Consider the following 45,274-nt stretch of genomic DNA (forward strand, 5'->3'; position numbering starts at 1 on the left):
AGCAGCATGCGCCGCACGTCTTCGGCACGCTGGTAGTTGAGCTGGAACACCTGGCTGCGGATCGGCTCGAGGTCATTGATCTGCTGCTGCGATTCGAGCTCGAGCTTTTCCTTGGTGGCCAGCTCGGCCTTGGGCGCCACCCACAGCACGTTGCCGTTGCGGCGCGAGGCCAGTCCCTTGGCATCGAGCACGATCTGCAGCGCCTGGTCCCAAGGCACATCCTTCAGGCGCAGCGTCAGATTGCCCTGCACGCTTTCGCTGGTGATGATGTTGAGGTTGGTGAAATCAGCAAACACCTGCAGCAGCGAGCGGATGTCGATGTTCTGGAAGTTCAGCGAGAGCCGCTCGCCGCGGAAGCCTGCTCCGCTGATCAGCTTGGCCGGATCTTCCTTGACCGGGCGCACCTCCACCACGAACTGCGTATCGGTCTGGTAGGAGCTGTACTCCCAGTTGCCGCGCGGCTCGATGGTGAGGCGGGTGCTGCCGTTGTTGTCGCTCGCGCGCATGCCCTGCACCGGCGTGCCGAAATCCGTCACGTCAAAGCGCCTGCGCATGCCATCGGGCAGCGACGTATTGAGGAAATCGACCACCACGTTCTGGCCCTGCTGCGCGATATTGATGCCGGAATCGCGCGAGGAAAGATCCACCACGATGCGGCCTGCGCCATCCTGGCCGCGGCGGAAATCGATATTGCGCACGGTCGGCCGCGTCGCCGGCATTGCCGGCGCCTGCGCCGAGCTGGGCGCGAACGTCGGCACTGCCGCACGGGCGGTCGGGGCGACATTGTCGAGCAGCACCACGAACAGGTTGCCGCGCACCTCGGTGCGGTAGCTGGCGACGCGGGTCAGGTCGAGGATCACACGGGTGCGATCGCCGATCTGGACCACATTGGCGCTCTTGAGCAGCTTGCCGCCGAAGTCATATTGCGCCCGCCCGGCCGCGAAGCCGGTATCGAGAAAATCGATGGCGAGCTTGGGCGGATTCTGCGTGGTGAAGTCGGCCGGCTTTTGCGCCGGCGGCCCCTGCATCTCGACCGTGAATACGGTCTGCTCGCCCACCGTGGAGGCGTCGACACGCTTGATGGCGTTGCCCGGCGTTGGTTGCGCCAACGCAACCGGCGTGGCCAATACCAGTGTCATCATTGCGGCGCCCGCAAGCGCCCGGTACCAGCGACCCATGATCATGCCGACCCCTCCAGCTTCAGGCTGGTCATTTTCTCTTTCCACTCGGCTACCCCTTCCCGGACCAATTCGCGCAACACGATCTCCTGATCGTTGATGCGGACCACCCGGCCGTAGTTCTGGCCGAGATACTGCCCCACCTTGACGTGGTGGATCTTGTTATCTACCTGCACGACGCCGTAGGTCTCGCCACTCTTCTTCATGGCGCCCAGCATCTTGAAGTTCTCCAGCGGGAAATCCTCCAGCGGCTCGCGCCGGCGACCGGATTCCGGCGACTCGGACAGGACCCGGTTCAGGTCGCCGATCTTGTTCTGGGCAAAGGGCTCGGGCGCGCTGCGGCCCTCGTAGTCGCGCGGCACGTAAGGCTTGGGCTCGGGCAGCGGCGCCGGCGGCGGCGCCTTGGCAGCCTGGGCTTGCGCCATCCACAGGCGCAGGCCGTCTTCCTCGCTGCCCCCGCAGGCCGCCAACAGCGCGGCGCCGATCAGCGCGCAAGCGCAGGCACACAGGCGCGAAGCGTGGATCGCTGGCATCATTTCTTTGCTCCCGCAGCCGTATTGGCCGCCGCGGCTTCCGCCTTGCGCTGCGCCGCCTGTTCGTCAGGGTCCAGCGCGCGGTAGGCCATGGCCGTGGCTTCCATCGTCAGCCCGCCATCCTTGCCTGTGGTGAACTGCAGCCCCTGCATCGAGACAATGCGCGAGAGCGCAGCAACATCGGCGTTGAACTGGGCCACGTCGTGGTAACGGCCGGTGACCTTCAGGTTGACCGGGATCTCTGCAAAGTAGGACTTGATCACGGCGGGTTGCGGCTTGAACAACTCGAACTGCAGGCCGCGCGCCACGCCGGCGTGATTGACGTCTGCCAGCAGCGCGTCCATCTCGGTCTTGTTGGGCAACTGGCGCTCGACCAGCGCCACGCGCTGCTCCACTTCCGCCTTTTGCTTGCGCAGCGCATCCAGGTTGGCCACTTGCGCCACCTTGCTCATGTAGGACTGCTTCAGCGTGTCCTGCTCGGCATGCCGGCGATCGAGATCCTCGAGCTTGCCGCTCCAGTAGAACTGCCAGCCCAGCAGCAGCACCAGCACCGCAGCCAGCACCGCGAACAGCACGCGCGGGGCGGCCGGCCAGGTTTCCGGCTCATTGAAGTTCAGGCCACGGAACTGCGCGGTGAGATCGTTCAGCGTGGCGAGCGAGATTTCGCTATTGAGTGCCATGGTCAGCCCTTTCCGCCTGCTGGCGCACTCGCGCCGGCGGGGCCGGCCTTGCCCTTCTTGCCATCCCCCGGCGCTTCCGGCGCACGGTAGGCGAAGCGCATGGAGAAATCGAACAGGCGCCGCTGCTCGCGCAGGTTGTTGGTCATCATCACGGCCTTGGATTCGCCCAGCTCGGCCTTGTCCAGCCACTGCACCTGGCTAAGGTTGCGCAGCAACTCCGATACGCGCTCGTTCGACTGCGCGATGCCGGTCACGGTAAAGGCGTCTCCGGTCTGCTTGAGGGTGGTCAGGTACACGCCTTCGGGCACTTGGCGCACCAGCTCCTCCAGCAGTTGCACGGGACGGTTGCGCTCGTTCTGCAGGCCCTCGATGGCCTTCTGCCGCTGCAGCAGCCCTTCGATATCCTTGCGCAGCGTATTGACCTCGCGGATCTGCCCGTCCATGCGGTTGTTCTCCGCCAGGAGCACCTGGTTCAGGCGGGACACGGCATCGACGCGGTGATCGATATACATGCCGCCCAGCAGCACCACCAGCGCGCCGGCGCCGGCCGCGCCGCCCAGCAGGGCATAGACCTTCTTGCGCCGCGAGGCCCTGCGGGCTTCGTGGTAAGGCAGCAGATTGACTGTCGGGATCGAATTGGTAGTCATGCGGCTTCCCTCGCTGGCTTACTGCAGGCCGCGCAGCGCAAGCCCGGCGCTCACGATGTAGGCCGGCAGGTCGCGCTGCAGATAGCGCTCGTTGACCTTGACGGCTGTCATCATGTTGGCAAAGGGGTTGGCCAGCGTGGTGGTGATCTCGGTTTGCTGCTCGATCGCGCCTTGCACGCCGATCAGCGACGCATGGCCGCCGGAGAGCAGGATCTCGTCGACCCTGCCGATGCTCGAAGCTGACAGGAAGTTGCGCACGGCGCCTTGCACCTCCACCGCCAGCGCCTCCAGGGAGGGCTTGAGCAACTGGGTGCGCCAGGCTTCAGGCAGCGTATTCTTGCGCTTCTTGATCTCGGCCTTGAGCGCGTCCAGCGTAAACATGCGCGCCGCGCTCTGGGTGAGCTGGTCGCCGTAGCTGTTGAGCGGCTGCTCGTAGAGCTCTTTCCAGCCTTGGTAGAAGATCGCCTTGGAGCGGCTGCCGCCAAGGTGGATCACGGCCACCACGGGCAGTTCCTTGGCGTCGGTGGCGCTGATGTCGGCGGACACGCCCAGCATCTGCACCACGGAGCGCTGCACCGCGTATTCCTCGACGTCCATTACGTGCGGCTTGAGTCCGGCCATTTCGGCGGCGGTCACGCGCTCCTGCACACGGTCGCTGTTAGCCGCGGTAACGCGCACGCCGATGCCGCCCTCGGTTTCGCTGGGGCCGATCACGGCAAAGTCGAAATTGACGGCCTGCGACGGCGGATAGAGGCGATGCGCCTCGGATTCCACCTGGACGTAAAGCTCGTCCTCGGACAGGTTGTCCGGCAGGCTGACGGTCTGCGATTCGGTCAGCATCGAAGGCACGCCGAGCACCACCTCCTTGGTGCGGATGCCGGCTTTGCCGAGGGCGCGCTTCAGAGCGATGCCAACGGCTTCGATATTGACCACGTTGCCATCGGCAACGGCATTACGGTCCAGCAGTTCGCTGGCACATTTTTCCAGCCGATAGTCGTTGTTGCCACTGCCCACGGACAGCTCGACTACCTTAACGCTGGACGACCCGATGTCAACGCCGACCGTCGTACGGCGCAACAACCCCGACAAGATGCCTCGCCGCAAGGTGACCCCCTGACCGTTGAACTCGCCTTGGCTTGGTTGCTCTAATTTGGCGAGTCTGTATTGTTTCTTGGATGAAACGTTTTGCTCTTTTAGTTGGTGGATTCTCACCAAAAAACGGGGCGCTGGCAATGTGCCGGTTTGACCACGATTGCTTTTCATCAACACCCCTCGCAAAGCGTTGCCAAAATCCCACGGTGCCCCTCGCCCTACCCGCCTCGCCCATCTTTTCGTTTCATGCAGATCTCAATCCCATTACATCTTGTAACAGCACGATAGCGGCGTGCGCGCCACAACGCGCCGGGAGCGGAGTATCCCGGGAGATATAATCCCGGCACCTCTAACTAGGTATTTCCCTTATGGCCACAGCACAACAGAAGCCGTCCCTACCTGCCCGACGTCCGATCTGGATGCGGCTAACCTTTTGGGCCCTGGGCCTGCTGGTGGCCGGGATCGTGGCGGTGGCACTGCTGGTGGGATACGCGCTGCTGGTGGCCGCGCCCAACCTGCCATCGCTCGACACCATCACGGATTACCGCCCCAAGATCCCATTGCGGATCTACACGGCGGACAACGTGCTCATCGGTGAGTTCGGCGAGGAGCGGCGCAATTTTGTGCCGATTGCGGAAATACCGGACGTGATGAAGAAGGCCGTGCTGGCCATCGAGGACGATCGCTTCTACGAACATGGCGGCGTCGACTTCGTCGGCGTGCTGCGCGCCGGGCTGGCCAACCTGCGCGGCGGCCTGTCGCAGGGCGCCTCCACCATCACCATGCAAGTGGCGCGCAACTTCTTCCTCTCCAGCGAGAAGACGTACACCCGCAAGCTGTATGAAATGCTGCTGGCCTACAAGATCGAGGCCAACCTGTCCAAGGACCAGATCCTCGAGCTGTACATGAACCAGATCTACCTGGGGCAGCGCGCCTATGGCTTTGCCAGCGCGGCCCGGGTGTATTTCGGCAAGTCGATCAAGGACGTGACGCCGGCCGAGGCCGCCATGCTGGCCGGCCTGCCCAAGGCGCCGTCGGCCTACAACCCGGTGGTCAACCCCAAGCGCGCCAAGGTGCGCCAGGAGTACATCCTGCAGCGCATGCGCGACCTGCGCTACCTCACGCCCGAGCAATACGACCATGCCATCCACGAGGAACTGAAGGTGCGCGGCGAGGGCAATGAGTTCTCCACCCACGCCGAGTACGTGGCCGAGATCGTGCGCCAGTTGATGTACGCGCAATACCGTGAGGAAACCTACACCCGCGGCCTGACCGTCTACACCACGCTTAACAAGCTCGACCAGGACGCCGCCTATGAGTCGGTGCGCTCGGGCATCATGAATTACGAGCGCCGCCACGGCTACCGTGGACCCGAGGCCTTTATCGACCTGCCCCCCGGCGCGGACGAGCGCGAGCAGGCCATCGACGACGCGCTGCTGGAGCACCCGGGCAGCGACGACCTGCGCTCGGCCGTGGTCACCAGCGTGACGGCCAAGCAGGTCACCGCCACACTGCTGTCCGGCGAAGTCGCCACCATCGAAGGCCAGGCGCTGCGCTTCATTGCGCCGTCGCTGGCGGCCAATGCGCAGCCCAAGGCCAAGATCCGGCCGGGCGCGATCATCCGCGTGACGCAGGACGAAAAAGGCGCATGGACGGTCACGCAGCTGCCGGAAGTATCCGCCGCCTTTATCTCGCTCAACCCGGAAAACGGCGAGATCCGCTCGATGGTTGGCGGCTTCGATTTCAACCGCAACAAGTTCAACCACGTGACGCAGGCATGGCGCCAGCCCGGCTCCAGCTTCAAGCCGTTCATCTACTCCGCGGCACTGGAAAAGGGCTTCTCCCCCGCCACGGTGATCAACGACGCGCCGATTTCGATCAGCGACAACGGCGGCCAGGTCTGGGAGCCGAAGAACTACGATGGCAAGTTCGAAGGCCCGATGACCATGCGCCGCGCGCTGGCCAAGTCCAAGAACCTGGTGTCGGTGCGCATCCTGCGCGCCATCGGCACCCAGTACGCCCAGGACTACATCACGCGCTTCGGCTTCGACGCCGACAAGCACCCGGCTTACCTGCCAATGGCGCTGGGCGCGGGCAGCGTCACCCCGCTGCAGATGGCGGGCGCCTATTCGGTGTTTGCCAACGGCGGCTTCCGCGTCAATCCCTACCTGATCCAGAAGGTGGTCGATGCCCGCGGCAACGTGATTTCCGAGACCAAGCCCCAGCGCGCCGGCGAGGATGCAGTGCGCGTACTCGACGCCCGCACTGCCTTCATCGCCGATAGCATGCTGCGTGAGGTCGTGCGCAGCGGCACGGCAAACAGCGCCAAGCAGCGTCTGGGCCGCAATGACCTGGCCGGCAAGACCGGCACCACCAACGACGCCGTCGACGCCTGGTTCGCCGGGTACACGCCCAAGCTGGTGGCCATCGCCTGGATGGGCTACGACCAGCCCAAGAGCCTGGGCGTGCGCGAGACCGGCGGCGGCCTGGCCTTGCCGATCTGGGTGGGCTACATGGGCAAGATGCTCAAAGGCGCGCCGGAAATCCCCGAACGCCAGGCTCCGGAAGGCGTGGTCATGGTGGGCGGCGACTGGACCTTCGAGGAAAACGCGGGCGGCGCCGGCGTGGCTTCGGTTGGCCTGGGCGATCCATGGCCGGGCAAGCCGGACGAAAGCACGCAATCGCCCGCCGATGTCGAGGCAGAGAAGAAGCGCATCCTGGAGATGTTCGGCGGCGGCTGAGGCCCCGCCGGGACAGCTTCCCGCCAATGAAAAAGCCGGCTTCGCGCCGGCTTTTTCGTGCCTGGGCGAGAGCGCTCAGGCCAGTTTCAGCATCACCCCCGCCTGCTGGCTCACGTAGCCGGACAGCGCCGCATACAGCTCGCCGCCGCCGCGCGTATCGACCCAGCGCTGGCCATCATGGCGAAAATGGAAACCGCCCGAGCGCGCCGCCACCCACAGTTCCTGCATGGGCGCCTGGCTGTTGACGATGATCTTGGAGCCGTCTTCGAATTCGAGCTCCATGAGATTGCCGGCACGGTTGATTTCGATGTCGGCGTCGGCCGCGTCGGCGGCGGTTTCCACCGCACTTTCCAGCCGGTCCAGCTCTTGCTGGGCCAGCGCCAGGAACTCACTTTCACTCATGGGGGGCATGCTAAACTCCAAGACCGCCGGCCAGCGCCGCTATAGCGATGTAGTGCCGTAGCCGGCAGCGTATTGAAAAGTACTTCGTATTTCCGGTGGTCCCGCCGCGCTCCGCTTGAGGGACACTCCGGGACGATCGGGGACGACCCTGGACGACATTTTAAGGACGACCCGATGTTGCGTCGTGTTGCGATTGTATCGGCGTTTGCCGCCAGCCTTGCGATGCCCCTGCTGTCGGGATGCGGCATCCGCGGCCCGCTGACGATGCCCAAGCAGCCTCCCGCACCGGCGCAGCCGGGCGTACCGGATCCCGGCCTGGGCAACCCGGCCGTGCCGAATCCGGCGGCCCCCAAGGGCTCCGCCGCCACAACGGCACCCGCCACGGCTCCGGACGCAGTGCCGGCTGCCACTCCCACCGCCAAATAACCATGACCGCCTTCTTTCATCGCCACGACGGCGCCCTGAGCGTCGAGCATGTGCCGCTCGCGCGCATTGCCGCCGAATACGGCACCCCTACCTACGTCTACTCGCGCGCCGCGCTGACCGCCGCCTACCAGGCCTACGCCGCTGCGTGCCAGGGGCGCCGCGCGCGCGTGCAGTACGCCATGAAGGCCAATTCGAACCTGGCGATCCTGCAGGTCTTTGCCAGGCTCGGCGCGGGCTTCGACATCGTGTCGGGCGGCGAGCTGCAGCGCGTGCTGGCGGTGGGCGGCGATCCGCGCAAGGTAGTGTTCTCGGGCGTGGGCAAAACCACCGCCGAGATGGAACTGGCGCTCCAGCACGATGTGCTGTCATTCAACGTGGAGTCGATCCCCGAGCTGGACCGCCTCAATGCCGTGGCCGGCCGCCTGGGCAAGCGCGCGCGCGTGTCGCTGCGCATCAACCCGGATGTGGACGCCAAGACCCACCCGTATATCTCCACCGGCCTGAAGGGCAACAAGTTCGGCGTCGCCTTCGAAGACGTGCTGCCGACCTACCGCGCCGCCGCCGCGCTGCCGCACCTGGATGTCGCGGGCATCGACTGCCATATCGGCTCGCAGATCACCGAGGTCGCCCCTTACCTGGAAGCGCTGGACAAGGTGCTGGACGTGGTGGAAGCGCTGGAACGCGAAGGCATCAACCTTGAACACATCGACGTAGGCGGTGGGCTCGGCATCACTTACGACGACGAAACCCCGCCTGACATCACCGGCTTTGCCCGCACACTGCTGGACCGCGTGGCCGAGCGTGGCCATGGCCATCGCGAGGTGCTGTTCGAGCCGGGCCGCTCGCTGGTAGGCAACGCCGGCGTGCTGCTGACCCAGGTTGAGTTCCTCAAGCCGGGCGCCGCCAAGAACTTCTGCATCGTCGACGCAGCCATGAACGACCTGGCCCGTCCGGCCATGTACGAGGCCTACCACCGCATCGAGCCCGTGCAACTGYGCGAGGCCGCGCAGGCCACCGCCCTGACCTACGACGTGGTCGGCCCGGTATGCGAATCCGGCGACTGGCTCGGCCGCGACCGCGCCCTGGCGGTGCAGCCGGGCGACCTGCTGGCCGTGATGTCAGCCGGCGCCTATGGCTTCGTCATGAGCTCCAACTACAACACCCGCCCGCGCGCGGCCGAAGTCATGGTCGACGGCAACGACGTGCACCTGGTGCGCGGCCGCGAACACGTGGCTGACCTGTTCCGCGACGAACGGCTGCTGCAAGGCTAAGCTCCCGCTCCCCTGCGCAACCACTCGCGCGCCAATGGCCCCCAGCATCCTGATCCTGGGCGGCCGCGGCGATGCGACATCGACAGAGCTGGATCTGGTCCGGGGGGGCATCTTGAAGCGCTATGGCTCCCCCACGCGGGGCAGGCATAGCGCCCCGCCGAGCACGAGACTACGCTCTACCTTTGAGCCCTACCGCTGTGCATTGAGGCCAGTTGCGGGCTTGCGCCACCACCACCAGACCCGCATCGCGAGCAACCCGAACACCACGGCAGCGTAGATCGATACCGTGCCGAAGTCGTGCTTGCCGGCCTTATGCCACCAATAGTGCAGGATCGCCAGCACGGCGATGGCGTACACCGCCCGGTGCAGCCCTTGCCAGCGCTTGCCACCCAGCCGCTTGACCATGGCGTTGGCCGAGGTGGCCGCCAGCGGCGCCATCAGCACGAAGGCGGCAAACCCCACCGTGATGAAGGGGCGCTTGGCGATGTCCTTGATCATGTAGGCCACATCGAAGCCCCGGTCCACGGCAAGCCATAACAGGAAATGCTGCAGCGCGTAGAAGAAGGCAAAGAGCCCGAGCATGCGGCGCAGCCGGATCAGCCAGTTCCAGCCCGTGAGCCGGCGCAGCGGCGTCACCGCCAGCGTGACGCACAGCATGACCAGCGTCCAGGTGCCGGTCGAGCGCGTGACGAACTCCAGCGGATTGGCGCCGAACTGATCGGCAAAGCCAAGATAGAGCAGCCGCAGGAAAGGCAGCATGGCAAGCAGCCACACCGCTATCTTCACCGTGCGCACGCGTTCCGGCGCAAGCGTAGCGAACCCGGGCTGCCAGGCCGCCCGCGACGGGCGCACCGCCTCGCGCGACGGGGACATATCCGGGGGCGCCATCAGAAGAACTTCCGCAGGTCCATGCCCTGATACAGCGACGCCACCTGCTGCGCGTAGCCGTTGAATGGCAGCGTCTTGCGCTTGGGCGCGAACAGCGCGCCAAAGCCGCTGCCCTTGTCCTCGCCGATGCGGCGCTCCGTGGCCTGACTCCAGCGCGGGTGATCCACATCCGGATTCACGTTGGAGTAAAAACCGTACTCCTGCGCGGCGGCCAGGTTCCAGCTGGTGGCGGGCTGCTTGTCGACGAAGCGGATCTTGACGATGGACTTGGCACTCTTGAAGCCGTACTTCCAGGGCACCACCACGCGCACGGGCGCGCCGTTCTGGTTGGGCAGCACCTCGCCGTACAGGCCAAAGGCCAGCAAGGTCAGCGGGTGCATCGCCTCATCCATGCGCAGGCCTTCGGTGTAGGGCCAGTCCAGCACGCGAGCGCTAACGCCCGGCATCTGCTTCTTGTCGTTGAGGGTGACGAACTCCACGTACTTCGCGCCCGGCTGCGGCTCGACGCGGCGGACCAGCTCGGCCAGCGCGTAGCCGCTCCACGGAATCACCATCGACCAGCCCTCGACGCAGCGCAGCCGGTAAACCCGCTCTTCCATCGGCATCAGGCGCACGAGTTCGTCGATGTCGTAGACCTTGGGCTTCTTCACCAGGCCTTCGACCGCGACCTGCCACGGCCGGGTCCGCAGCGTGCCGGCATTGTGCGCCGGGTCCGCCTTGTCGGTGCCGAATTCGTAGTAGTTGTTGTACGTGGTGACGTCCTCGTAAGGCGTGCGCTTCTCGGGCACCACGTAGGCATTGTTGGGCGTGGCCGGCAGTTTCTGCCCGCGCGGCGCCTGGGCGTGCGCATCGCGTGCGAACCATGGCGCCAGCGTGCTCCCCGTGGCGCCCGCGGCAGCCAGCGCCAGCAAGCGGCGACGCGCGTCGAAAACACCTCGGGGCGTGATCTCGCTGGCGGCAATGTCGTCGCCGCGCAGCCATTTCGGGGAGGGGATCAGCATCGTTGTTCCTCGTTGCGTGCCATATGCAAAATGCGGTTCACCGTTCGTGCCTGGCCCGGGCTGGGCCCGCCTGGACGATTGGACTTGCGCTTGAGTCGGTTGGAGCGAGGGAATCCTGACATCCATTTTCAGGCCCGTCGTCGCCGTCACCGCCGCCTCGCCCGGCCTATGCATGCATTGTGGCCAGCAAACGGATGCAGGCTGCCCCGCGCAACGCATGACTATGGCTCAACCGCCCTGATACTGCCGGTAAACGGCCTCCGCCAGTGCCAGCAAGGGGGCGCGTTCCAGCGGCCCGGCCAGCGCGAAGCCAAGATCCCGGTCTACCCAGTAAAAGGCCATGGTACGCGCCGCGGCGGCGGGACGCTCACTTGGCCCCGGGGCCATGCGCTCCAGCCGGAAGCCCGTATCGGGCGTGTCGCGCGCCATGTGCCGCAGTTGCAGCGACAGCCGGGTGCCGTCGTCGGCCTCGTACATCAGGATGGCCGACGGACCGCCCTCGGCCACGCCGAGACGGCCCCCGATCAGGTGGAATCCCTGGGCGCGCAGGTCCGGCACGCGCAGCGGCGCGCCCAGGCGCTTGGACAGCCAGGCAACAAGATGGGCTTCATCGGTGGCCGCCACTTCGACCGGATGGCGCACCTCCGGCGCGTAGACGACATGGCTGGCCAGCGCCTCGCGCGCGAAGCGCTCCACCGACGGCGCCCCAGCCGCCAGCGTGTCCGCCCGATCATGCGCAACCCACCCGATTGCGCCGCCTACCGCCAGGGAGGCAAGGCTGCCGGCCAGCGCCATGCCCCAGCCAGCGGGTCGCCGCGCCGCGTCGCGGCGGCTGCCCCGCAGCCTTGGCGGAAGTGCCGCCAGCGGCACGGATTCATTGAGCACGCCATCGAATGCCGCGTGCAATTCTTCCGTTTGCCGCCGCCAGCCCCCCACGCGCTCCCCGGCTTCGGGATGGGCGGCCAGGTACGCTTCCACCTCGGCGCGTCGAGCGGGATCGAGCTGGCCATCGGCATAGGCGTGGAGATCGGCTTCGTTGACTGGGGACATCATTTGACTCGCTGCAGTCCGGCCGCGCGGCCGGCGGCCTGCGGGTTCGCTTCGGCTGCCTTGGCTGGCGCGCCGTCCATCAGCATGCGCATCTGCTCCCGAGCCCGCGACAGCCGGGACATCACGGTGCCCACCGRCACCGCGAGCACCTGCGCCGCCTCGGCATAGCTGAGCTGCTCCAGGCCGACCAGCAGCATCACCGCGCGCTGCGCCTCGGGCAAGCGGGCCAGCGCCCGCGCCAAGTCCAGCCGCAGGCCGGGCTCAGGCGCAGCACCGGGTACGTCGGGCAGCGTGTCGGTATAGGTCACCAGGTCGGCGCGACGGTACGCGTTCACGCGCAGCCGGTGCATCATGGTCAGCAGCCAGGACAGCAGTCCGTCCGCGCCATCGCCCCACCAGGCGCCCGCGCGCAGGCGAAAGCGCCAGCGGTAGCGCAGCGCGCGCTCCAGCGTGTCCTGCACCAGGTCGTCGGCGGATGCCGCGTCGCCGGTCAGGCCCCGGGCGTGGCGCCGCAAGCGCGGCGCCAGCGCCACCAGTTGGCGGTCGAAGCCGTCCATGCCGTCAGGCTGCCCTCACCCGTATCAGGGCGTTGCCGCGTGCCAGGCGTTGTTGAAGTTGTCGCCCGTGCGGTCGCCCGGCTTGGCATCCTTGGAGAAACGGTAGAGCGGCTTGCCGCGATAGGCCCATTGCTTGCCGCCATCGTCGCGCGTGATCACGCTGTAGTCGCCCGTGGCGCTGGTGCCAGGCGCGGCCATCAGGGGCGGCCAGTTGGTGGCGCAGCCACCATTGCAAGCGCTCTTGCCGGCCGTGTCACGGTCGAACGTGTAGAGCGTCAGGCCCTGGGGATCGGTCAATGTGCCACCGGCAACTTTCACCGTGGGCGGCATATTGCCGGCGCCGCCACCCATGCTGCCCATGCCCGAACAGGCGGACAGCAGGACCGCGGCAGAAGCGAGCGCGAGCACGGCGGGACGGGACAACGATGCGAGGGAAGCGACTGCGTTGGGACGGGAAAGGGCCATGATGTCGATCTCCATGCGATGCGGCACCGCCAGCCGGCGCCGTCCCTTCAGTAAACACCGGATGTGACGGCTTTATTCCATTCGGGCGAAAAAAAACCTGCCGCATCGGAGCGATGGGCAGGTTTTATCGTTGCGGCGCAACACCCAGATCAGAGTTCGCCGTAGCTATGCAAGCCGGAAAGGAACATGTTGACGCCCAGGAAGGCGAAGGTCGTGACCAGCAAACCCACCAGCGCCCACCAGGCCGCCATGGTGCCGCGCAGGCCTTTCATCAGCCGCATATGCAGCCAGGCCGCGTAGTTCAACCAGACGATCAGCGCCCAGGTTTCCTTGGGGTCCCAGCTCCAGTAGCCGCCCCAGGCCTCCGCCGCCCACAGCGCGCCCAGGATGGTGGCGATGGTGAAGAAGGCAAAGCCCACCGCGATCGACTTGTACATCACATCGTCTAGCACTTCGAGCGAGGGCAGACGCTCGGCGAGAATGCCGTGCTGCTTGAGCAGGTAGGCCACCGACACCATGGCGGCCAGGGCGAAGGTGCCGTAGCCGATGAAATTGGCCGGCACGTGGATCTTCATCCACCAGCTCTGCAGCGCGGGCACCAGCGGCTGGATTTCGCTCGCGTCGCGGCTGACCGTATACCACAGCAGGAAACCGACGGCCGCCGATACCACCAGCATCACGAACGGCCCCAGCGCACGGGTCTTGTAGCGGCCTTCGTAATACAGGTGGAACAACGAGGTGATCAGCGTGAACAGCACGAACACTTCGTACAGATTGGAGATGGGGATGTGGCCGATGTCGGCGCCGATCAGGTAGGACTCGTACCAGCGCACCAGCATGCCGGTAAAGCCCAGCACCACCGCCGCCCACACCATCTTGCTGCCGATCTGCAGCCCGGTCTCCGAGCGCGCCAGCAGGCCGCCCCAATAGAACAGGGTGGACAGGAACACCAGGGCGCTCATCCACAAGATGGCGGACTGGCTCGACAGGAAGTACTTGAGGAAGAAGGCCTGCTCGGCGCGCGGCAACTGGCCCTGGTAGAGCTGGATCGCGAACAGCGACAACACGGTCAGCGTCACCATCAGCAGCCGCACCGGCTTCCAGTGCCATCCCAGCAGCGCAAAGGTAGGCACCGCGGCGATCAGCACGCCCTTGTCGTAGACATTCATCCACTCGCCGTAGCGCGCCAGCGCGAAGCCCGCGCCCACTGCCAGCATCAAGGCAAAGAGCCAGTCGACCCAGCCCAGCCGGCGCAGGAACGACGGCTCCAGGTAGGCCTGCTCGGCGTCACTCGCGGCAACGCCCGCCGGACTCTCGTGCACGCGCGGCCGGGCCTGATTCACATTCGAAGACATAGTGGTTCCTGCTTAATTGCGGGCGCCGGTCGTGTCGATGCTGCCGGCGGCGCGGCCAACATCGTCGCGCAGCGCGACAAACTCTTTCTCGAAATCCAATGTACGGCGCTGCGTGGACATGGCCATCAGCACATGGCTGGCGGCGCCCTGCCCGCTGGCGGTTCCCACGGCATCTGCGGGATCCTTCACCCAGAACCAGACGCGGCGCTCGCGGATGTAGAACATCGAGAACACGCCCAGCACCAAGAGCAGACAGCCAAGATACACGATGTTCTTCCCTGGTGCACGGGTCATCTGGAACACGCTGGCCTTCACTTCCGTGAAGTCGTCGAGCTGCAGGAAAACCGGCGCGGTGTAGAAGAAACTGTCGGACAGCGCATTAATGGCTTGCTGCATGAAAGCGCCGCTCTGGGCACTATTTGGCACCACCGGCAGCTTGTCCTGCGCGCGCGCCAACTGCCAGAGCTCCCACATCGACCCATTGAGGATCTTCAGCAGCACATCCGCGGCTTTCTGCTGCTCGGCCGGCGGCACGGACTTTTCCAGGAAGGCCGCAATCGCGGTGAAGCCGCCCGGCGGGGCTTGCGGGTTGCTGCGCGAGGCACCTGCAAACAGATCGAGCGCGCGCAAGGCACTCTCGGCCAACTGGCCGCGCAATACTTCGCGGCCATCGCCCGGCATCGAGGCAAGTGCGAAGCGGCGCGCGGCTTCGCTGCGCATCGCGCGGTCCTGGAGCGCGGCGCGCAAGCGCATCCAGTCCGCCACGCTGTTTTGCTCGTCGGCCGGGATGCGCAGGTAGCGGAACGGCTCGCTAGGCGTATCCCGCATGCCGGCAAGGAAGACCGACTGGCCATCGAGTTGCACCGGCACCATGTAGTTGTTGAATTCGCGGGCCTGGCCGTTGCGGTCGCGCAACTTGTACTGCACCGAAGGGCCAACGTTGCGCAACTCCTTTGCACGGTCAGGATTGACCGCCGAGCCCAGGTGGGACTCGAGCTTCTCGTTGAGCGACTTGCGCGCAACGCCACGCGCGTCCGGCTTGCCCGACGCATCGGTGACGTTCTCGATATTCATCAGGCGGAAATCGCTGAACTCGACCGTCAACCCCTCGGCATCGGCCGCGTTGCCCGTGCCGGTCAGTGGCGCGTTGGCGCCCACGGTGCCGGCAAAGGCAAAGGTCTTGTCGCCGATACCCTGCATCGGGTAGCCAACGAACTTCAGCTTGGAGCCGCCATCCTCGAAGCTGGACTGGTAGATGGCCACGCCATTCACTACCAGTGGCTCATTGACCTTGATGGTGGCCTCGGTCTTGCGGCCGGTGGCACGGTCCGTAATGACCACGTCGGAGGCGAACAGCTTGGGCATGCCGGTCGAGTAATGCTCGACGGTGAATTTCTTCAACGTGATATTGAACGGCAGGTCCTGCACCAGCGCGCCGTCCGAGATATTCAGGATGGCGGTGGACACCGTCGAGCCTTCCGGCACGAAGGCGTTGCCGCGAAAGCCCGGATTGTTGACCGACAAACGGTGCTCGGGCGGGATGTCGTTGATCACGGCGTTGCCGCTGATCGGGCTCTTTCCGCCAAACCACATCTGCGCGCGGATCAGCATGTCGCCATCGAGCAGGCCGCCGACGCAGATCACCACGATAGCGGTGTGCGCGAGGATGTAGCCTAGCTTGTTGGCCGCGCCCGCCTTGGCGGCCAGCAAGGTGGCGCCCTCATGCGCAACGCTCTTGATACGGTAGCCGCGATTGGCCAGCAGCGCGGTGAGGCGCGTCACCGCATCGGCGCGGGGGCGGCCCGAATCAAACTCGGCGTGATGGTGGAAGGACCGCAGGCTGCGCTCGCGCACGTGGTCCTTCCACGAGCGCATATCCTTGATCATCTTTGGCGCGTTGCGGGTCAGGCACAGCGAGGTGGAAATCACCAGGAAGGTCAGGATCAGCAGGAACCACCAGGAGCTGTAAACCTTTTGCAGCGACAGCGCGTGGAACAGGTCAGCCCAGAAGGGACCGAACTGGTTCACATAGTTGGGATAGGGCTCGTTCTGCTTGAGGACGGTGCCGACCACACTGGCAATCGCAATCACCGTCAGCAGCGCGATAGCGAAACGCATCGAGGACAGCAACTCGACCGCGTCGCGTAGCAGGCGGTGAGAAGTCTTCAGGTGCAGTCCTGACGTGGAAGCGGTGGACATGTGCAGTGGGGCCCTCGGCCTTGAAATGAAAAAGGGTGGACTTGCTCGCGCAGGCCACCCTCTTCGATTGTTGCCGGGCTGCTTGGTTGCACCTGTGCGTGGTGCCTCGCGAGTGGCGAGGCCCGCTGCGGTGCTCCGGCTACCCGGCGCGGAACGACTTAGCGAATCCCTGCGACGTAATCGGCCACAGCCTTGATCTCGGCGTCCGACATCTTGGCGGCGATGGTCGTCATCACGGGATTGTTCTTGCGGGTGCCCTGGCGGAACGCGACCAGTTGTGCTTCGGTGTACTCGGACCATTGACCGCCGATGCGCGGATACTGGGCCGGAATGCCGGCGCCGGTGGGGCCGTGGCAAGCCGCGCAGGCTGGCACGCCCTTGGCCGCGATGCCACCGCGATAGATCTTCTGGCCGGCTTCGATGGTGTCCTTGTTCTTGGCGGTGGCAGGCTTGAGGGTCTGCTTGGCCAGGTAGGCGCCGACGTCCTTCATTTCCTGCTCGGACAAGGCGGCCGCGTACGGCGACATGATGGCGTTGTTGCGAGCCTTGGCTTTGAAGTCGTCGAGCTGCTTGTGCACGTATTCCGGCTGCTGGGCGGCCAGCTTCGGATTGGCGGCGCCGCCGCTGTTGCCGTTGGCGCCATGGCAACTCAGGCAAGCCGGGACATTGCGATCAGGGGCACCTTGCGTGTAGAGGGTTTCGCCCTTGGCCGGATCAGCCTTTGCGGCGGCCTGCTCTGCGGCAGATGCCAGACCGGTCATGGCAGTTGCCGGCAGAGCCAGCGCCACAACAGCCAGAAGTTTCGCAATGCGGTTCATTCGCACACCTTGTCTGAATTGTTTTGAATTCCATGGGGCACGCCGTTCAGCACACTGCCCGCGGTGAGGACGCGATGGACAGGCACTTTGACATCGGAAATTCATCACGACGGACCGCCGGCTCGCCTGAAGCCAGAAAACGCCCAGGCGAAGGCCGGATGGCACCGCCCCCATGCGAACGAGAGCGGCAGACCGTGCGAATATCCCGGTAGCAGGCCCAGACCCCCGGTTGGCCCTCTTGCGCCGGCGCCAGGCTTCGGCGCCAAAACAGGGACTAGACCAACAGGCTTGCTACCACGATGGAACGGACACGCAAGACTTCCCTGCCAGATAAATGCGCGACCAAGGATGCCGCGCGTCACCTAATCGGGAGGCCGTTAACCGCGTTATTGTACAATAAATCGTGTGCCGGATAGAGGATGTGCGCGCCGCGACGCGGCCAGACGCCAGCCCCGGCCATCCAGGCGGCCACATGTGCCGCCCACCTCACTCACATCGGCGCGGTGACGCCAGCGAACCCGCCTGAATCCAGGCGGCAGCCCGCCCCCACCCGCCCCATCGCCCAAGCGCATGTCCCTCCTACATCAGGCCCGCTTTTTCGTTACCGTCAATCATCTGCGCGACCTGCCTGCCACGGCCGTGCCGGAAGTGGCGTTCGCCGGCCGCTCCAACGCCGGCAAATCCACCGCCATCAACATCCTGTGCAATCAGAAGCGGCTGGCTTTCTCGTCGCGCACGCCAGGCCGCACCCAGCACATCAACTTCTTCGGCGTGGCCCCGGTCAAGGCGCCGGACCCGCTCGCCTTCCTCGTCGACTTGCCCGGCTACGGCTATGCGCAGGTCTCGGGGTCGGCCAAGTTCCATTGGCAAGCGTTGCTGAGCGACTACGTGCAGACCCGCTCGCAGCTGTCCGGCCTGGTGCTGATGATGGACGCGCGCCGCCCCTTTACCGACCTGGATTGCCAGATGGTCGAGTGGTTCCTGCCCACGGGCCGGCCGATTCACGTGCTGCTGACCAAGGCTGACAAGCTGACCAACAGCGAGAACGCCCTTGCCTTGCGCGAAACCCGTAAGGTGCTGGCCGGCTACGCAGAACAGCTCGACACGCCCGTACCCCTGACCGCACAGCTGTTCTCCAGCCTGAAGCGCCGCGGCATCGAGGAAGCCCAGCGCGTGGTGGCGGGCTGGCTGTCCCTGCCCGAGGCCCTGCCGCCCGCAGCCCAGGACAGCAAGGCCGCGGCTGCGCGGCAAGCCCAAGCCGAGCCAGATACGGCTGCGGACGATGCGCCTCCCGACACGCCCGCGAACTGATCCTTTGGTGCCGCAAAGCGTACCTACCCCTGCGCCCGCCCTGTTGTCGAATCGACAAGTGAATCGGTGAATGAGCCGGCAAAAAAAAACCCCGTTGCAAGCAACGGGGGCGAACTTTCCCACCGGTTAAGGGCGGGTACCCGCTCAGGGAGGAGTAGCGGGGGACGCTGCATCACGCAAGCGCAACGCAGAGTGTCCGCGAGTATGATAGCGGGCGAGATCAAAAGTTTAGTTTTTCTTTCGCAAGCGGCCTGGTCAGGCACTCGCCAGCCACATCGCGCCAGCCGCCCGGCAGACTCCCCCACTTCTTTTCCGACTCCTCTCTCAAGCCATGTCCACTTTTCCCGAGTACCGTCCGCGCCGCATGCGCCGTGATGATTTCTCACGCAGGCTGATGCGCGAGAACCGCTTGTCACCAGATAACCTGATCTATCCGGTATTTATCGTCGACGGCCATCACCAGCGCGAGAGCGTGGCGTCCATGCCCGGCGTAGAGCGTTTGTCGATTGATCTGTTGCTGCCGGTGGCGGAAGACTGCGTGAAACTCGGCATCCCGGTCATCGCGCTGTTCCCGGTCATCGATCCGGCCTTGAAAACGCCCGACGGCATCGAGGCGACCAACGCCGAAGGCCTGATCCCGCGCGCCGTGCGCGCGCTCAAGGACCGCTTCCCGGAACTGGGCGTGCTGACCGACGTGGCGCTGGATCCGTACACCAGCCACGGCCAGGACGGCGTGCTGGACGACGACGGCTACGTGATCAATGACGTCACCGTGGAGATCCTGGTCAAGCAGGCGCTGACGCAGGCCGCGGCCGGCGTCGATATCGTGGCGCCCTCGGACATGATGGACGGGCGCATCGGCGCCGTGCGCGCGGCGCTGGAAGACGGCGGCCATATCCATACCCGGATCATGGCGTACTCGGCCAAGTTCGCCTCAGCCTTCTACGGCCCGTTCCGCGATGCGGTGGGCTCGGCGGCCAACCTGGGCAAGGGCAACAAGATGACCTACCAGATGGACCCGGCCAACTCCGACGAAGCCCTGCGCGAAGTGGCGCAGGACATCATGGAAGGCGCTGACATGGTGATGGTCAAGCCCGGCATGCCCTACCTCGACATCCTGCGGCGCGTGAAGGACGAGTTCCGTTTCCCCACCTACGTCTACCAGGTCAGCGGCGAGTACGCGATGCTCAAGGCCGCAGCCCAGAATGGCTGGCTGGATCACGACAAGGTCATGATGGAATCGCTGCTGGCCTTCCGCCGCGCCGGCGCCGATGGCATCCTGACCTATTTCGCACGCGACGCCGCTCGCCTGCTCACGCGCTGAACCGCCCCGGATGCAGCTGCTAGGCTTTTCCGCTAGTCAGGTCCATCCGCTCGCCTCGCTCGACGCGGCGCGCGACTTCCTCGCCGGCAATGCAGCGGCCCGTTTCGTCTGGGTCGACACGCCGATCGAGGAAATCAGCGCCGCGCCGACGGCCTGGCGCGACCGCGTCCAGGCGCTGACGGGCGCCGCGGTGCTGGACCTGCATCTCATCGATGCCACCAACCCGTCGCATCCGTCGTATTTCGATACGACGCATGCCTACGACATGGTGATCTTCCGCAAGCTTACCTTCGAGACCAGCCGGCTGATCGCCGAGGCTGGCGCAGAGGGGGCGGCGGCATCCGGAACGAGTGCGAGTACGGCTGCAACGGCGGCGGCCTCGGCCACCGCCGCGATAGACATGTCGACGATGCCGGGCCAGCCCGTGGCTTCGGCCACGGCTTCCGCCGCCGCGACAGCCGGCCCGCAGTCCGCGGCAAAACCCAGTGCCCCAGCCAAGCCGCGCCGCTACCCGCCGGGCTTCCTGCCCGCGCTGGCCAAGATCGATACCCAGCCGGTCACGTTCTTCGTCTTTGACAACGTGCTGCTGACGGTACGGCCCGCGCAATCGCGCACGCTGGACCAGGTGCGCCAGCGCCTGCTTGAGCTGTGCCAGGCGCCGCGGCCGCAAGCGGCGTCAAAGACACGGGCCAACGGCCACGCCGCGCTGGTGCATGGCATCCGCCCGCCAACGCGCCCGGAAGACCTGATGCTGCGGCTGCTCAACGCCATGGTCGACCGCTACCTGGACCTGCGTGCGCCGCTGACGCGCCAGCTCGACCGGTGGCAGCGCGCGCTGCTTAACGCGCGGCGCAGCTTTTCCAGCTGGGAGGGCTTGCTCGATGCCCGCATCGAGCTGCGGCGGCTGGAGCACTTGTGCGAGGAGCAGCACGACGCGCTGCAGGAGTTCCGCGACAGTCTGCTCGACAACAGCTACAGCATCGCGAGTGAAGGGCCCGCCGCAGGCTCGCCAGGTACGCCAAGCACGGCGGGCCGCGACGATGCGCTGCTGGTGCGGATCAACGACGTGATGGAGCACATCTCGCGCGTGCTCGCGCATGCGCGCCGGCTGGAGGACTCGATCGAATCCGCGGTGCAGATTCACTTCTCTTCGGTGGCGCACCGCACCAATCGCACCATGCGCACGCTGACGCTGATCACCGCGCTGTTCATGCCGCTCACGCTGATCACCGGCATCTTCGGCATGAACTTCGACCGCATGCCATGGCTGCGCGAGCCCCAGGGCTTCTGGTGGTCGCTGGGGCTGATGGGAGCGGTGGTGGTGGTACTGGCCGCGGTCTGGGCGCTGGGGCGCCGGCTGGAGCAAAGCTAGCCGATGCCCGCCGAAGCTGGCGCTTCGGGTATTTCAGGTACGTCTTAGGTACTGGGCTTGGTATCGAGCGCGCGCGACAACGTGTCGAGAAAGCGCTTGGCCGGCTGGTAGCCGATCGCGCGGACCGGCCGCTCGCGCCCGTCGGCGCCATACAGGATGATGCCCGGGGGGCCGAACAGGCCGAAGCGCTTGAGCAGCGCGCGGTCATCGGCGTTGTTCCGGGTGACATCCGCCTGCAGCATCACGACCTCGGACAGCCGCGCCCGCACACGCTCATCGGTAAATGTGAAGCGCTCCATCTCCTTGCAGCTCACGCACCAGTCCGCATAAAAATCGAGCAGCACCGGCTTGCCGGCGGCTGCGGCCTGCGCCACGCGTGCATCGAGCTCCGCAATCGAGCGCACGCGCTCGAACCGCACGTCGGAAGTGCCGCCGGCCGCCGCCTCCGGCGCCAAGCGCGCGGCGCTCAGGTGTGCCAGCGGCTGCAGGGGATCCCGGCCGCCGGATGCCAGCCCGACCAGGAGGATGGCGCCTGCCAGCGCCGCCAGCAGGCCCAGGCCCTTGCCTACCCTGGCCAGCCCATGCGCATCGGGGCCGAGTGAATCGAAGGCGCTGAGGAAGACCGCGCCGACCAGCAGCAGCGCAGCCCAGCCCGCCATCAGCGCCCACGCAGGCAACACCGGGCTCACCATCCAGAGCGCCACGCCCAGCAGCAGGAAGCCAAAGAAGCGCTTGGTCGTCTCCATCCAGCGTCCGGCGCGCGGCAGCAGGTTGCCCGCCCCCACGCCCACCAGCACCAGCGGCACGCCCATGCCGAGCGCCATGGCAAACAACGCGCCGCCGCCGACCACGGCATCGCCGGTGCGCGCGATATAGGCCAGCGCGCCGGCCAGTGGCGCCGTCACGCATGGCCCGACGATCAGCGCGGAGATCGCGCCCATGGCTGCGGCACCAGCAAGCTGCCCGCCCTGGCGGCGGTTGGACGATGCCGTCAGCCGGGTCTGCCAGTGCTGCGGCAGCTGCAGCTCATAGAGACCGAACATGGACAGCGACAGCGCCACCATCAGCAGCGCAAAGGCAACCAGCATCCACGGCGCCTGCAGCGCCGCTGAGAGGCCCTCACCAAGCAGCCCCGCCGCCACGCCGATCCCCGTGTAGACCACTGCCATGCCGAGCACATAGGACAGCGATACCAGCAAGGCGCGCTTGCGCGTAACGTGCTCGCCCACCACGATCGACGACAGGATGGGCACCATCGGCAACACGCATGGCGTGAAGGTCAGCAGCAGGCCCAGGCCGAAGAACAGCGCGGCGATCACGCCAAGGTTGCGGCTGGCCAGGGCGCCGGCGATGCGGTCGTTCTCATCGGCTGTGGGGGCCGGCAGGGCGGGGGAGAGGCCGGCTGCATCGCCGCTTGCTGCGGCCGGGCTGTTGCCGATGCTGCTGGAATCCGCCGGTACCCGCTTGCCGAACAGTCCGTCAAGCGCACCACCGCCGACCTTGAACACGCTTTCCTGCGGCGGATAGCACAGGCCTTTGTCGGCACAGCCCTGGGAAGTCACCACCAGCGACCATTTGCCGTCGGCCGGGGCAGACTCCACCGGTACGCGGATGGTCAGCCCGCCGTGATAGGTTTCCATCTCCTTGCCGAACGTCTCGTCGAACTTGACCTTGCCGGGCGGGAACACCGGCGCACCCAGCTTGACGGACGCAGGCTGCGCCGCAAAGGCAAAGCGATCGCGGTAGAGGTAATAGCCATCCGCCACGTCGAAGCGAACCTCGATCGTCTTCGCATCGACCTGATGGGCAGCAAACCGGAAGGCCTGTTCCGGCGGCAAGAAGTCGTCGGCGGCGGCATGCGCCATGCCGCCGAGGCACAGCCAGAGTGAGGCCAGCAGCATGATTAGCAGCCGCACTGCGGCACTATGCCGCACGGCTTGCCCAGCCCCCCAACCGTCCGAGGCGCTCGCGCCCGCACCGAAACTCATGCCCTGCCTTTGAAATGTCATTCGTCGTATCCGCATTGCGCTCGCATCATAGCGCCGGTCCCCGGGGCGCAGTGCTGTATTGCCAGCATCAGTGTAAGTCGGCGCAGCGGCCGCCATCCTTACGCACTGTCGCCTTCGTCTGTGGCCGTTCGGGTTTCGTGCGCCACCCAGGCCAGATAAGGCGCGAATCCCGCAACCAGCGGCATCGCGACGATCTCAGGCACCTCGTAGGGGTGCGCGAGCCGAATCGCGGCTTCCAGCGCGGCGTAACGCTCCTGGGTGGTCTTGATCATCAGCGGCCACTCGCGTGCGCTTTCGATCTCACCTTGCCACCAATACTCGGACTCGCACGGCGCCAGCCGGTTCACGCATGCCGCCAACCTCGACTCCAGCACGGCCCTAGCAACACGCCCTGCGGACTCGGCGTCCGGCAGCGATGTCATCACCAATATTGCTTCGCTCATCAGATCGTCCTCCCAGGCCACAGGCTGCCCGGCGGCCAGACTCCGGCGTAGCGGCCCCGGAAAACAAAAGAGCCAGGCATATAGCCTGGCTCGATTGTAAGCGGTGTCCGCGCGGCTCGCCGCGACCAAAAGTCGCAAGCGGGCCGGGACGGGATCAACCTTATTCGCCTGCTTCTTCAGCCGGCGCTTCGGTGATTTCCGGGCGGTCAACCAGTTCGACCAGCGCCATCGGCGCATTGTCGCCCTGACGGAAACCGAACTTCAGGATACGGGTGTAGCCACCCGGACGCGCGTTGTAACGCGGGCCGAGTTCGTTGAACAGCTTGGTGACCATGTCGCGGTCGCGCAGACGGGCGAAAGCCAGGCGGCGGTTGGCAACGGTGTCCTTCTTGGCCAGCGTGATCAGGGGCTCGACAACCTTGCGCAGTTCCTTGGCCTTGGGCAGGGTGGTCTTGATCAGCTCGTGCTGGAACAGCGAGTTGGACATGTTGCGCAGCATCGCGAGGCGGTGCGACGAGGTGCGGTTCAGTTTCCGCAAACCATGACGGTGACGCATGATGATTCCTTTATTGCAATGTTTGACCAGCTCTTCTATCGCTTGGCCGGAGCAATCTCCGGTTCGGCGCGGGCCGGTAGTCTATTAAGGCAGCCGGCACATGCCGGTCGCCGCGATGACCTGGCGCGGCGGCTGGACAAGCCCGCCACCGCGCCCGGCTATTACTTCTCCAGCCCTGCGGGCGGCCAGTTCTCGAGCTTCATGCCGAGGGTCAGGCCGCGCGAAGCCAGCACTTCCTTGATTTCGTTGAGCGACTTGCGACCCAGGTTCGGGGTCTTGAGCAGCTCATTCTCGGTGCGCTGGATCAGGTCGCCGATGTAGTAAATGTTTTCGGCCTTCAGGCAGTTGGCCGAACGCACGGTCAGCTCCAGGTCGTCGACCGGACGCAGCAGGATCGGATCGATCTGCGGCGTACGGCTCGAAGCGGCTTCCGCCGACGACTCGGTGCCTTCCAGCGCGGCGAACACCGACAGCTGGTCGACCAGGATGCGCGCCGATTGACGAATCGCTTCTTCGGGCGAAATCACGCCGTCGGTTTCGATGTTCATCACCAGCTTGTCGAGGTCGGTACGCTGTTCCACACGAGCCGATTCGACTGCGTACGAAACGCGGCGCACCGGCGAGAACGAAGCGTCCAGCACGATGCGGCCAATGACCTTGCCTGCTTCGTCGCCGAACTTACGCACGTTGCCCGGCACATAACCACGGCCTTGTTCGACCTTGATCTGCATATCGAGCTTGCCACCGGCCGACAGGTGAGCGATCACGTGGCCGGGGTTGATGATCTCGACATCGTGGGGCAGCTCGATATCCGCGGCCGTCACAACGCCTTCGCCTTCCTTGCGCAGCGAGACCGTGACTTCGTCGCGGTTGTGCAGTTTGAAGACCACACCCTTCAGATTCAGCAGCAGGTTGACTACGTCTTCCTGCACGCCATCGATGGTGGAGTACTCATGGACCACCCCAGCGATCGTGACTTCGGTCGGGGCATAACCGACCATCGACGACAGCAGCACGCGACGCAGGGCGTTACCGAGCGTATGGCCATAGCCACGCTCGAACGGCTCCATCACGACCTTCGCGTGATGGTCGCCGAGCGGCTCCACGGCAATAATTTTAGGCTTGAGTAGTGCTGTTTGCATTAGGTTGTCCTTTTCAATACCCTCGGCTCGTTACACCGATAAGGCTGACGTTTGGAACCTGAAAATCCCATCGCACGATGGGCAATAAGCCCGACGCGCGGCAGCGCGTCGGGCTGAATGTGAAGCTTGGCGGGAAACGCAAGCCTCTGGCCGTTCGATGGTGTCGGTCAGAATTCGAGTGATTAACGCGAATACAATTCGACGATCAGGCTTTCGTTGATGTCACCCGAGATATCGGCGCGATCCGGCACTTGCTTGAAGGTGCCTTCGAACTTCTTCGCGTCCACGGCAACCCATGCCGGGAAACCCGATTGCTCAGCCAGCGACAGCGCTTCGGCGATACGGACTTGCTTCTTCGACTGCTCGCGGATGGTGATGACGTCACCAGCCTTGACTTGCGCCGACGGCACGTTCAGGGCTTGACCGTTCAGCAGGATCGCCTTGTGCGACACCAGCTGGCGCGCTTCAGCGCGGGTCGAGCCAAAGCCCATGCGGTACACGACGTTGTCCAGGCGCGATTCCAGCAGTTGCAGCAGCTTCTCGCCGGTGTTGCCCTTGCGGCGGTCGGCTTCAGCGAAGTAGCGGCGGAACTGGCGCTCGAGCACGCCATAGATACGCTTGACCTTCTGCTTTTCGCGCAGTTGGWKGCCGTAGTCGGARGTGCGYKSACCCGAGGTGCGGCCGTGCTGGCCCGGCTTGCTGTCCAGCTTGCACTTGTCTGCAAGCGAGCGGCGTGCGCTCTTCAGGAACAGGTCGGTACCTTCACGGCGGGAGAGTTTGGCCTTCGGGCCGATATAACGTGCCACTTTATCTTCCTTCCTGATCGATCGCGGCGCCTTGATTGACGCGCCGCGAGTCCGCCTTCTCCGTCCGTTCGAGGGACGCGTGAGTGGCAGACGGTGGGCTTATCCAGCGCATTCCCATAAGGGCACGCGCAAAAGCATTTGACTGACTACTTGCACCAGGCGACAGACCAGCAGGCCAAGCGCCAGACACAAAATCGCAAAACGAAAACCTGCTGCATAGCATATGCAGCAGGTCAACGTGCGATGTTACCACACCGGGCAGAGGGCGAGGAAGACCTCACCCGCGGCCCGGGTATCACACCGGCGCTTAGATCCGACGACGCTTGGGCGGACGGCAGCCGTTGTGCGGCACTGGCGTCACGTCTTCGATAATCGAGATCTTGATGCCGAGCGCGTTCAACGCGCGCACAGCCGATTCACGGCCAGGGCCGGGGCCCTTGATGCGCACGTCCAGGTTCTTGATACCCTGGTCTTGCGCCACGCGGCCGGCGTTCTCTGCAGCAACCTGAGCTGCGAAGGGCGTCGACTTACGCGAACCCTTGAAGCCCTGGCCACCCGAGGTTGCCCATGCCAGGGCGTTGCCCTGACGGTCGGTGATCGTGATGATGGTGTTGTTGAACGAAGCGTGGACGTGCGCAATGCCGTCGGCAACGTTCTTCTTGACCTTCTTACGCGCGCGCTGGGCGGCGTTATTCGGACCTTTTGCCATTAGTTTCTTCCTCTGCCTTCGGCTTTACTTCTTCAGAGCCACGCCGGCCTTACGCGGACCCTTGCGGGTACGGGCGTTGGTGCGGGTGCGCTGACCGCGCATCGGGAGACCCCTGCGGTGACGGACGCCACGATAGCAACCAAGGTCCATGAGACGCTTGATGTTCATCGTGGTTTCACGACGCAGGTCACCCTCAACCGTGGCCTTGGCTACTTCGTCACGAAGCTTTTCCAGGTCGCCGTCGGTCAGGTCCTTGACCTTCTTGTCAAAGGGAACGCCGGTGGCCACGCAAATCTTGCGGGCGCGCGAGCGGCCGATACCGTAAATAGCCGTCAGGCCAATCTCGGTATGCTTATGGTTCGGGATGTTAACCCCTGCGATACGTGCCATTCGTCAATCCTCTTTCCGATTAGCCTTGGCGTTGCTTGTGGCGGGGATCCGACGAGCAGATCACGCGCACGACACCGTTGCGCTTGATAACTTTGCAGTTGCGGCAAATGCGCTTAACAGAAGCCAGCACTTTCATGATTTTCCTCTTCCTTCAATTCCTGTTCGCTTCACTTCGTCCGAAAGACGATGCGCGCGCGTGACAGATCATATGGGGTCAGTTCAACCGTCACCCGATCACCCGGAAGAATCCGGATGTAGTTCATTCGCATCTTGCCGGAGATATGGCCCAGCACCACATGGCCGTTTTCCAGTTTGACGCGGAACGTCGCGTTGGGGAGGTTTTCCAGGACCTCCCCCTGCATCTCGATGACGTCGTCTTTTGCCATACCTAGCCTGTACCGACCCGGCTTCAGCGCAAGGTCAGATTACCCTTGAAATTCGCTTTCTTCAGCAGGGACTCATATTGCTGCGACATGACATAGGACTGGACCTGGGCCATGAAGTCCATCGTGACGACCACGATGATCAGCAACGAGGTTCCGCCAAAATAGAACGGAACGTTCCAGCGCAGTACCAGGAATTCCGGCAACAGGCAGACCAGTGTGATGTAGATCGCACCAGCCAGCGTCAGACGGACAAGAATCTTGTCGATGTAGCGCGTCGTCTGCTCGCCCGGACGAATGCCCGGAATGAAGGCACCGCTTTTCTTCAGGTTGTCCGCGACTTCCCGGCTGTTGTACACAAGAGCCGTATAGAAGAAGCAGAAAAATATAATTGCAGCAGCGTACAGCAGGATGTAGACCGGCTGTCCCGGCGAAAGCGTCGCAGCCAGGTCCTTGATGAACCGGCCGGCAGCGCTCGTCGAGTCAGACGTGAACCAGCCCGCGATGGTCGCCGGGAACAAGATGATCGACGATGCGAAGATCGGCGGAATCACCCCTGCCATGTTCAGCTTCAGCGGCAGGTGCGACGATTGACCGCCATACACCTTGTTGCCGACCTGACGCTTGGCATAGTTCACCAGGATCTTGCGCTGGCCACGCTCGACAAACACCACGGCGAAGGTAACACCGGCGATGATTGCCACGATCAGGATCGAAGCAATGATGCTCATGGAACCAGTACGAACCAGTTCGAAGAGCCCGCCGATCGCGTTGGGCAAGCCCGCTGCGATACCGCCGAAGATGATGATCGAGATACCGTTGCCCAGACCCCGCTCGGTGATCTGCTCACCCAGCCACATCAGGAACATCGTACCGGTCACCAGCGTGATCACTGCCGTAGCCCGGAACATCAGCCCCGGATCAATCACCAGACCAGGCTGAGATTCCAGCGCGACTGCAATCGACAGCGCCTGGAAAGTGGCCAGAACCACCGTGCCGTAGCGCGTGTACTGCGTGATCTTGCGTTGACCCGCCTGCCCTTCCTTCTTCAACGACTCCAACTGCGGCAGCACGATCGTCAGCAATTGCATGATGATCGACGCCGAGATGTACGGCATGATGCCGAGCGCGAAGACGGTAAAGCGCGACAGTGCACCGCCCGAGAACAGGTTGAACATCCCGAGGATGCCACCTGACTGACTCTGGAAAAGCTTCGCAAGCTGTTCCGGATCGATTCCCGGCACCGGAATATGCGCTCCGATGCGGTACACGATCAGGGCCAGCACCAGGAACATCAGCCGGCGCTTCAGGTCGCCGTACTTCGCCGTGTTCTTGGCTTGCGTGCTTGCATTGGGTTTCGCCGTGGCCAAACGATGCTCCGACTGTGACTCGCCTATGCTGCGAAATCTGCTGCTAAATTACGCCGCGATCTGACCGCCGGCGGCTTCGATCGCAGCCTTGGCGCCAGCGGTGGCGCCCAGACCCTTGATCGTAACCTTGCGGGTCAGTTCACCAGCCTTGATGACCTTGGCGCTCTTGACCAGCTCAGCCACCAGGCCAGCCTGCTTCAGAACCAGCAGGTCCACCTCGGTAGCTTCCAGGCGCTCGATATCACGCAGGGTCACTTCGGCGTTGAAGGCCTTCGTTAGCGACGTGAAGCCACGCTTCGGCAGGCGACGATACAGCGGCATTTGACCGCCTTCGAAGCCGACCTTGTGGAAGCCGCCCGAACGCGACTTCTGACCCTTGTGACCACGACCGGCAGTCTTGCCCAGGCCGGAGCCGATACCGCGGCCGACGCGACGCTTAGCGTGCTTCGAACCGTCGGCCGGTTTCAGGTTGTTGAGTTGCATCTTGCTCTCCGTGTCCCGGGACTCAGGCCAGAACCTTGACCAGGTACGAGACCTTGTTGATCATGCCGCGCACGGCGGGCGTGTCCTGCAGCTCCGACACCGAATTGATGCGGCGCAGGCCCAGGCCACGGACGGTGGCGCGATGATCCTCACGCGTGCCGATCAGGCTGCGCACGAGTTGCACTTTTACGGTTTGTTGCGACATTTCGTCCGACTCCTTAACCGAGGATGTCTTCAACAGACTTGCCACGCTTTGCGGCGATCTCGCCCGGCGTGCTCATCTTTTGAAGACCGTCCAGCGTGGCGCGAACCATGTTGTACGGATTGGTCGAGCCGTGCGACTTGGTCACGACGTTGGTCACGCCCATCACTTCGAAAATCGCGCGCATCGGGCCACCAGCGATCACGCCGGTACCTTCCTTGGCGGGCATCATCAGCACCTTGGCGGCGCCGTGCTTGCCAACGACTTCGTGTTGCAGCGTGCCGTTCTTCAGCGAGACCTTGACCATCTTGCGACGGGCTTCGTCCATTGCCTTCTGAACTGCAACCGGCACTTCCTTAGCCTTGCCCTTGCCCATGCCGATGCGGCCATCGCCGTCACCAACCACGGTCAGCGCAGCGAAACCGAGAATCCGGCCACCCTTCACCACCTTGGTGACACGGTTGACCGAGATCATCTTCTCGCGGAGGCCGTCGTCGCGTTCGTCCTGCTGGACTTTTGCTTGCATTTTTGCCATGACGTATCTCTCTGTGTGCGCTTAGAACTTAAGGCCGGCTTCGCGTGCTGCGTCAGCCAGTGCCTTCACGCGACCATGGAAGCGGAAGCCGCCGCGATCGAACGCAACGGTTTCCACGCCAGCTGCCTTCGCCTTTTCGGCGATGCGCTTGCCAATCAGGGTCGCGGCGGCTGCGGTAGCACCGCTGCCAGTCAGTTCCTTGCGCACTTCTGCCTCGGCGGTCGAAGCCGATGCCAGCACTTGCGTGCCGCACGGCGAGTAGACCTGGGCGTAAATATGCGAATTCGTACGGAACACGGTCAGACGATTGATCTTCAACTCCGCGATTTTGGCGCGGGTCTGACGTGCACGGCGCAAACGAGCGTCTTTCTTGTTCATGATTGCACCCCTTACTTCTTCTTGGTTTCCTTCAGGATGACGCGCTCGTCCGAGTAGCGAACGCCCTTGCCCTTATAGGGCTCAGGCGGACGGTACGCGCGGACTTCCGCAGCCACCTGACCGACTTTCTGCTTGTCCGCACCCTTGATGATGATCTCGGTCTGCGTGGGCGTTGCCGCCGTCACGCCTTCCGGCATCGCATGGATCACGTCGTGCGAGAAACCAAGCTGGAGCTTCAGCGCAGTACCTTGCAGCTGGGCACGGTAGCCCACGCCGACCAGGTTAAGCTTGCGCTCGAAACCGGCGGTTACACCCTTGACCATATTGGCCACCAGGGCGCGCATGGTGCCCTGCAGTGCGTTTGCTTCGCGCGATTCATCGACCGGAGCAAAGGTCAGCGTGTCGTTTTCGACATTGACCTTGACCAGGCTGTGAATCGGCTGCGTCAGCGTGCCGAGCGGGCCCTTAACGGAGAGCACGCCAGCCGCCACATTGACTTCTGCGCCTTTGGGCAGCGCGATGGGAGCCTTACCTACACGGGACATGGTCTACTCCTTACGCGACGTAGCAAAGAACTTCGCCGCCCACGCCAGTGGCACGTGCCTTGCGATCGGTCATCAGACCCTGGGGGGTCGAGATGATTGCGACGCCGAGGCCGTTCATCACTTGGGGGATGTCGCTGCGGCCCTTGTACACGCGCAGACCAGGCTTCGAGACGCGTTCAATGCGCTCGATGACCGGACGGCCAGCGTAGTACTTCAGACCGATGCTCAGTTGTGCCTTGCCGCCTTCTTCTTTCACGGCGTAGTCGTCGATGTAGCCTTCGTCCTTAAGGACCTTGGCGATTGCCACTTTCAGCTTCGACGACGGCATGACAACCGACACTTTCTGCACGCCTTGGGCGTTGCGGATGCGCGTCAGCATATCGGCGATAGGATCGCTCATGCTCATACTGTTTCTCCTGTAGCCTGTGCGTAATTACCAGCTGGCTTTCGTCAGACCCGGGATTTCGCCACGGAAGGCGATTTCACGGATCTTATTACGCGCCAGGCCAAACTTGCGGAAGGTACCGCGGGGACGACCGGTGATCGCGCAGCGGTTACGCTGGCGAGTCGGGTTCGCGTTGCGCGGGAGCTGCTGCAGCTCGAGACGCGCGCTATAACGCTCTTCTTCCGACTTCTCTTGGTCGTCGATAATGGCCTTGAGGGTTGCACGCTTGTCGGCATACTTTGCCACGAGCCTAGCGCGCTTCTTCTCACGTTCAATCAGAGCCAATTTAGCCACGGTTACCCCTTAATTACGGAACGGGAACTTGAATGCTGCGAGGAGTGCCTTGGCTTCCTCGTCRKTCTTSGCCGTCGTCGTGATGCTGATGTTCAGACCACGCAGKGCRTCGATCTTGTCGTACTCAATTTCGGGGAAAATGATCTGCTCTTTCACACCGATGTTGTAGTTGCCACGACCATCGAACGAGCGGCCCGAAACACCACGGAAGTCACGCACGCGCGGCAGGGCCACGGTCACGAGACGATCCAGGAATTCGAACATGCGTTCGCCGCGCAGCGTCACCATCGCGCCGATGGGATAGCCCTGGCGGATCTTGAAGCCGGCGATTGCCTTCTTGGCCTTGGTCACCACCGGCTTTTGGCCGGCGATCTTGGTCAGGTCGCCCACGGCCAGCTCAATGACTTTCTTGTCATTGATGGCTTCGCCAAGGCCCATGTTCAGGGTGATCTTGGTGATGCGCGGCACTTCCATGACCGACTTGAAGCCGAACTGTTCGATCAGCTTCGGTACTACTTGTTCTTTGTAAAACTCTTGCAGACGTGCAGTCATGCTCAACTCCTATCTGTGCCCAGAATCAAGCTGCCACGACGGCACCGGTGGTCTTCAGCACGCGTACACGCTTGCCGTCTTCCACCTTGATACCGACGCGCGACGGCTTGCCATTGGCATCCACGAGCGCAACGTTAGAAATATGCAGCGGCATGACCTTGTCGACCACACCACCGGTGGTGCCCAGCATCGGGTTCGGGCGTGCGTGCTTCTTAGCAACGTTGACGCCTTCCACCACAACCTTCTCGCCGAGCATGGCTTGCACGGTGCCGCGCTTGCCCTTGTCTTTTCCGGTCAGGACGATGACTTCGTCGCCTTTACGAATCTTGTTCATGGCGGCTCCTTACAGCACTTCCGGCGCGAGCGACACGATCTTCATGAAGCGCTCGGTACGGAGTTCACGAGTCACCGGCCCGAAAATACGGGTGCCGATCGGCTCGAGCTTGGTGTTCAGCAAGACAGCGGCATTGCTGTCGAACTTGACGAGCGAACCATCAGCGCGACGCACGCCCTTGGCGGTGCGCACGACGACGGCGTTGTAAATATCGCCCTTTTTCACGCGACCGCGCGGCGCTGCGTCCTTAACGGTCACCTTGATGATGTCGCCCACGCTCGCATAGCGGCGCTTGGACCCACCCAGCACTTTGATGCACAGAACTTCGCGCGCACCAGTGTTATCGGCTACTTCGAGCCGGCTTTCTGTCTGAATCATGGTGTTATCTTCCCAACTTAATCCACCGGGCAACGCCCGCCGGTCAGTCTTGGTCCCGTCAGCCCCTGGCTTTGCGCCAGCAACCGTTTGGGTTGATCAACTTTGAAGTCGGTAGTTACCAGGCGGCCTGAACATGGTTAATCAGGAGCCGCTCGGCTAGGTTCGCTTCACCGATTCGCCGGGGTGATACAACTAAGGCGAATGCAACAAAGCGGAAGTCCAGGATTATAGCACATAACCCTGGACTCGCAAGTCAACCGAAAACCGTGTGGTTTTTTAGATGACGCGCGCAGCTTCGACCAGACGGGAAACCACCCAGGACTTGGTCCGCGACAGCGGACGCGTTTCCTGGATCTCGACCTTGTCGCCTTCCTTGTACTGGTTGGCTTCGTCGTGTGCGTGGTACTTCTTGGAACGCAGCACGTACTTGCCGTACAGAGGATGCTTGACGCGGTTTTCGATCAAGACCGTGACGGTCTTGTCCATCTTGTCGCTAACTACCCGACCGACCAGCGTGCGGCGAAGCGACGATTCCGTTTGTGCAGTTTCAGTCATTTCGAGGTCGCCTTTTCGTTCAGCACGGTTTGCACCCGCGCGATGTCCTTGCGCACCTTCTTCAGCTGGCTGGTGTTCTGCAGCTGTTGGGTGGCCTTTTGCATGCGCAGGCTAAATTGGGCCTTCAGCAGCTCGGAGAGCTCCTGGTTCAGCCCTGCGGCATCTTTGCCGCGAAGTTCGGATGCTTTCATCCCTGCTCTCCTTACGTCCCGACCTGGCGCACCACGAAATTGGTGGCGATCGGCAGCTTGGCGGCCGCGAGGCGGAACGCCTCACGAGCCAGCTCTTCCGTCACGCCATCCATTTCGTACAGCATCTTGCCCGGCTGGATTTCTGCCACGTAGTATTCCGGATTACCCTTACCGTTACCCATACGGACTTCGGCGGGCTTCTTCGAGATCGGCTTGTCCGGGAAAATCCGGATCCAGATGCGGCCGCCACGCTTGATGTGACGGGTCATCGCACGACGTGCCGACTCGATCTGACGAGCCGTCAGACGACCACGGCCCATCGCCTTCAGGCCGAATTCGCCGAAAGACACGGCGTTGCCACGGGTAGCCTTACCCGTGTTGCGGCCTTTCTGCTCCTTGCGGTATTTTCTGCGCTTAGGTTGCAGCATCGTTATTCTCCACTCTTCGCATCTGCGCCAGGAGCGCGGCGACCTGCACCGGCACCCGCGCCACCGCGGCGGTTGCCACCCGGACGGCCGCCTTCGCCTTCACGGCGACGACCATCAGGACGACCACCCGGGCGACGACGACGATCGTCTTGCGGCTCTTCCACTACCGGCGCATCGTTGCGGCCGAGGTGATCACCCTTGTAGACCCACACCTTGACACCGATGATGCCGTAGGTGGTTTCTGCTTCGGAGAAGCCGTAGTCGATGTCSGCGCGCAGGGTGTGCAGGGGCACACGACCTTCGCGATACCACTCGGTACGAGCGATTTCGATGCCGTTCAGACGACCAGCGCTCATGATCTTGATGCCCTGGGCACCGAGGCGCATCGCGTTCTGCATCGCGCGCTTCATTGCGCGGCGGAACATGATACGGCGCTCGAGCTGCTGGGTGATCGAGTCGGCGATCAGCTGCGCATCGGTTTCCGGCTTGCGGATTTCCTCGATGTTCACGTGCACGGGCACACCCATGCGGCGTTGCAGCTCGGCCTTGAGCAGTTCGATATCCTCACCCTTCTTGCCGATCACCACGCCCGGACGCGAGCTATAAATGGTGAGACGTGCATTGCGGGCGGGGCGCTCGATCACGACGCGGCCAACCGAAGCGTTCTTGAGCTTCTTCTTCAGAAACTCGCGAACTTCGATGTCTTCCTTCAGCATGCCGGCGAACTTCGTGTTGTTGGCGTACCAACGCGAAGCCCAGTTACGGCTGACGGCCAGACGGAAGCCAGTCGGATGAATCTTCTGTCCCATCGTGACTCCTTAGTTGCCGAGCGTCACAGTGATGTGACAAGTTTGTTTCTCGATGCGGTTGCCGCGGCCCTTTGCTCGTGCCGTGAAACGCTTGAGCGAGGTTGCCTTGTCGACGAAGATGGTCTTGACCTTCAGTTCGTCGATGTCGGCGCCTTCGTTGTGCTCGGCGTTGGCGATGGCCGATTCGACCACCTTCTTCACGATGACGGCCGCCTTTTTCGGGCTGAACGTCAGGACGTTGAGCGCGCGTTCGATCGGCAGACCGCGGATCTGGTCAGCGACCAGGCGCGTTTTCTGGGCGGAGATGCGGGCACCGCGATGAATCGCTTTCACTTCCATGATGGCACCTTACCTCTTCGCTTTCTTGTCAGCCGCGTGGCCCTTGAACGTACGCGTGAGCGCAAATTCACCGAGCTTGTGGCCAACCATGTTTTCCGAAACATACACCGGCACGTGTTGACGGCCGTTATGTACGGCGATCGTCAGGCCGATGAAGTCCGGCAGAATGGTCGAGCGACGCGACCAAGTCTTGATGGGCTTCTTGTCCTTGCCGGCTGAGGCCGCTTCCACCTTTTTCAGCAGGTGGGCGTCACAGAACGGACCCTTTTTTGCGGAACGTGTCATGTCTAGGCTCCTACCTACCGATTAACGCTTGTGGCGGCGCTGCACGATCATGCTGGCAGTGCGCTTGTTGCTGCGGGTACGGTAACCCTTAGCCGGGGTACCCCACGGCGAAACGGGGTCACGACCAGCAGCGGTCTTGCCTTCACCACCACCGTGCGGGTGGTCCACCGGGTTCATCACAACGCCGCGAACCGTCGGGCGGATACCGCGCCAACGATTTGCACCGGCCTTGCCGATGACGCGCAGGCTATGCTCTTCGTTACCGACTTCACCGATGGTGGCGCGGCATTCGATGTGAACGCGACGCACTTCACCGGAGCGCAGGCGAACCTGAGCGTAGATGCCTTCACGAGCCAGCAGCACAGCGGAACCGCCAGCGGCGCGAGCGATCTGAGCGCCCTTGCCCGGCAGCATTTCCACGCAGTGGATGGTGGTACCAACCGGAATGTTGCGGATCGGCAGGTTGTTACCCGACTTGATCGCAGCTTCCGAGCCGTTCATCAACGCTTGGCCAACTACCATGCCCTTGGTGGCAATGATGTAGCGGCGCTCGCCGTCGGCGAACAGCACCAGCGCGATATTGGCGCTGCGGTTCGGATCGTATTCCAGGCGCTCGACCTTGGCGGCGATGCCGTCCTTGTCGTTGCGCTTGAAGTCGACCACACGGTAATGGTGCTTATGACCACCGCCCTTGTGGCGGGTGGTGATGTGACCGTTGTTGTTACGGCCCGACTTCTGGAATTGCTTTTCCAGCAGCGGAGCGTGGGGCGCGCCCTTGTGCAGGTTGTGGTTAACAACCTTTACCATGGAGCGACGGCCCGGGGACGTCGGCTTGGTCTTGACGAGTGCCATGATTACTTGGCCTCCGCTTCAAAATTGATTTCCTGACCCGGCTTGAGCGAAACGTAAGCCTTTTTCACGTGGTTGCGACGCCCCATGAAACGGCCAAAACGCTTTTGCTTGCCCTTTTGGTTCAGGATCTGAACGGACTGCACCTCGACCTTGAACAGCAGTTCGACTGCCGCCTTCACGTCTGCCTTGTTGGCATCGCGAGCGACTTCGAACACGACTTGTTCGTTCTTGTCGGCGACCAGGGTTGCCTTTTCGGAAACCACCGGCGCGAGCAGCACCTGCATCAAACGATGATCGTTCTTGGCTACTTGCGTCATTTCAGCAACTCCTCGATCTGCGCGACGGCTGCCTTGGTCACCAGCACCTTCTTGTAGTGCACGAGCGACAGCGGGTCAGCCTGGCGCGGCTCGACAACCGCCACGTGCGGCAGATTGCGCGAAGCCAGGTAGAGGTTTTCGTCGAGGCTGTCGGTGATGATCAGCACCGAGTCCAGGCCCATGGCCTTGAACTTGTCGGCCAAGAGCTTGGTCTTGGGCGCATCGACGGTGAAACCGTCCACCACGTTGATACGACCTTCACGTGCGAGCTGCGAGTAAATCGAGCGCATGCCGGCACGGAACATCTTCTTGTTGACCTTCTGCGTGAAGTTCTCTTCCGGCGAATTCGGGAAGATGCGGCCGCCCCCGCGCCACAGCGGCGAGGAAGACATACCGGCACGGGCGCGACCCGTACCCTTCTGGCGCCAAGGCTTCTTGGTCGTGTGCTTGACCTCTTCACGGTCCTTCTGCTTACGGTTACCGCTGCGAGCGTTAGCCTGGTAAGCGACGACGACCTGGTGAACGAGGGCTTCGTTGTAGTCACGGCCGAAGACTTCGGGCGAGGCGTCAACGCCTGCACCGATCTGGCCATTGTCCTGGAGGAGCTTGAGTTCCATTGATTCGCTCCTTAAGCTTTGGCTTTGGCCTTGACGGCCGGGGTAACGATAACCTTGCCGCCCTTGGAGCCGGGAATGGCGCCCTTGACCAGCAGCAGCTTGCGCTCTGCGTCGATCTTGGCGATTTCCAGGTTCTGGACGGTGCGGGTGACGTCACCCAGATGGCCAGTCATGCGCTTGCCGGGGAACACACGGCCCGGATCCTGCGCCATACCGATGGAACCCGGCACGTTGTGCGAACGCGAGTTACCGTGGGTGGCACGACCCGATGCGAAATGGTGACGCTTGATGGTACCGGCGTAGCCCTTACCGATGGTCACGCCCTGGACGTCGATCTTTTGACCGACTTCGAACAGGTCAACCGACAGCGTGCCGCCGGGTTGCAGTTCGCCAGCCTTAGCGGCATCGATGCGGAATTCGCGGATGATTTCACCAGCTTCAACACCAGCTTTGGCAAGGTGACCTGCCAGGGGCTTGGTGACGCGGCTAGCGCGGCGTGCGCCGAAAGTGACTTGAACCGAGGTATAACCGTCGGTCTCGTCCGTCTTGATTTGTGTCACGCGGTTGTCGCCGACCTCGACCACGGTAACGGGAATTGAATCGCCGTCGTCCGTGAAAATACGGGTCATGCCAACCTTGCGACCTACAAGGCCAAGGCTCATGGTTTGCTCCATTCCCAGCTGCGATTGGCCGGGGCTGATTGATACACGAAAACAGTGTTTGCAGTGCGGGGCTTGCGCTGAAGAAGACTGCGCGCGGCCAATCTGGCCAGCCCACTACCCATAGACAAACGGGTAGCCTTACACTATATCGCGTAGATTTGGAAAGAGCAAGCGTGGATTGACAACTATGAGGTGGCGTACGGGGCGGTGTTGTTTTGCAGCGTTTCCGCGTGATTCTATCGCCCCAGTTGCACAAATTCCCCGCCAAAGAACACCAGCGGCTCGCCCTCCCCTACCTCAAACCCCTCCACCTGACCCACGATCAGCAAGTGATCCCCGACAACGTCGGCGCGTTCCACCCGGCACGCCAGGGTGGCCAGGGCATCATCGAGATAAGGCACGCCACGCTGGCATCGCCAATGGGCGACTCCGGCAAACTTGTCGTCAGCGGGTTTCGCAAAGCGCCGGGCGAGCTCGCCATGCCCCGCCCGCAGAATACTCACGCCGAAGGGGTTCCCTGGCGTGAAACGCGCCGCGTTCGGCGAACGCAAGGCGAGGCTCCACAGAATCAGCGGCGGCGCCAGCGATAGCGAGGCAAAGGAGTTGATGGTCAGGCCAATCGGGCGGTCATCGGCACCGCAGGCCCCGATGACCGCCACGCCGGTGGCGTAACGGCCACAAGCGTGACGCAGTGCCTTGGGGTCGAGCACAGCACAGGCGGCGTCCATCTCAGGCTGCCTGCGGCAGATGCCGGTCGATCAACTGATGGCAGGCGGTGGGGTCGGCCCACCAGGGGAAGAAGTCTGGCGGGTTGTCGAAGCCGTTGGCGATGCGTGCGGCCAGCGCCGGCGCCTGCCCGGCCGCGCCCAGCAATGCCAGGATATGCGGCGGAGGTGGCGTGAGCAGCGAGTTGGTCCAGTTCACGACGTCGCCTGCGTATTGCCAGTAATTGGCGAAGGTCTGCGTCATCCAGGCGGCATCGAAGGCACGATCGCCACGCGCGACGATCGCCTCCAGATAGACCTTGCAGCATTTGGCGGCGTTGTTCGAGCCCTGTCCGGTAATGGGGTCGTTGACCACGACCGCGTCCGCCATGCCGAACACCAGCCGGCCGGACGGCAGCGTCATGATCGGATGCCGCACGGTTGGCGTGAACCGGCCCGCGAGGATGCCCTGCTCATCGGTCAGTGTGATGTTTTCACAACGTTGCGCTTCCCACGGCAGCCAGGTGCGGAGGATGCGCAGGCTTTCCGCCAAGTGCTGCTCGGGCGTACGCGCCTCGGCCCATCGGTCCATGGGTCCGCCGGGGATGCCCTCGAACACCATGATCTCGCAAGGTCCGCTCAAGGTGAGCGCGGGGAAGACAAAGTACTCGCCGATGCCAGGAATCAGGTTGAAGCAAACCCGCGAATACGGCGTGCGCGGCGTCATGCCGCTTACATAGGTCAAGGCCAGCGCGCGTTGCGGTGCGCTAAACGGACTGCGTGCGGCGTCACGCTCGAAGCGGCTGACGATTTCGCCTTTGCCGGCGGCGAGCAGGACCAGATCGTGCTCGAGCGTCAGCGCTTCGAGCTCATCGATGCCGGCATCGGCGATGCGCAGGTCGCCGCCACGCTCGGCGAAGGCCTCCATCCAGGCTGGCATCTTGAGCCGCTGGTCCACGGCCTGCGCCGGGCGCTCGAGCCGGGCGGCCCAGTCGATCAGCCTGGCGCCAGCCTGCTCCGGATGCGGAATCGCCAGGCCAATGCCTTCTACAGGCGGGCAGAGATCGTCCCACCAGTTCAGTCCAAGCTCGCGCTCGGCCTGCAACGCGCGATCGAACATGCATTGGCTGGACATGACCTTGCCCGCCCTGACCTGGTCCGGCGTTCGGTTGGTCAGCAGTGTGACCCGATAGCCCTTGGCTTGCAGCCCGAGGGCCATCTGCAGGCCGGACTGGCCCGCCCCGACGATGGCAATGCGTTGGCTCATGGCAATCTCCTACTGGATGTTCAGGATGAAAATCGAAGCCCCGGATTTTTTGGGGGGATGCTCGATGCCAGCTTCAATCGGCCAGCCTGGGAATGGCGGGCACGTTCTGCTCGGGTCCCATTGCCGAGTAGCCGCCGTCCACGGCATAGTCCGCGCCGGTGACAAAGCTGGCGTGGTCGGAACAGAGGAACAACACGACCTGGGCCACTTCGTCGGGCTCGCCAACGCGGCCAAGGAGGTGGAAGTCCGCAGCCACGCGATCGGTGCGCTCACGGTTGCCGCCGCTGACCTCGTCCATCAGCCGGCACCAGGTCCAGCCGGGAGAAACGGCGTTGACCCGGATACCATCGGGCGCAAGATCCATCGCCATGCTGCGGGTGAGCTGCCGGATGGCGGCCTTTGACGCCGGATAGAGCCAGCGGCCCGTCTGCCCCACATTGGCGGAGATGCTGGTGAAGTTGACAATGGCGCCACCGCCGCGAGCCCGCATGGCCGGGTGCACAGCCTGCGCCAGCATCACCCCGGAGACCACGTTGACGTCCAGCGCCGCGAGCCAGTCGCGCCGTCCTGATTTGAAACCGTCGTCAAGATAGGTGCACGCCAGGTTGACCAGGTAGTCAACGCCACCGAAATGCTGGCTCACCCGCGCTACCGCCGCAGCCACCTGGGCATCGTCGGTGATGTCCGTGTGGACAAACAACGCCCGCTCGCCCAACGCGGCAGCCGCGCGCTCGCCGGCGCCGGCATCGATGTCGAGAATGGCCACTCGCGTGCCGGCCTCGACGAAGGCGCTGGCCACGCCCGCGCCGATCAATGTAGCGCCACCGCTGATGATGGCCACCTTGTCCCGCAGTCCTTTCATGACGCTGTCTCCTGGTTGTCTTGGACGCTGCCCGGCTGCCGCCTTGCGACAGCACATGCCGGGTGCGGCCTTTTGCTTTTCTTTGATGACGTGGTACTTGCCCGTACGGGCTGTTACTTGCCTTCGCTCTCCTGCCAGCGCGCCATCAACGTGTTGGAGGGCAGCGTCTCGTCGAGCAGCTTGCGCGCGGTCTCCACACCGGCCACGGGCAGGCCGGCCGGATCGAGCATGCCGATCTGCACCAGCACGCTCGCCTGGTCCCAGTAGATATGCTCGTGGTAGAGCTTATCGCCGCGGAACTTGACGATGGCGATGAGGGGGATCTCCACCCGCTTGCCGGTAGGCGCTACGCCAGGCAGCATCCAATCGACCTCGCAGGTATGCGTGAAGCAGAACAGCATCTCGTCGACGATCTGGCTGGCGCCCACGGTGCGCGACAGCGGAATCAGGCTGGTATCGGGCGGATTGCTGTTGACGAAATGGTTCTGGTAGAAGCGCTTGAGCTGCCGGTGGCCGACGCCGCCAGTCATGGTCGGGATATGGTTCACGTAGGGTTCCGACACCATCGTCGCCATCGTGGCGTCGACATCGCGGGTGGCAAACTCGTATTCGCAGTGCTTGTCCCAGAGCGCCGAGAAATCGTAGTGCGGGCCCATCTCCGCGCGCAGCGCGGCTATCGAGCGCTGATGCGCCATCAGCGCCGATGGATGGTCGAAATGCTCGCCGCCGGTGCGCGCGAACGCGTGGTCCACGCCCGGATAGACGTACAACTCAATGCCGTCCTTGCCGCCCAGGGCTGCGCGGATCTGCGCCTGCGCCTCGGGTGGGCAGAAGCCATCGCGCTCGGCCACATGCAGCACCAGCCGCCCCTGGATATTGGCCGCCTCATCCAGCGCGCGCTCGATGCCAACGCCGTAATACGCTACGGCACAGGCCACGCCGTCCAGGCGGCAGGCAGCCAGATAGGCGAGCTTCCCACCCAGGCAAAAACCTAGCACCCCGGTCTGGCCCACGCATTCAGGCCGGGCGCGTAGCGCGTCCAGCGCCGCACCAACGTCCTTGACGCCGAGGGCCTCATCGAAGCGCTGATACAAGCCCAAGGCGCGCTGGAAGTCCTCGCCGCGATCGCCCAGTTCGATGCCGGGGGCGATACGCCAGAACAGGTCCGGCACCAGCACCGTGTAGCCTTCCTCGGCGTAGTAGTCCGCCACGGCGCGCATGGTGGCATTGACGCCGAAGATTTCCTGGCACAACACGATGCCGGGTCCCTTGCCCGATGCGGGCGTGGCCAGGTAGGCGTTGAATGCGCCGTCGGCGGCGTGGATCTGGATAGTCTGGCCCATGGGCTGCGCTCCTTTGTTTTGGGGATTGGGGCTGCCGTGCTGGATTCCATCATGGGCGATCCGCACCGCAGCAAACTAGCCGCGTGCTGCAGCGGCTATCCGATTAGTGCAGGAAAATGCCGGCGCACACAAGGGGCGCCGGGAAGCGATCCACTATAGTGGTGTGAAGGAATCCGCCCGCAGGCTGGCCGGCCCCAACGTACTAAGCGGCGCGCCAATGACGCCGAGGAGCGAGACAATGCCGCAGCCCCCCGCGGCCACGGCCACCGAGCCGCTGGCAGGCGCCCTGCTATCCGACCCCACCCGGCTGGTCTTCGCCTCGACCGACCAAGCCAAGACGCGCGCAGCGGTGGGTACGGTTTTCAAGCCGCACAAGCTCACCATCGGCGGCACGACGCTGGCTGCCCGCATGCATCATGCGCCGCTTGGCGCCGTGTCCTTCAACCGGCTGGCTTACGGCGCGGAGGTCCAGATCGAGCCGGGGCCGCTCGATGATTTCCTGCTGGTGCAGATGCCGCTGGCGGGCCATGCCCAGATCCATTGCGGCCAGCAGCAGATCCTCTCCGACCGCGACTTGGCCTCGGTGCTCACGCCGAGCGACCCCGTGCGGATGCGCTGGAGCCACGATAGCGACCAGTTGATCGTGCGCGTGGAGCGCGGTGCGCTGGAGCGGGTATGTGCAGCGCACCTCGGCCATCGGTCACAGGCGCCGCTGCGCTTTGAGCTTGGGATGGGCTGGCGCCGCCTGGCGGCCTGGTATCAGCTGATGCACTACGTGGCGGACCTGCTGGCGCTGGCGCCGGACGCGGCGCGGCATCCGCTAACTGCCTGCCAGCTGGAGCAGCTGGTGATCGGGACGTTGTTGACTGTGCAGCCTCACAGCCTGGCCGAAGCGATGCGGGCACGGGGCAAACCGCTGGCGCCGCGCCACGTGAAGCAGGTCGAGGAGTACATCCATGCCCACGCGCAGGCGCCGCTGACCCCCGCCCTGCTGGCGGAAATCGCCGGTGTGAGCCTGCGTGGACTCTATGCAGGCTTTCGGGAGCATCGCGGCATCAGCCCGATGGCCTACCTGCGCGCGGTGCGGCTGGAACGTGTTCGCCATGACCTGCTGAACGACCCGGCGATCGACTCGGTCACGGCTGCGGCCCTGCGCTGGGGCTTCAGCCATCTGGGACGCTTTAGCGTGGAATACCGCAAGAGTTTCGGCGAACCGCCGGGGCAAACACTGCGCCGGCGCGGGCCCGCTTAGGCCGCATTCGTTCGGGTGGGAACGCAAAAACAAAAACGGCGAACCGAAGTTCGCCGTTTTTGTTTGCGCAAAACCGCTTGGCGCGGTCTTGTGCTGAATACCTTACACCTTGATTTCGACGTCGACGCCGGCCGGCAGGTCGAGCTTCATCAGTGCGTCAACGGTCTTGTCGGTAGGATCGACGATGTCCATCAGGCGCTGGTGAGTACGGATCTCGAACTGATCACGGCTCGTCTTGTTGACGTGCGGCGAACGCAGGATGTCGAAGCGCTGGATACGGGTCGGCAGGGGCACCGGGCCCTTGACGATCGCGCCGGTGCGCTTGGCGGTATCCACGATTTCGGCTGCCGACTGGTCGATCAGGCGATAGTCGAAAGCCTTCAGGCGGATACGGATCTTCTGGTTCTGCATGATATTTCCTTAAAAGAGCGATGGGCGGCGTGCGCCCTGGAACATGGGAACAAGCCGACGGTATTGTACCGCCAGCCTGCTCCAGGAAGTTTGCTTAGTCGAGGATCTTTGCCACGACGCCGGCGCCGACGGTACGACCGCCTTCACGGATGGCGAAACGCAGGCCTTCTTCCATGGCGATCGGGGCAATCAGCTTGACCGTGATCGACACGTTGTCACCCGGCATGACCATTTCCTTGTCCTTCTCGACGTCTTCGCGCTTCGTGCCGCGCAGCAGCAGACCCACGTTGTCGCCAGCTTGACCTTGGTCCAGCAGCTTGCGGAACATTTCCACGCCGGTGCAGATGGTCTTGACCGTCGGCTTGATACCAACGATTTCGATTTCTTCACCAACCTTGATGATGCCGCGCTCGATACGACCGGTCACAACCGTGCCACGGCCCGAGATCGAGAACACGTCTTCCACCGGCATCAGGAAGGTACCGTCGATGGCACGTTCCGGCGTCGGGATGTAGCTGTCCAGCTGCTCGGCCAGGGCCAGGATGGCTTGCTCGCCCAGTTCGCCCTTGTCGCCTTCCAGTGCCAGCTTGGCCGAACCCTTGATGATCGGGGTGTCGTCGCCGGGGAACTCGTACTTGGACAAGAGCTCGCGCACTTCCATTTCGACCAGCTCGAGCAGCTCGGCGTCGTCGACCATGTCGCACTTGTTCAGGAACACGATGATGTAAGGCACGCCAACCTGGCGGGCCAGCAGGATGTGTTCGCGGGTCTGGGGCATGGGGCCGTCAGCGGCCGAGCACACCAGGATCGCGCCGTCCATCTGCGCAGCGCCCGTGATCATGTTCTTCACATAGTCAGCGTGGCCCGGGCAGTCAACGTGGGCGTAGTGGCGGTTAGCCGTTTCGTACTCGACGTGTGCGGTGTTGATGGTAATACCGCGTGCCTTTTCTTCCGGCGCTGCGTCGATTTCGTCGTACTTCTTGGCCGAACCGCCAAACTTGGCTGCCAGCACCGTAGCAATTGCTGCCGTCAGGGTGGTCTTACCATGGTCAACGTGACCGATCGTACCAACGTTCACGTGCGGTTTAGTCCGCGAGAACTTTTCCTTTGCCATTT

Annotated in this window: 57 protein-coding genes (1 of these 57 cut by a window edge); 7 read left to right on the forward strand and 50 right to left on the reverse strand. The window is 63.7% G+C overall.

The features are described from left to right. The 5 genes in view from pilQ to pilM are tightly spaced (at most 18 nt apart) and all read right to left on the reverse strand, a layout consistent with a single transcriptional unit that may run on beyond the window. Window positions 1–1,184, reverse strand: the 5' portion of a protein-coding gene (pilQ, locus tag AB4061_RS23115; RefSeq protein ID WP_441637865.1) for a type IV pilus secretin PilQ. It extends 985 nt beyond the left edge of the window; the window shows 1,184 of its 2,169 coding nt (coding positions 1–1,184); its start codon is at window positions 1,182–1,184; its stop codon lies beyond the left edge, outside the window. Continuing rightward, the gene (locus tag AB4061_RS23120) at window positions 1,181–1,714 is read right to left on the reverse strand and encodes a pilus assembly protein PilP (RefSeq protein ID WP_441637867.1); all 534 of its coding nucleotides are present in this window, start codon (window positions 1,712–1,714) and stop codon (window positions 1,181–1,183) included. The genes pilQ and AB4061_RS23120 overlap by 4 nt, the downstream gene beginning before the upstream one ends. After that, window positions 1,711–2,391 carry a type 4a pilus biogenesis protein PilO gene (locus AB4061_RS23125; protein ID WP_441637869.1) on the reverse strand — a complete coding sequence of 227 codons (681 nt, stop codon included), beginning with the start codon at window positions 2,389–2,391 and terminating at the stop codon, window positions 1,711–1,713. Before AB4061_RS23125 ends, AB4061_RS23120 begins: the two co-directional genes overlap by 4 nt. A 2-nt stretch (window positions 2,392–2,393) precedes the next feature. After that, window positions 2,394–3,038, reverse strand: coding sequence for a PilN domain-containing protein (locus AB4061_RS23130; RefSeq protein ID WP_441637871.1), 645 nt, complete (start codon window positions 3,036–3,038; stop codon window positions 2,394–2,396). 18 nt (window positions 3,039–3,056) lie between these two features. Further along, entirely contained in the window at window positions 3,057–4,127 is a 1,071-nt protein-coding gene (gene pilM / locus AB4061_RS23135; RefSeq protein ID WP_441637873.1) for a type IV pilus assembly protein PilM, read from the reverse strand. A 371-nt stretch (window positions 4,128–4,498) separates the two neighbouring features. Here pilM and AB4061_RS23140 point away from each other — a divergent pair, with 371 nt between their 5' ends. Further along, window positions 4,499–6,871 carry a penicillin-binding protein 1A gene (locus AB4061_RS23140; RefSeq protein ID WP_441637875.1) on the forward strand — a complete coding sequence of 791 codons (2,373 nt, stop codon included), beginning with the start codon at window positions 4,499–4,501 and terminating at the stop codon, window positions 6,869–6,871. Window positions 6,872–6,946: 75 nt separating this feature from the next. On the opposite strand, the gene cyaY is transcribed toward AB4061_RS23140, so the two are convergent. Next, window positions 6,947–7,282 (reverse strand): iron donor protein CyaY, encoded by a 336-nt coding sequence (cyaY, locus tag AB4061_RS23145; RefSeq protein ID WP_441637877.1) that lies wholly within the window; start codon window positions 7,280–7,282, stop codon window positions 6,947–6,949. A 165-nt stretch (window positions 7,283–7,447) separates the two neighbouring features. Here cyaY and lptM point away from each other — a divergent pair, with 165 nt between their 5' ends. Next, window positions 7,448–7,699 (forward strand): LPS translocon maturation chaperone LptM, encoded by a 252-nt coding sequence (gene lptM, locus AB4061_RS23150; RefSeq protein ID WP_441637879.1) that lies wholly within the window; start codon window positions 7,448–7,450, stop codon window positions 7,697–7,699. A gap of 2 nt (window positions 7,700–7,701) precedes the next feature. Beyond that, window positions 7,702–8,970 (forward strand): diaminopimelate decarboxylase, encoded by a 1,269-nt coding sequence (gene lysA / locus AB4061_RS23155; RefSeq protein ID WP_441637881.1) that lies wholly within the window; start codon window positions 7,702–7,704, stop codon window positions 8,968–8,970. A 189-nt stretch (window positions 8,971–9,159) separates the two neighbouring features. Here the strand turns inward: lysA and msrQ are convergent, their stop codons facing one another. The 8 genes from msrQ to AB4061_RS23195 form a co-directional block, all read right to left on the reverse strand. Then, window positions 9,160–9,843: a protein-methionine-sulfoxide reductase heme-binding subunit MsrQ gene (gene msrQ, locus AB4061_RS23160; protein WP_441637883.1), complete on the reverse strand. Its 684-nt coding sequence runs from the start codon at window positions 9,841–9,843 to the stop codon at window positions 9,160–9,162. Window positions 9,844–9,857: 14 nt separating this feature from the next. Then, a complete protein-coding gene (msrP, locus tag AB4061_RS23165; RefSeq protein ID WP_441637885.1) occupies window positions 9,858–10,859 on the reverse strand; it encodes a protein-methionine-sulfoxide reductase catalytic subunit MsrP in 1,002 nt (333 codons plus the stop codon). A 228-nt stretch (window positions 10,860–11,087) separates the two neighbouring features. After that, window positions 11,088–11,912: an anti-sigma factor family protein gene (locus AB4061_RS23170; RefSeq protein WP_441637887.1), complete on the reverse strand. Its 825-nt coding sequence runs from the start codon at window positions 11,910–11,912 to the stop codon at window positions 11,088–11,090. Further along, window positions 11,909–12,466, reverse strand: a complete 558-nt coding sequence (locus AB4061_RS23175) for an RNA polymerase sigma factor (RefSeq protein ID WP_441637889.1) — start codon at window positions 12,464–12,466, stop codon at window positions 11,909–11,911. Before AB4061_RS23175 ends, AB4061_RS23170 begins: the two co-directional genes overlap by 4 nt. Before the next feature lie 24 nt (window positions 12,467–12,490). Then, complete coding sequence (locus AB4061_RS23180; protein ID WP_174424936.1) at window positions 12,491–12,931, reverse strand: COG4315 family predicted lipoprotein; 441 nt, start codon at window positions 12,929–12,931, stop codon at window positions 12,491–12,493. A gap of 149 nt (window positions 12,932–13,080) precedes the next feature. Then, entirely contained in the window at window positions 13,081–14,286 is a 1,206-nt protein-coding gene (ccsB, locus tag AB4061_RS23185; protein WP_441637891.1) for a c-type cytochrome biogenesis protein CcsB, read from the reverse strand. Between the two features lie 12 nt (window positions 14,287–14,298). Then, entirely contained in the window at window positions 14,299–16,485 is a 2,187-nt protein-coding gene (locus tag AB4061_RS23190) for a cytochrome c biogenesis protein ResB (RefSeq protein WP_441637893.1), read from the reverse strand. Between the two features lie 158 nt (window positions 16,486–16,643). Then, window positions 16,644–17,303, reverse strand: a complete 660-nt coding sequence (locus tag AB4061_RS23195; protein WP_441637896.1) for a c-type cytochrome — start codon at window positions 17,301–17,303, stop codon at window positions 16,644–16,646. A gap of 570 nt (window positions 17,304–17,873) precedes the next feature. Here AB4061_RS23195 and yihA point away from each other — a divergent pair. From yihA to AB4061_RS23210, 3 genes are all read left to right on the forward strand, one after another. After that, window positions 17,874–18,614 carry a ribosome biogenesis GTP-binding protein YihA/YsxC gene (gene yihA, locus AB4061_RS23200; RefSeq protein WP_441637898.1) on the forward strand — a complete coding sequence of 247 codons (741 nt, stop codon included), beginning with the start codon at window positions 17,874–17,876 and terminating at the stop codon, window positions 18,612–18,614. A gap of 331 nt (window positions 18,615–18,945) precedes the next feature. After that, window positions 18,946–19,938, forward strand: a complete 993-nt coding sequence (hemB, locus tag AB4061_RS23205) for a porphobilinogen synthase (RefSeq protein ID WP_441637900.1) — start codon at window positions 18,946–18,948, stop codon at window positions 19,936–19,938. 10 nt (window positions 19,939–19,948) lie between these two features. Beyond that, a complete protein-coding gene (locus AB4061_RS23210) occupies window positions 19,949–21,310 on the forward strand; it encodes a magnesium transporter CorA family protein (RefSeq protein WP_441637902.1) in 1,362 nt (453 codons plus the stop codon). Between the two features lie 44 nt (window positions 21,311–21,354). On the opposite strand, the gene dsbD is transcribed toward AB4061_RS23210, so the two are convergent. From dsbD to AB4061_RS23380, 34 genes are all read right to left on the reverse strand, one after another. Next, entirely contained in the window at window positions 21,355–23,211 is a 1,857-nt protein-coding gene (dsbD, locus tag AB4061_RS23215) for a protein-disulfide reductase DsbD (RefSeq protein ID WP_441637941.1), read from the reverse strand. A 206-nt stretch (window positions 23,212–23,417) separates the two neighbouring features. Next, a complete protein-coding gene (gene cutA, locus AB4061_RS23220) occupies window positions 23,418–23,762 on the reverse strand; it encodes a divalent-cation tolerance protein CutA (protein WP_441637904.1) in 345 nt (114 codons plus the stop codon). Window positions 23,763–23,922: 160 nt separating this feature from the next. Beyond that, a complete protein-coding gene (gene rplQ / locus AB4061_RS23225; protein ID WP_006160427.1) occupies window positions 23,923–24,318 on the reverse strand; it encodes a 50S ribosomal protein L17 in 396 nt (131 codons plus the stop codon). Between the two features lie 161 nt (window positions 24,319–24,479). After that, a complete protein-coding gene (locus AB4061_RS23230) occupies window positions 24,480–25,460 on the reverse strand; it encodes a DNA-directed RNA polymerase subunit alpha (RefSeq protein ID WP_006160428.1) in 981 nt (326 codons plus the stop codon). Between the two features lie 182 nt (window positions 25,461–25,642). Further along, a complete protein-coding gene (gene rpsD / locus AB4061_RS23235; protein ID WP_441637907.1) occupies window positions 25,643–26,266 on the reverse strand; it encodes a 30S ribosomal protein S4 in 624 nt (207 codons plus the stop codon). 307 nt (window positions 26,267–26,573) lie between these two features. Then, window positions 26,574–26,975: a 30S ribosomal protein S11 gene (gene rpsK, locus AB4061_RS23240; RefSeq protein ID WP_006160430.1), complete on the reverse strand. Its 402-nt coding sequence runs from the start codon at window positions 26,973–26,975 to the stop codon at window positions 26,574–26,576. Between the two features lie 24 nt (window positions 26,976–26,999). Beyond that, window positions 27,000–27,365 carry a 30S ribosomal protein S13 gene (gene rpsM / locus AB4061_RS23245; protein ID WP_006160431.1) on the reverse strand — a complete coding sequence of 122 codons (366 nt, stop codon included), beginning with the start codon at window positions 27,363–27,365 and terminating at the stop codon, window positions 27,000–27,002. A gap of 19 nt (window positions 27,366–27,384) precedes the next feature. Beyond that, window positions 27,385–27,501, reverse strand: coding sequence for a 50S ribosomal protein L36 (rpmJ, locus tag AB4061_RS23250; RefSeq protein ID WP_006160433.1), 117 nt, complete (start codon window positions 27,499–27,501; stop codon window positions 27,385–27,387). A gap of 31 nt (window positions 27,502–27,532) precedes the next feature. Beyond that, complete coding sequence (gene infA, locus AB4061_RS23255) at window positions 27,533–27,751, reverse strand: translation initiation factor IF-1 (RefSeq protein ID WP_441637910.1); 219 nt, start codon at window positions 27,749–27,751, stop codon at window positions 27,533–27,535. A 23-nt stretch (window positions 27,752–27,774) separates the two neighbouring features. Beyond that, complete coding sequence (gene secY, locus AB4061_RS23260; protein ID WP_006160437.1) at window positions 27,775–29,118, reverse strand: preprotein translocase subunit SecY; 1,344 nt, start codon at window positions 29,116–29,118, stop codon at window positions 27,775–27,777. Window positions 29,119–29,166: 48 nt separating this feature from the next. Then, window positions 29,167–29,601 carry a 50S ribosomal protein L15 gene (rplO, locus tag AB4061_RS23265; RefSeq protein ID WP_174424944.1) on the reverse strand — a complete coding sequence of 145 codons (435 nt, stop codon included), beginning with the start codon at window positions 29,599–29,601 and terminating at the stop codon, window positions 29,167–29,169. Between the two features lie 22 nt (window positions 29,602–29,623). Continuing rightward, entirely contained in the window at window positions 29,624–29,806 is a 183-nt protein-coding gene (gene rpmD / locus AB4061_RS23270) for a 50S ribosomal protein L30 (RefSeq protein WP_006160440.1), read from the reverse strand. A 13-nt stretch (window positions 29,807–29,819) separates the two neighbouring features. Then, entirely contained in the window at window positions 29,820–30,338 is a 519-nt protein-coding gene (gene rpsE / locus AB4061_RS23275) for a 30S ribosomal protein S5 (RefSeq protein WP_006160449.1), read from the reverse strand. A 21-nt stretch (window positions 30,339–30,359) separates the two neighbouring features. Beyond that, window positions 30,360–30,716: a 50S ribosomal protein L18 gene (rplR, locus tag AB4061_RS23280; protein WP_043350338.1), complete on the reverse strand. Its 357-nt coding sequence runs from the start codon at window positions 30,714–30,716 to the stop codon at window positions 30,360–30,362. 11 nt (window positions 30,717–30,727) lie between these two features. Further along, window positions 30,728–31,261, reverse strand: a complete 534-nt coding sequence (rplF, locus tag AB4061_RS23285; protein WP_043350342.1) for a 50S ribosomal protein L6 — start codon at window positions 31,259–31,261, stop codon at window positions 30,728–30,730. 10 nt (window positions 31,262–31,271) lie between these two features. After that, window positions 31,272–31,667, reverse strand: coding sequence for a 30S ribosomal protein S8 (rpsH, locus tag AB4061_RS23290; protein ID WP_006160454.1), 396 nt, complete (start codon window positions 31,665–31,667; stop codon window positions 31,272–31,274). Window positions 31,668–31,694: 27 nt separating this feature from the next. Then, complete coding sequence (rpsN, locus tag AB4061_RS23295) at window positions 31,695–32,000, reverse strand: 30S ribosomal protein S14 (protein WP_006160456.1); 306 nt, start codon at window positions 31,998–32,000, stop codon at window positions 31,695–31,697. 9 nt (window positions 32,001–32,009) lie between these two features. Then, entirely contained in the window at window positions 32,010–32,552 is a 543-nt protein-coding gene (gene rplE, locus AB4061_RS23300) for a 50S ribosomal protein L5 (protein ID WP_441637914.1), read from the reverse strand. Window positions 32,553–32,577: 25 nt separating this feature from the next. Continuing rightward, window positions 32,578–32,886: a 50S ribosomal protein L24 gene (gene rplX, locus AB4061_RS23305; RefSeq protein WP_043350346.1), complete on the reverse strand. Its 309-nt coding sequence runs from the start codon at window positions 32,884–32,886 to the stop codon at window positions 32,578–32,580. A gap of 9 nt (window positions 32,887–32,895) precedes the next feature. Then, on the reverse strand, window positions 32,896–33,264 hold the full coding sequence (rplN, locus tag AB4061_RS23310) for a 50S ribosomal protein L14 (RefSeq protein WP_017225233.1): 369 nt from the start codon (window positions 33,262–33,264) through the stop codon (window positions 32,896–32,898). A gap of 276 nt (window positions 33,265–33,540) precedes the next feature. Continuing rightward, complete coding sequence (gene rpsQ, locus AB4061_RS23315) at window positions 33,541–33,819, reverse strand: 30S ribosomal protein S17 (protein WP_006160462.1); 279 nt, start codon at window positions 33,817–33,819, stop codon at window positions 33,541–33,543. Continuing rightward, complete coding sequence (gene rpmC, locus AB4061_RS23320; RefSeq protein ID WP_006160464.1) at window positions 33,816–34,010, reverse strand: 50S ribosomal protein L29; 195 nt, start codon at window positions 34,008–34,010, stop codon at window positions 33,816–33,818. Before rpmC ends, rpsQ begins: the two co-directional genes overlap by 4 nt. A gap of 11 nt (window positions 34,011–34,021) precedes the next feature. Beyond that, window positions 34,022–34,438 (reverse strand): 50S ribosomal protein L16, encoded by a 417-nt coding sequence (gene rplP / locus AB4061_RS23325; RefSeq protein WP_006160465.1) that lies wholly within the window; start codon window positions 34,436–34,438, stop codon window positions 34,022–34,024. A 2-nt stretch (window positions 34,439–34,440) separates the two neighbouring features. Further along, entirely contained in the window at window positions 34,441–35,247 is an 807-nt protein-coding gene (gene rpsC, locus AB4061_RS23330; protein WP_006160467.1) for a 30S ribosomal protein S3, read from the reverse strand. Window positions 35,248–35,256: 9 nt separating this feature from the next. Further along, on the reverse strand, window positions 35,257–35,586 hold the full coding sequence (gene rplV, locus AB4061_RS23335) for a 50S ribosomal protein L22 (RefSeq protein ID WP_006160469.1): 330 nt from the start codon (window positions 35,584–35,586) through the stop codon (window positions 35,257–35,259). 9 nt (window positions 35,587–35,595) lie between these two features. Next, window positions 35,596–35,871 (reverse strand): 30S ribosomal protein S19, encoded by a 276-nt coding sequence (gene rpsS / locus AB4061_RS23340; protein ID WP_006160471.1) that lies wholly within the window; start codon window positions 35,869–35,871, stop codon window positions 35,596–35,598. A gap of 21 nt (window positions 35,872–35,892) precedes the next feature. Further along, window positions 35,893–36,723, reverse strand: coding sequence for a 50S ribosomal protein L2 (gene rplB / locus AB4061_RS23345; RefSeq protein WP_043350353.1), 831 nt, complete (start codon window positions 36,721–36,723; stop codon window positions 35,893–35,895). 2 nt (window positions 36,724–36,725) lie between these two features. Next, complete coding sequence (gene rplW / locus AB4061_RS23350) at window positions 36,726–37,040, reverse strand: 50S ribosomal protein L23 (RefSeq protein ID WP_006160473.1); 315 nt, start codon at window positions 37,038–37,040, stop codon at window positions 36,726–36,728. Further along, window positions 37,037–37,657, reverse strand: coding sequence for a 50S ribosomal protein L4 (rplD, locus tag AB4061_RS23355; protein ID WP_006160474.1), 621 nt, complete (start codon window positions 37,655–37,657; stop codon window positions 37,037–37,039). The genes rplW and rplD overlap by 4 nt, the downstream gene beginning before the upstream one ends. Window positions 37,658–37,668: 11 nt before the next feature. Then, on the reverse strand, window positions 37,669–38,319 hold the full coding sequence (gene rplC / locus AB4061_RS23360; RefSeq protein ID WP_035870770.1) for a 50S ribosomal protein L3: 651 nt from the start codon (window positions 38,317–38,319) through the stop codon (window positions 37,669–37,671). Between the two features lie 236 nt (window positions 38,320–38,555). Beyond that, window positions 38,556–39,047, reverse strand: a complete 492-nt coding sequence (locus AB4061_RS23365) for a flavin reductase family protein (RefSeq protein WP_441637920.1) — start codon at window positions 39,045–39,047, stop codon at window positions 38,556–38,558. A 1-nt stretch (window position 39,048) separates the two neighbouring features. Next, window positions 39,049–40,290, reverse strand: a complete 1,242-nt coding sequence (locus AB4061_RS23370) for a styrene monooxygenase/indole monooxygenase family protein (RefSeq protein ID WP_441637922.1) — start codon at window positions 40,288–40,290, stop codon at window positions 39,049–39,051. 73 nt (window positions 40,291–40,363) lie between these two features. Beyond that, window positions 40,364–41,152 carry an SDR family oxidoreductase gene (locus AB4061_RS23375; protein WP_441637924.1) on the reverse strand — a complete coding sequence of 263 codons (789 nt, stop codon included), beginning with the start codon at window positions 41,150–41,152 and terminating at the stop codon, window positions 40,364–40,366. 113 nt (window positions 41,153–41,265) lie between these two features. Continuing rightward, on the reverse strand, window positions 41,266–42,495 hold the full coding sequence (locus AB4061_RS23380; protein WP_441637926.1) for a dienelactone hydrolase family protein: 1,230 nt from the start codon (window positions 42,493–42,495) through the stop codon (window positions 41,266–41,268). A 238-nt stretch (window positions 42,496–42,733) separates the two neighbouring features. Between AB4061_RS23380 and AB4061_RS23385 the strand changes: the two genes are divergently transcribed. After that, window positions 42,734–43,747: an AraC family transcriptional regulator gene (locus tag AB4061_RS23385; RefSeq protein ID WP_441637928.1), complete on the forward strand. Its 1,014-nt coding sequence runs from the start codon at window positions 42,734–42,736 to the stop codon at window positions 43,745–43,747. A 102-nt stretch (window positions 43,748–43,849) separates the two neighbouring features. Here the strand turns inward: AB4061_RS23385 and rpsJ are convergent, their stop codons facing one another. Next, window positions 43,850–44,158 carry a 30S ribosomal protein S10 gene (rpsJ, locus tag AB4061_RS23390; protein WP_006160488.1) on the reverse strand — a complete coding sequence of 103 codons (309 nt, stop codon included), beginning with the start codon at window positions 44,156–44,158 and terminating at the stop codon, window positions 43,850–43,852. 94 nt (window positions 44,159–44,252) lie between these two features. Then, complete coding sequence (gene tuf / locus AB4061_RS23395) at window positions 44,253–45,272, reverse strand: elongation factor Tu (protein ID WP_441637931.1); 1,020 nt, start codon at window positions 45,270–45,272, stop codon at window positions 44,253–44,255. Window positions 45,273–45,274: the final 2 nt, after the last annotated feature.

It is taken from the genome of Cupriavidus sp. YAF13 (genome assembly GCF_052113425.1).
Taxonomy (GTDB): domain Bacteria; phylum Pseudomonadota; class Gammaproteobacteria; order Burkholderiales; family Burkholderiaceae; genus Cupriavidus.

Coding starts and splice junctions, on each gene's coding strand:
- AB4061_RS23120 (WP_441637867.1), bottom strand. CDS start 1,714: ATGATGCCAGCGATCCACGCTTCGCGCCTGTGTGCCTGCGCTTGCGCG.
- AB4061_RS23125 (WP_441637869.1), bottom strand. CDS start 2,391: ATGGCACTCAATAGCGAAATCTCGCTCGCCACGCTGAACGATCTCACC.
- AB4061_RS23130 (WP_441637871.1), bottom strand. CDS start 3,038: ATGACTACCAATTCGATCCCGACAGTCAATCTGCTGCCTTACCACGAA.
- AB4061_RS23140 (WP_441637875.1), top strand. CDS start 4,499: ATGGCCACAGCACAACAGAAGCCGTCCCTACCTGCCCGACGTCCGATC.
- cyaY (WP_441637877.1), bottom strand. CDS start 7,282: ATGCCCCCCATGAGTGAAAGTGAGTTCCTGGCGCTGGCCCAGCAAGAG.
- lptM (WP_441637879.1), top strand. CDS start 7,448: ATGTTGCGTCGTGTTGCGATTGTATCGGCGTTTGCCGCCAGCCTTGCG.
- msrQ (WP_441637883.1), bottom strand. CDS start 9,843: ATGTCCCCGTCGCGCGAGGCGGTGCGCCCGTCGCGGGCGGCCTGGCAG.
- msrP (WP_441637885.1), bottom strand. CDS start 10,859: ATGCTGATCCCCTCCCCGAAATGGCTGCGCGGCGACGACATTGCCGCC.
- AB4061_RS23170 (WP_441637887.1), bottom strand. CDS start 11,912: ATGATGTCCCCAGTCAACGAAGCCGATCTCCACGCCTATGCCGATGGC.
- AB4061_RS23180 (WP_174424936.1), bottom strand. CDS start 12,931: ATGGCCCTTTCCCGTCCCAACGCAGTCGCTTCCCTCGCATCGTTGTCC.
- ccsB (WP_441637891.1), bottom strand. CDS start 14,286: ATGTCTTCGAATGTGAATCAGGCCCGGCCGCGCGTGCACGAGAGTCCG.
- AB4061_RS23190 (WP_441637893.1), bottom strand. CDS start 16,485: ATGTCCACCGCTTCCACGTCAGGACTGCACCTGAAGACTTCTCACCGC.
- AB4061_RS23195 (WP_441637896.1), bottom strand. CDS start 17,303: ATGAACCGCATTGCGAAACTTCTGGCTGTTGTGGCGCTGGCTCTGCCG.
- yihA (WP_441637898.1), top strand. CDS start 17,874: ATGTCCCTCCTACATCAGGCCCGCTTTTTCGTTACCGTCAATCATCTG.
- hemB (WP_441637900.1), top strand. CDS start 18,946: ATGTCCACTTTTCCCGAGTACCGTCCGCGCCGCATGCGCCGTGATGAT.
- AB4061_RS23210 (WP_441637902.1), top strand. CDS start 19,949: ATGCAGCTGCTAGGCTTTTCCGCTAGTCAGGTCCATCCGCTCGCCTCG.
- dsbD (WP_441637941.1), bottom strand. CDS start 23,211: ATGCTGCTGGCCTCACTCTGGCTGTGCCTCGGCGGCATGGCGCATGCC.
- cutA (WP_441637904.1), bottom strand. CDS start 23,762: ATGAGCGAAGCAATATTGGTGATGACATCGCTGCCGGACGCCGAGTCC.
- rplQ (WP_006160427.1), bottom strand. CDS start 24,318: ATGCGTCACCGTCATGGTTTGCGGAAACTGAACCGCACCTCGTCGCAC.
- AB4061_RS23230 (WP_006160428.1), bottom strand. CDS start 25,460: ATGCAAACAGCACTACTCAAGCCTAAAATTATTGCCGTGGAGCCGCTC.
- rpsK (WP_006160430.1), bottom strand. CDS start 26,975: ATGGCAAAAGGTCCGAATAACGCCGCCCAGCGCGCGCGTAAGAAGGTC.
- rpsM (WP_006160431.1), bottom strand. CDS start 27,365: ATGGCACGTATCGCAGGGGTTAACATCCCGAACCATAAGCATACCGAG.
- rpmJ (WP_006160433.1), bottom strand. CDS start 27,501: ATGAAAGTGCTGGCTTCTGTTAAGCGCATTTGCCGCAACTGCAAAGTT.
- infA (WP_441637910.1), bottom strand. CDS start 27,751: ATGGCAAAAGACGACGTCATCGAGATGCAGGGGGAGGTCCTGGAAAAC.
- rplO (WP_174424944.1), bottom strand. CDS start 29,601: ATGCAACTCAACAACCTGAAACCGGCCGACGGTTCGAAGCACGCTAAG.
- rpmD (WP_006160440.1), bottom strand. CDS start 29,806: ATGTCGCAACAAACCGTAAAAGTGCAACTCGTGCGCAGCCTGATCGGC.
- rpsE (WP_006160449.1), bottom strand. CDS start 30,338: ATGGCAAAAATGCAAGCAAAAGTCCAGCAGGACGAACGCGACGACGGC.
- rplR (WP_043350338.1), bottom strand. CDS start 30,716: ATGAACAAGAAAGACGCTCGTTTGCGCCGTGCACGTCAGACCCGCGCC.
- rplF (WP_043350342.1), bottom strand. CDS start 31,261: ATGTCCCGTGTAGGTAAGGCTCCCATCGCGCTGCCCAAAGGCGCAGAA.
- rpsH (WP_006160454.1), bottom strand. CDS start 31,667: ATGAGCATGAGCGATCCTATCGCCGATATGCTGACGCGCATCCGCAAC.
- rplX (WP_043350346.1), bottom strand. CDS start 32,886: ATGAACAAGATTCGTAAAGGCGACGAAGTCATCGTCCTGACCGGAAAA.
- rplN (WP_017225233.1), bottom strand. CDS start 33,264: ATGATTCAGACAGAAAGCCGGCTCGAAGTAGCCGATAACACTGGTGCG.
- rpsQ (WP_006160462.1), bottom strand. CDS start 33,819: ATGACTGAAACTGCACAAACGGAATCGTCGCTTCGCCGCACGCTGGTC.
- rpmC (WP_006160464.1), bottom strand. CDS start 34,010: ATGAAAGCATCCGAACTTCGCGGCAAAGATGCCGCAGGGCTGAACCAG.
- rplP (WP_006160465.1), bottom strand. CDS start 34,438: ATGCTGCAACCTAAGCGCAGAAAATACCGCAAGGAGCAGAAAGGCCGC.
- rplV (WP_006160469.1), bottom strand. CDS start 35,586: ATGGAAGTGAAAGCGATTCATCGCGGTGCCCGCATCTCCGCCCAGAAA.
- rpsS (WP_006160471.1), bottom strand. CDS start 35,871: ATGACACGTTCCGCAAAAAAGGGTCCGTTCTGTGACGCCCACCTGCTG.
- rplB (WP_043350353.1), bottom strand. CDS start 36,723: ATGGCACTCGTCAAGACCAAGCCGACGTCCCCGGGCCGTCGCTCCATG.
- rplW (WP_006160473.1), bottom strand. CDS start 37,040: ATGACGCAAGTAGCCAAGAACGATCATCGTTTGATGCAGGTGCTGCTC.
- rplD (WP_006160474.1), bottom strand. CDS start 37,657: ATGGAACTCAAGCTCCTCCAGGACAATGGCCAGATCGGTGCAGGCGTT.
- rplC (WP_035870770.1), bottom strand. CDS start 38,319: ATGAGCCTTGGCCTTGTAGGTCGCAAGGTTGGCATGACCCGTATTTTC.
- AB4061_RS23365 (WP_441637920.1), bottom strand. CDS start 39,047: ATGGACGCCGCCTGTGCTGTGCTCGACCCCAAGGCACTGCGTCACGCT.
- AB4061_RS23370 (WP_441637922.1), bottom strand. CDS start 40,290: ATGAGCCAACGCATTGCCATCGTCGGGGCGGGCCAGTCCGGCCTGCAG.
- AB4061_RS23375 (WP_441637924.1), bottom strand. CDS start 41,152: ATGAAAGGACTGCGGGACAAGGTGGCCATCATCAGCGGTGGCGCTACA.
- AB4061_RS23380 (WP_441637926.1), bottom strand. CDS start 42,495: ATGGGCCAGACTATCCAGATCCACGCCGCCGACGGCGCATTCAACGCC.
- AB4061_RS23385 (WP_441637928.1), top strand. CDS start 42,734: ATGCCGCAGCCCCCCGCGGCCACGGCCACCGAGCCGCTGGCAGGCGCC.
- rpsJ (WP_006160488.1), bottom strand. CDS start 44,158: ATGCAGAACCAGAAGATCCGTATCCGCCTGAAGGCTTTCGACTATCGC.
- tuf (WP_441637931.1), bottom strand. CDS start 45,272: ATGGCAAAGGAAAAGTTCTCGCGGACTAAACCGCACGTGAACGTTGGT.